The sequence below is a fragment of the Lepagella muris genome (assembly GCF_004793975.1).
GTDB classification, from domain to species: Bacteria; Bacteroidota; Bacteroidia; order Bacteroidales; family Muribaculaceae; genus Lepagella; species Lepagella muris.
On record NZ_SRYB01000005.1, the window covers coordinates 1 to 57,671 of the forward strand.

Genomic DNA, 57,671 nt, shown 5'->3' on the forward strand with positions numbered 1-57,671 from the left:
ATCGTTATTTTCCTTAAAAAAATTCACAAATCAAAATAGTTTAGACAACTTCATTTATAATATATTTGTAAAAAAATATTGTGTAGCTCAAAAAAATATCTATCTTTGTTTCCAAAATAAAAATACAGAAATCTATTCGTGTCCCAGCACACTATAATATGATACAGTATTATTAATTGTAATTATGGTCGTCAGTCCCCTTCCTCACGCACTGCTCTGCCCTTCAAAGGCAAGCAGTGCGTTTTTTGAATATAGATCCGTTATGTAGATTTAATTAGATATCTTCATATAAGTTTTTAAGGATTAATCCGGCAATTGTCAGACCAAAAATTGCGGTAATATGCATAAGCGATCCATTTGCTTTATGATTATCTTTAGATTCAGATTGTTCAATTGAACAATTCTTTAGACGTTCTTCACTATAGACACATAAAAACTTTCGTTTTGGTTTTATTCCATTTCTTTTAAATTTTTGGCGTAATGCACGCGCAAGTGGGCAACCTGTGACTTTCCAAAATTCAGCAACTTTAACCTTAGTTGGATCTATTTTCAAGGCTGCACCCATTGATGAAAATAGTTTAGCATTTGTATTTGTTGCATTTTCTATAAGAAGAGCCTTATCATCCAATGAGTCAATTGCATCTATTATATAATCATACTCTTCTAGTCGAAATTGATTTGCGGTCTCTGCACAATATACTTCATTAATAGCCATAATCTCAGCATCAGGAGACAGAGACAGTAATATTTTTTTCATTTCATCTACTTTTGCCATTCCGATAGAATGTATCGTTGCCATTCGTTGGCGATTTATATTACTTACACATACCTTATCTCCATCAACTATAGTTAAGTGTCGAACACCTGATCTTATAAGACTTTCTGCACACCAAGATCCCACTCCCCCAATTCCAAAGATAATAACTTTTACATTATTGATTCTTTTCATTTTCGACTCACCAAATAGCAGTTGAGTTCTACTTAGGGCATCTATTCTTTGATACTTTTCCATTTTTGTTGGTTTTTATGCAAAGTTAGCTATTTAAGTTGATGTGTCAAATTTTTTATTTTGTTTCTTTTAATGCATAATTATGATTATGTTAAATATATATGCATGTATCTCTGACTCAGATCTAATCTCTTTTTTTTCATTTGGTATAACCTCGTTTCTAAATAAAGTCATTATCTAAATTAATAGTGTTTTACTTTAAAATGAGATACAAATTCACATATACTAAAACTTAGACTTCTACCCTATTTTACTAATTGTTTATTTTAACAATAAAATTCAGTAAACAAAATTTCCTCCTCTATCAAACATCATATAAAATTATTATTTCTAAACACTGATCTACTCTTTAATCTGTGATTATTTCAGATGAAAGATGCGTCAAATCATACAAGAGGAAATTTTTACGTTTATAACTTTCACAAAGTTATTTTAGCAGATGAAGTTGTCTAAACTTATTTTGAGATGTTAAAAATTCGGTAAAATAAATAAAATACAGCGCATCCTGAAAATGAAGCACTATATTATAGTCGCCAAACTTCAATAAGTTGCACCTATGCCAGAATACGCAGTACTTGACAAAGATACAATAAAAAATCGAATTATGCCCTATCTTTCGGTCGCAAAACGAGGATTCGAGACAAAATTTGACTTGGTAGAGATTGTTAACGCCATTCTCTTCAAGTTGAAAAGCGGATGTCAGTGGCGAATGCTTCCCACAGGTCATCTGTTCAGTGGTGTTGCACCAAGCTGGAAAACGGTTTTCCACCATTATCGCAAATGGTGCAAGGCCGGAGAATGGAAACGCGTCTTTACCGAACTTCTCAAGGCAAACAAGGATAAGGTGGATTTGTCCCTTTCCCATATAGATGGCTCCCATACCACCGCATATCGCGGAGGTGAAATGGTTGAATATCAAGGTCGGAAGAAGAGGAATACTACTAATGCCCTCTATCTTAGTGACAGAAACGGACTTCCTCTGGCCATGTCCGAACCGCAGAGCGGCAACCATGCTGACCTTTATGAGATTGAAAAGAGGATAGACGAACTTATGCAGCAGCTCAGGGAAGCGAGCATCCGTACTGACGGTCTTTTCTGCAATCTTGATGCCGGCTTTGACGGGAAGAGTCTCCGTACTGCACTTGACAGTCACAATGTCATTTCCAACGTATGCCCTAACCGAAGAAATGGAGGAGAGACTGAAGACGAATATCTGTTCGATGAGCAGATGTACAGTGAACGCTGGATTGTGGAAAGAACGAACGCCTGGATGGATGGCTTCAAGTCCATCCTCACACGATTCGACACAACCGTTTCCAGTTGGAAAGGTTGGAATTATCTGGCCTTCATCGTTATTTTCCTTAAAAAAATTCACAAATCAAAATAGTTTAGACAACTTCGATTGTTTACTTAATTATTACTAATAAAAGTTTATTTTTATATTATCAACTTACTTTATCCTTATAGGCAACGTTATTTAATTATGACATCTCAAATTTGAGGCATATTTATTTTGAAGCAATCAATTGTCAAATAGTTTGATTTTCTTCAATATAATTCACACGGAATAATCCGTCAGCTATAGTTCAATTCTTAATTTATTTTTCATTTGAATTGGAGTGAAAATATGCCTAACAATATTTGAATATTATGAATACGAATAATAATTTGAACAGATTTAAAGACTCCATGCGACGACTATTATATAGTATCCTATTAATAATTATATTAATGGCAATCTCACCATTCGGAGTTTTTAGTTCTGGAGTAAAAACATCTGGCGAAGGATTTAGTCCTGAATTCGAAAAGGCTATAGCAATTATAAAAAAATATGAGGGGTTACATAGAAATAGAGGGAACCTTATCGGTTATGGTCATCAAGTTATTGCTGGTGACGGCTATAAAAGAGGAACAAATCTTACGGAAAAACAAGCAGATGCATTATTAAGGAAAGATCTTTCAGATCTATGCAAGAGATACCGTAGTTTCGGGAAGGATAGCCTTATTCTCAGTGCTTTAGCTTATAACTGTGGAACTGGTATAGTCGCAAAATCATCTGTATACAAAAAACTTAAAAATGGTAATAGAGATGTGAAAACTGCTTATCTTTCCTATAATAGAATTAGAGGTAAAGTTAATTCACAACTTAAAAGAAGAAGACTCGAAGAATTCGATGCTTTATTCATTCCCTAATTTTTTTGCTCAATTTTAGAAAAACTTATGCTAAAAATGTTATTTAAACGTTGAGCAACTATAAGAGATAAAGAAAATGAAATCAATACTACACATACTACTCCATTCTATCCTTATACTATTTATGGGGTTATCCTTATGTGCTTGTTCTGAAAAAAGAACTGACAATTTAAATGAAGGACTTCCTCAAGAAATACGTGAAATTGCCATAGCAATTATAAAGGATTCACCTCAAGAATTCGCCTCAGTTATTTCTTACCCTATTGAGAGACCATATCCATTAAAAAACGTTAAGGATTCAACCGAAATGGTAAAATACTACCCCACTTTAATGGATGATACAATAAAAAAAGCTGTTAAAGAGTCTCCTGACTCTGCATGGCAATATTGTGGCTGGAGAGGATGGACTTTAAATAATGGTTCTTATTTTTGGATTGATGATGGCAAAATATATGAAGTCACTTATACCTCTACAAAAGAGAACATTATGCTTGACTCTCTTAGAAATATAGAAATCTCAACTCTTGAGCCGTCTTTACAAGCAGGATGGACTCCTGTAATGTGTGTACAAGATACTGATAGTGGGGAATTATTCCGAATAGACCTACAAGATGGCACAAATCCTCCAATATACCGTCTCGCCGGATATAATCCAGGAGCAGATCTTTCAGGAGAACCAGAATATATTCTTTATGGATCTCTTGAGCTTGAAGGATCCATGGCAAACAGGTTTTATCATTTTATAGGAGAGGATGGTTCCACTGCTCAATATTCACCGGATGTCATATCTAATGAAGACACTCCGCAAATTGAAATTGAAATAAAAGGTCACGCAAAAAGATACAAGGCTAAACCGGATTATTGGCTTGATCATATTAGATTGAAACAAATACAATCCACTTATGATTCCATATCAAATATTGATATGAAGTGACATAAGAAAATGGACTGAATTGAATTCAGTCCATTTTCTTATGTCACTTCATACACATTTTTAAAATGGGAAATTTATGCCTAAATTCAATGCAGCATTAGAATTTAATGGCACACCCTCTTTAGATAGCTTTCCTATAGTCTGATCCATACCTACAAATAAATTGAAACCTGTTGTATGCAAATTAAATAGCCAACCAAAGCCTATACCATAAGTTCCAGCGACAACATTAACATCTGCTGATATAAAATTTACAGGACATATATTGGCAGACAATCTAAATTGAGTCCAGCTATATTTCCCATTTATCTTTGAGGAATTTAACAATCCAAAATGAAGACGTCTATATACCGGCAATTCGTATTCTACACCAAAGTTAAGGGTAGTTGACAATGCACGAGTACGTGATGAGATTTCTTCTACATCTGACATCTGATATAATTTAGCAATATCATCTGTGAGTCTATCCCATTCTTTATCAAAATAATGTTCGTTTTCTTTATCTGCACTGAAAATAAATGAATTCGTATTAACTATCTGAGTTCCATCTGTTGAAGCTTTCTGTGTCTTTCCCCAATTCATAAATCCTAAATCAAGTGCAGCTATAGAAAATTGGAAATCATTCCATTTATACTGTGCTCCAAGATCAAGACCCAATCCAAATCCTTGTGGTTTAAACTTATCAATCTCGCCACCTGAGACATAATCCTTTCCCGTCTGATCACTATGGTCCATATTATATCTGAAGCCTCCTACTGATGCATATACCTCAGCATTTGTTCGGGCAATCCACTCATTTTCTCCCAACATCAATTTTGCGTCATTGAACTGGAAATCAAAATTACCGACACCTACAAGAGCTTTAATTGTAGCACCCACACGTAGACCTGGCACTTGCCGAATATCCCTTGAATGGTTTAATGCAATTTGGGCATAGGCATTCGCATTTGCGAACATATTTTCTATCTCATAAGTATCATTAGTAACACCTTCTTTTGCCAATGAAAAGAATGAACCTGGCACTGAGGCATCCACACTTGCCACACCTCCAATAGAGATAGTATTATATCCTCCTATACCTTTAAAACCTACCGACAAAATATCTATCTTTTCATTTGTGCCCAATCTATTCTTCGCACTAAATTTTTTCATCGCTTCACTCTCACTAATGCCAGGATTAGTAAACAATACTGTCTTACCATTAAGAGTATACACCACATCTTTGACATGTAAATTTCCATGCATGTTGATGTTTAAATTGCCAATAGCTGGAAATGATACAAAACCCTTTTCGTTTCCAAATGCTGGATTCATTTGGAAACGGTAGTCATAGTTTTCCAAGAAATATCCTGAATATGTAGTTTGTGAAAAAATCCCTATAGTGCTGCATAATGATATGCCTGCACATATTATTATTTTTTTAATCGAAAATTTCATAATTAATTGAAAATAGCGTTCTTATTCATTAAAATTCCTTAGTATAATTTCCGCTAACTTTAGCCCGTAAATTGCTTAGAGTTATTGTCTGCGATGGAGCCAATGCCTCATTTGATGTAGGAAGCACGGTCGCTGTAAATATTATGCCGTCAAGATTCTTTATCTCTCCCGTTATCCTTATATTAATTTCTTGATTAGCATTCTCCGGCACTTCTGCACCAACTATTTCTACATCTTTAATCTTATTACCATTCCTATCAATAGGATAGCCCGAAATATTTGCTTTAAGTGGCAAATTATTAGTAACCATAACATTGATTTCAAGCTTTTCAATTGTCAGTGCATCAAGATCTTCACTACCCCAACCATCAACCTTATCCGTATAGACGATCTGTGTTGGTGTGTCTGATGATTCCGACAAGGCAAGTGGAGCAACAAATTCCCATATTCCTTCCACTGGTTCAATTGAATGTCCAAGAGGGAATTTAACCACCTTTTGTCGATTTATGCAAGGATCTACAAGATTTATCTTAAGTTGTGATGGAATACCATTTCCACTAAGCACTCCCCCCAATGTTGAGAAAGCTACATTCTTAGGATTATTAAAGGAAGAAGGTACATCTTCTGCCCCATTAGGACTAAGACAGAAATTATAAGATTCCTCATTCCCTTTATCATAACCTATGGTAAAGAATCCGTTATCCAAGCCAAATGTTTTAGGGGATTCATTTTCGCGTATTGCCATTATATCTAACCCTGTACGAAAACCAAGATTATACTTCGCAATTGGATTATTAATGCCTATATATATCTGCGGATTATAAAGCACCAGATTTGTCTTATCCTGAGAAAGGAAATCTGGCAACTCATTGAGACTTATTGGTGCTATATCCAATCCATTCCCATCAAAATGATATTCTACCTCTCCCGATACTGCGGTTATTGCCATATCTGATAGTAAGTATGATATGTTTAAATTTACAGACGAACCAAGAGTACAATTTGAATCTGATGAGAGTTTTAGATTTGCACTTTCGATGTTCAAATTACTAATCAAGGACAATTCCCTATTTTCTATTGAGCAATTATTTACCTCTAAATCTATTTTAGTCACAATAATTTCCAAAGATGTTTTCCCATTAGCAAACATCAGATTTCCTACAGAATATTCTCCTGTCTGAGCATCATATCTTCCTTCAGGAATACTATGTGATATTTCAAGACCTTTAGGTATTTCAATTTTAATATCTGACAATTTAGCATTTATATTTTCTGGAAGATTTTCAGCCGAAAAATTTATCACAAATTTTATTTCATCTGAATAAATTTCTGTTAGGCTTATTATTGATTCATCAATATCTTCAGCCCGATAAACCACTCCCCTCTTTATCGGAGAAACTAACGGGATAATAGTATCTTCTACCCCAATCGAAATACCACTTGTTGGAAAAATTACTTCTGCCGATAAAAGTTCGGGAGATGAAGCCTTGAATGATGGTATATAAATGGGATCCGATTTGAAAGAACCCGATTCTTTTATACCATAAACATCCTCTCCATTATGATTTATATAATGGATTTTGTCTCCTAGTTTTACTTCTATGATATCTCCCAATTTTATTGACTCCAAATTGATCGGGACTACCAAATCTTTTACCTTAAACTCTGATGTGGTGTCTATGTTTGACAAATCATATTTTTCGTCAATACAACAAGTCAACGAAAACATTGTCAAGAGCGTCAAACCACCTTTTACAATTATTTGTTTCATGATAAGGAATAAATATAATATTTAATGCAAATCTTTTCAGCTTGTTTTATATCAACAAAGTTAATAAATTTTATCCATATTACTTACAAAATTAAAAATATTTTAATAATTGTGAAAACAAATCCGATAATCAAATGCCATAGCTCATTAAAAATATTAGCTATCGTTCTCTTTAGTCAATCAACATTGTAATCCCGAAGCAACTTATAACTGCAGACAAATCACTTTGGAATCCCCAAAAATTATATGTCATCCCATATATTACAATTTATAATATTATAAATGCCTAATAACTCATCCATAACTTAATCTTGATACATTTGATTTTACAAATATTAAAAATTTTGATACAAATAATAAATCCCATCTTAATTCTTATTAATAATTTTGCAAATGATTAGAGCGAGAGACAAATATTGCACCTGCACTTTTGCTCCAATACAAATAATCATTATAACATAACCTACCCTATGAAGAAAACTCCTGTTTTTATTTTTTCAGCAATTCTCACAAGTGCTTCATTGTACGCTATAGGAGAAAACAGACCTATCATACAGACTAAGTACACTGCTGATCCAGCCCCGATAGTCATAAACGACACTATTTTTTTATACACATCTCATGACGAAGATGATGCACAAGCCTATGGTTTCAAAATGAAAAATTGGCTTCTATTCACCTCCACTGATATGCTAAACTGGACAGATAATGGAGCCGTTGCATCTCTTGAAGACTTCAAATGGTATGATGGAGATAATGGTGCGTGGGCAATACAAGTCGTAGAACGAAATGGCAAATATTATATGTATTGTCCAATACATGGTCATGGCATTGGAGTCTTAGTCTCAGACTCCCCCTATGGACCATTTAAAGATCCCATAGGGAAGCCTCTTGTTTGGCAAAGAGAACATTGGGATGATATTGATCCTACAGTATTTATTGATGATGATGGACAGGCATATATGTATTGGGGCAATCCCAACTTATATTGCATAAAATTAAATAATGACATGATTTCATATTCCGGAGAAATCATGAAGATGCCCCATATTGATGATTATCAAGAAGGACCATGGTTCTACAAACGTAACGGTCACTATTATTTGGCATTTGCATCAACGTGTTGTCCGGAAGGAATCGGATATGCGATGAGCGACTCCCCTACCGGACCTTGGACATATAAAGGCCATATCATGGATCATACTCCTCGCACACGTGGCAATCACCCGGGAATTATCGATTATAAAGGCAAAAGTTATGTTTTCGGACAAAGTTACGATATTCTCCGGATTGAGACTCAGGATCATCATGAACGACGGAATGTGGAAGCGGCAGAAATGCACTACAATTCCGATGGCACAATTCAGGAAGTCGTATATTGGCGAGACGCTCCTCTGAATCAGATACATTTCCACAATCCTTACCAAAAGACAGAAGCTGAGACAATGGCGTGGGGATACGGATTAAAAGTAAAAAAGACAGATCTTAGAACTTCCGTTCTGACAAATATCAATAATGGGGAGACTTTAACTGTTGCAGGTGTTGATTTTGGGAAAGGTGCAAAAAAATTCTCTGCGGCAATTGCTTCTGAGAAAGAAGGGAATGCTATTGAGATTCATCTTGATAGTGAAAATGGACCTATTGTCGGCATCCTTGAAGTAAAACCCGGTAAAACTTCTGACAAATTTTCATTACAGTCTTGCAAAGTAAAAGGTGCCAAGGGTGTCCATGACCTTGTATTTAAATTCATAGGGACGCAATCTGACTCTGACCTTATGGAAATAGATTATTGGCAATTCAAATAACACTAATTGAACCCCTGAAAACAATGATGTCGGATGGACTACATACTGTCCATCCGACATCGTTTCATTAATCTATAACCAATTCTGATAATGGACGCTTCGGCACATGATGTACCCCATCAGGGGTGCGATAATACTTAATGTCATTATCAACAACAGACATATCTTCCAAAACAACCTTCTCTACAGGATATCCTAAAGCCAATATATATAGCGGCTTATAATAATCTTCCAAGCCAAGTCCTTTTTTAATCCCAATCTCATTAAAGGATTTTATAATACATCCTCCAATCCCCAATGCTCTCGCACCTAAAGTAAGTGCCTGCAATTGCAATCCGTCATCACACATCTGATTTTCTGTCATTCGTGTATCAAGACACTGCACCAAATAAGCCGTCGGTCTTTCATCCTTTACCGGGCCATCCCAATCAGAAAGATATCCCGCCCATTTTAATAGAGGAAATACTTTTGCACATTCATCTGATTCACAGACTATCCTATATTTTAATGGTTGAAGATTTCTTCCCGATGCACAGAACCTGGTAAGATTGATGAGACTCATGAGGGTATCTTTGCCAACTGTACGTGCATTGTCAAATCTTCTTATGGAGCGATCTACCATTATCAATCGCTTAAGCATTTCAAATTCGTTCATATAATATTTTTTTCAAAATTAAGAATTTTTCTGATTTTTATCAAATATCCAAATAAATATTGCCTAAAATAAAAAATAAAAACATATCTCTCCAATTATTACAATCTTTGTTACGCTACATCCGTTTATTTCTAAAAAGAATCTGATTTATGAATTAAAAATATCTAAATCAAACGAATTAATTAAATAAAAAATGATTGATTATCAAGCAGTAATTAATAGAATTATATCCGAAGCCAATTCATTTTTAGGTAAGGGAAAGATAGCTGACTATATTCCTGCCCTTGCTGAAGTATCTTCTGATAGACTTGGCATAGCTGTTAATCTCGTTGACGGTCGTACCTTCAAAACAGGTGATGCAGACATCCCTTTTTCAATACAAAGTATCTCAAAAGTTTTCACCCTTTCCATGGTTGTCGGTGCTATTGGAGAAGATTTATGGAATTCCGTAGGTAGAGAACCATCAGGAAATCCCTTCAACTCTCTTGTTCAACTTGAACATGAAAAAGGCATTCCCCGTAATCCGTTTATTAATGCCGGAGCTATTGTAGTGACCGATAGACTTATTAGTCTATATCCACGTCCGAAAGAAGCCATACTTGACTTTGTAAGATCAATAGCAGGTAATGCTGATATTTATTATGATACGCGCGTTGCCATCAGCGAACGAGAAAATGCTGACCGGAATATGGCATTAGCATATTTTATGAAAAGTTTTGGCAATATACATAATGATGTGGAAATGCTTATCGATGTATATTGTCATCAATGCGCATTATCAATGTCTTGTTCCGATCTATCACGTGCCTTTCTATTATATGCCAACCGAGGAGTTAATCCACAGAACGATGTCAGAATCCTCACGGAAAGCCAAACAAAACGACTTGGTGCCGTAATGTCTACATGTGGGTTTTATGATGAAAGTGGTGATTTCGCATATCGCGTCGGATTACCTGGTAAAAGTGGAGTAGGTGGAGGTATTGCTGCATATATGCCGGGAAAACTTGCCATATCAGTATGGAGTCCTGAATTAAATAACTTCGGCAATTCTCTCGCAGGAATAGAAATCTTAGAGAGATTCACCACTGATATCCAAAGATCCATCTTCTAATATTATGAAAAGAATATCACCATGTTATTTATTCCGAGAGAGCCTCAATAAATACAGATATCCTTATGCCCAAAAGATTTTTTAATTTTATTCTTTATGAAAAGATGAACAATTATATCATCCGTTTAGATAGCCAACGTCTTGGCTATGGCAAGGTCGTACTAAGCAATCCATCTAAAACCCATATTCCACAAGGGATCACTGTGGTTTTCGGAGAAAATGGATCCGGTAAAACCACTCTTGGAAATATCCTTGCGAAAGGGAAAAATGCCTACGGCAACCGGATAACATTTAGAAATGACATCAATTCAATAAGGATATTGGCTTTCACCGATATTCATGCCCTTAGTGGTATGGAAGCTCAATATCAATCCCAGCGCATGGAAGCTACAATGAATGATATGGTACCAACCGTAAGAGAGATAATGGGAACGAAGATTCATGACCCTAAAATGATGGAACTCTCATATATTCTAAATATAAATGATGTAATTGATAAGAAAATAAACTATCTTTCAAGCGGAGAACTACGCAAACTTTTAATTATAAATGCACTGCTTGATAATCCCGATGTATTGATCCTTGATAATCCATATATTGGTCTTGATCCAGTTTCGCGTTGTGAGCTTAACAATATGATGGAAAAACTTAAGGAGGACGGATTGTCAATTATTTTGATCCTTTGTGATGCAGCAGATATCCCCATATTTACCGATGCAGTAATAACATTAGACAATCTAACTATCTCCCAGTCAATTCAAGACAAAAGACAGATCTCAGACATACGGAACCATGATTTTGAGGAATCTTCTTTAGATATCAACATATTAAAGTCAAGATCCGGGAATCTGAAAACAGATCACAAGATCTCCTTCTCCATAATTGACGGACATATAAGATATGGGGAACGACAAATCCTTAAAAACATAAATTGGGAGGTAAAGAAAGGTGAAAAATGGGTGCTCACAGGATCAAATGGTAGTGGTAAATCTTTACTATTGAGTTTAATTTGCGCGGATAATCCACAGGCATACGCAAATGACATAACTCTTTTCGACCGTAAACGCGGTTCAGGTGAGAGCATCTGGGAGATTAAGGATGCCATAGGCTACGTCTCACCCGAAATGCAGCTCTTTTTCAAATCCAACTCCTACATAAAAGAGATAATTGCACAGGGATTAAGAAATTCGCTCAACAAGTATCTCCCTCTGACAGACGAAGAGATCACCGAAACTGAAATATGGATGCGTATTTTGGGAATATCTCATTTAGCAGATCGTAGGTTTACTGAACTTTCTACGGGGGAACAACGTCTTGTACTCGTCGCACGCGCAATGATTAAACAGCCCGCGTTGCTTGTTCTTGACGAACCTCTTCATGGTCTTGACGCCCGCAATAAAAAAAGAGTAATAAAGATCGTCAATGATCTCACTGAACGCAATGGATCATCATTAATATTTGTCACTCATTATGAAAATGAGATTCCTGATTGTGTTTCCAATACAATGGCTCTTACTAAACGCTAATAACTTAGCCTATATATCATAATACCATGAGATTTTACAAATCAATTTCTATGTCGAAATGAATTTGTAAAATCTCATGGCATATAAGCATATCTAATTTAAGTGTGCTTTTCCTTAACGTTTCCTCCCTAATATCACATATAATATTACCGGAACCCCAACTACCGGCGTAAGCGCATTTATAGGAATTACTGTATTTTCAGGAATAGCACTCACGACATTACATCCCAAACACAACATTGAGCCACACAACATTGATGCAGGTATGAGAATCCAATGATTATCTGTCTTGAATATCATACGTGCAATATGGGGGACTGCCATACCGATAAACGCCAACGGACCGCAATATGCAGTTATAATTGCAGTCAATATGCCTGTGGCAAGAAGCAAGATATTACGTATTTTCCTCACATTAATTCCAAGATTGATTGCATAATTATCACCCAATAGAAGTATATTTAGGGGTTTTGCAAGAAAAAACGTACCAACCATACATAATAACACTAAAATAGAGAATATCGGAAGTTGTTTCATTGATACATCCCCGAATGACCCCATTCCCCACATTACATATCCCTGCACTCCTTGTGCAGTAGAAATTGAAGATAGGAGGGTTACTATTGAACTCGTGAGATAACCAATCAGGATTCCTATTATAAGCAACAGCAGATCACTCTTCACTATTGAAGAAAGCATTATCAAGATTCCCATAATAAGAAGACTCCCAATAAGAGCACCGACTACAGTGGCCGCATACCCGCCCCACGACATATACCCTACCGACAACGTTCCTCCCATAAAAAGCATGACCACTGCCACGCCGAGACTTGCGCCTGAACTGATTCCAAGTATTGATGGACCCGCAAGCGGATTGCGAAAGATGGTCTGCATCAAAAGTCCCGACACCGCAAGCCCTCCACCTGCAAACAATGCCGTGAAAGCCTGAGGAAGGCGGCTATCTACTATAATAAACCGAAGTGCATCATTCTGCATTCTACCGAATAATGCAGACATAACATCATTTGCCGAAATATGAACTGCTCCGAAAAAGAGATTAGAGACAAACAACAGTATTACCGATACTATGAGTATAATGAATCTTATCACTTCAAAGTTTTATTTTTTCAAAATAAGATTTTGATTTAGTCGGGAGAGTAAGCTCAGGATGGAAAAGGGTTATTAAGTTTCCGAGCAACCATTGTGGATGAAAGGCCACATCCTCAAATATTCTTGTCTTTGAAGAATCGCTTCCATAGACATTCCCATTTTTGAAAGCCTTAAATTTACCATACATCGCGCGATCTGACTGCAACGTGGCAAGAGTTAAAGGGGTGTATGCAAAACGGATTAACCAATAATCGGCATCCATCGCTTCATATAATACTTTTTCAGGACTCAATTGAAGACTACCTGATGTCTTTGCATAATCAAATGGATTTTTCCCCCCAGCATCCTCTATCATTTGTCCCATCGTACTATTCCCGGCAGGTACATTCCAAGTTTGCCCATATATCCTATCCATCAATATCTTAGGTCTACCCATTGTCTTTGAAGCGATTTCTTTAAGCGTGAGATACTGTCGCTCTGTCTCCTGAAATAATGAATCAGCAATCTCCTTTTTTCCATATAGTCGTCCATAAAATTTCATCCATTCAGCTCGTCCCAACGGTGAAGTTTCCATATAATCAGCACATTCCACTATCGGAATCCCTGCATGATCCAATTTTCCATGACTATGCATATTCTCAAACGGAGAAAGCAATATTGCTCCCGGACTTATCCTGATTATTTCTTCAACGTTTGGAGACATGCTGTCACCACAATCTTTAATGATGCCTTTCTCTATACGATTCCTCAATGTATCATCAAATATATACTCAGCATCACACACTCCGGATACCGCATCTGTCGCTCCCAGCTCATTTATCAAACCATTATGCACAGCCGAATATACCACTGACTTTTCAAGGGGCACGCGTATGACATCTTGAGGATTAATACCTTGAGGAATATCTATTCCTTTATCAAGAAGTACATAAGTACGCAATAATTTTGTAGTATCCCACGGATTTCTGATTCTTGCAACCGCATATCCGTCATACTCTTCAACTGTTAAATTTTCAGCATACCTCATCGCCAATTTCTTCCCAGAAGAAGAACTATTGTTGTTGCTTCCACATGATTGTGGAAACAACAACAATAAAATTATGCACAATGAAATTAATATGCCACTATTATGATTATGCATACCTATCATTCTAAATCAAAGAAAATACAAGTGTCTCCTACCCCGGAATCATATTTATTCTTATAGACTCCGTTGGAATCATATTCGCAGACATAGCCTGGCAAACTATAACTAATATCGCCATTATCAAGAGGATACGAGGAAATAAATATATTCCCCGTGATGGGATCAACGCCCAACCCAGAGGGTGCATCTATATTTTTAATATCCAAATTCGTCAACTCCTCACTATTGATATCATAACGCGAATAGGCTACCTCTCCTCCCCATGGGGCATCTATGATATAGATGAAATTATCCTTTATTGCTGCTTTTGTCGCATTAGCAATAAACTTACATTTATAGTCACTATCAACTTTATAAAGAGCATTGGGAATATCGACGTAGTTCCCTAAAGCAAGAATAAAAAGAGATGACCCATTAGTAAGGAATTGCTTTGGATTTAGAGGGACTTCAAATGTCTCCGATGTTCCCTCCGTACCGAAGGTTGCCAGCGGAATGATTGACGCTGTTTTTCCGTAATTTGGATGATTCATCCCATCAGAATTGGGTACAAAGATTTTATCATCGTAAATTGCGATAATCTCAGGATTAGGACCTACTTTTACCGTTTTGTCTATTGTTTGGGTCAACGTATCAAGACTGCATACATACCCATTATACATCGACACATACACCTTCCCATCCTTTGCCACCATAGAACGCGGAGACTGACCGACTTTATCAGAAAGGGAAATTTGAAGGAGTGATTTATAGGTCACTTTGTCTATGATTTCAATTGTATTTGACCCATATACGCCCAAATACAACTTTGAGCCATAAGCAATACCACATTGAGGGGTGTCACCCAGGCTACGCTTATTGTAGGTACGGAATAAATCTCGTGAAATCTTTGATACAGAATAATTGATGAAGTTAAGGGAACCCTCTATTTTTGACCCGTAATTCCCTTGATTCAAGATGTAGGCTCCATTTGAGGTTGTCGGCAAATCCGGTATCGGATTTTTATCATTCGGCTCATCGCTACATCCCGTCAACGATGCTGATATCATGGCAATCATGCCAAAATAAATAAAATTCTTTCTCATCTCTAAAATAACTTTTGTTAATATGAAATTAGATTGTAATGCATTACATTTCAAATTCAACACTTATTTTCCATGATCTTCCAGGCATTGGATATCGTGCAACTATCTCATACTGCCTGTTAAATACATTTAATAAATCTCCCTGGATACGAAATTTATTCTTGTTTTTCAACATGAATGTTCTTGAGACGGAAAATCCAAAATCACAATATCCATCAATTTTTGTTTCCGGAATATTAGAATTGGTCGTATATCGTGGGCTGCATCCTGTAAAGTGAATCACTCCATTCACCCATGAATTAAGCCAAGAGAGAGAAGCGGATCCAGAATTAAGCGGGATATAAGCTACCTGCTTCATCCATTCCGAACTTCCTGGATTTGTTCGCGGTTGTGCACGTTGATAAGAATAACTGCCCGTCAAAATCAACGATTGCTTGTCAGTAACAACATATTCCGAACTAATCGTAGCATCAAGCCCAAACACACGGACCTTGCCAAGATTTGTCATTCTCCAAACAAACATATTATACGGTACGGCCACAATCTTATTCTTAACATGATTGATGTAGCCGTCACACGTCAAGGTGATATTAGATAGGAATGTCGCATTTGATTCAAATGTCATCCCGAAATTAAATTGATCTGTAATCTCCGGATCAAGATTTATACTCCCATAATGATCAAAGTATGCCTCATTAAATGTTGGTACTCTGAAAATATTCTTATAAGAAGTTCTGATATACCAACCCACATCAGCTATTGGTTTTAGACTTAGCATTACCGATGGCGACAATCTGCGATTATCTTTACCGGCATCTCCATCCTTTGCTTTATTGATATACAAAGAATACAGTGCGCGCGCCATTACGGTCAGTCGCCACACTTTATATTTGGCTGCCAACGTCTGGAGTATGGAATTCCGATAAGGACGAATATCTGTCTTAAGATTGCTTGACAAGTTATTCCATGACCAATCCAGTGAATAATCCATTGAAAAACCGGAGAATGGCGTGAAGAGCAACGCTCCGGTAAAATAAGTTTCCCGCTGGATATAATAGTTATCAAGAATGCCACCTGGATATTTGCCATCTATGTCTGTATATCGGGAAGACGACCAATTGAATTTTGCAGTTGATGCCAATGAAAATTTTGAAGATAACCTTCCCTTATATTGAAACTGTCCGAAAAAATTTCTGTCTCTCAGATGTTCATTACTGCCATTCACATAATATATCACCTGACCTGGTAGATCCCTTGAATTGTCATAATAATAGACCTTTCCAACAATTCTTGAAGAATCCCCAAATCTATACATCCCGTTAAATTCCCCAAGCCATGAATTCATACGTGAGTTTTCACGCTTCTCATGGGTAATCAGATCTCCGTTTGTCAGGATAAATGGATAATCATTCTCAGAATGGATGTATTCGGCATTTGCAGAATATGAAAATCCCCTATCATTATCATTACCCTTACCCAACCTTATATATGGATTATAATAACCGAATGACCCGATCTTCATTTGAGACTTTAAGTGAAAATCGGCATCATCAGTAGAGGTAAACGATGATATATAAAGCGAAGATGCTGAGGCGGCTGCCTTTGCCGGCAAGAAAATATCGTCATTATCTCCTGAATACAACGACAACGATCTCACATTATCTATGGAATATCTGGAAAGATCTATCTGCCCACTCTGACAATCACTCAACGAGACCCCGTCATAGATGACTGCCGTATGCTCTGAACCCAAGCCTCTTACGGAGACGGTTTTCAATCCGCCGGCTCCTCCATAATCACGCAGATTCACTCCAGGGAGTCTTCGCATGGCTTCTGATATATCGGTGATGCCGGTCTGCCTGATAATTTCTGAATCCAGATTATACTGAGGTGTTGATGAACTGACCCTCTTTTTATTCTTCAATGATTTGACTTCAATATTCGGTAAATCTGAACTTACTGTATCAACAGACTTTCTGCCATCTGGAATATCAGAAGCAGATACCGATATATATGCATTCGTCCCGACTGAATGAGCCGGGACGATACTTAGCATGCTGATTAATGATGTCAGTATATGTTTTCTCATCCTCGAAGAAAAACAAATTATTATTAGCAATCTTAATGATTGATTTAAAAGAGGGTCGGACTATTACCGTAGCGAGACTGTCAGGAAATTTCAACCTGTTCCTCTATTTCGGTGTTGCAAAGTTATGTATTTTATTTTATTTAAGCAAAAATACCATGTAAAATGAAAAATCTTTTTTTTGCGTTAATCGCCCTTATTCTACTCTATCAGCAATCATTTAGATGTTTGTTCCTACATTTATTTTTCTATAGATTTAACAATTTATCTTTTTTGTAATCGTTATTTAGTCATCTCATATCAATGTTTACAACCATATTAAACAATATACTCCCATGACAGAAAACATCTATTCCCCTCTTGAAGACCGATATGAATCCGGCATGTCATATATGAGATGTGGCGAGAGTGGAATTTTACTACCTCGAGTTTCATTAGGATTATGGCACAACTTCGGGGCAGTCGACACTCTATCAAATTGCCGCAAAATACTTCACTATGCTTTTGATCATGGAATAACCTGCTTTGATCTTGCAAATAATTATGGCCCTCCTTACGGGTCTGCCGAGGAGACATTCGGGCAAATCATGAAGTCGTCATTTCGTCCATATCGCGATGAGATGATAATAACCACTAAGGCAGGCTATGATATGTGGAAAGGTCCCTATGGTATCGGTGGATCCAGGAAATATCTAATGGCATCCCTTGATCAAAGCCTTAAAAGAATGAACCTCGATTATGTTGATATCTTCTATAGTCATCGTTTTGACCCCGACACTCCTGTCAGAGAGACACTCCAGGCTCTTGTAGACATAGTGCGGAGCGGGAAAGCCCTTTATATAGGTATTTCAAAATGGCCATTTGAGGCGACCCAATATGCATTTACCTATCTTAATAATCATGACGTGCCATGCCTCATATATCAAGGAAGATATAATATGATCGACAGAACGGTCGAATCAGCGGGCACACTTACTCAAGCCAAGGAGAACGGAGTGGGATTCACTGCATTCTCTCCTTTGGAACAGGGTATGCTAACCGACAGATATATTAATGGTATACCTGAAGATTCACGAGCTGCTAAAAATAAATTTCTCAAGCAAGAGAAAATCACTCCAGAATGGATCAATAAACTGAATGCATTAAAAATAATAGCTGGGGAACGAGGTCAGACTCTTGCCCAAATGGCATTATCCTGGGTTTTAAAAGATGATCGGGTGACTTCCGTGATTGTTGGCAGCAGCTCAGTCAATCAACTCGCCGATTCTTTAAAATGCGTCGATAATGTTTCTTTTTCAAATGATGAACTTGAAGAGATCAACAGGATCATTTTTGGATAACAATAGGAAAGCTGTCAAATGATTCTATCAACTGCATGATTTTTAACGGAATCCCTTGAAGACACTTTTCCAATTTCCATTATTATTAAAATTTAATTGACATTTGTTGTTAATTTTATTGTTTATATAAAAAAATGTCATTAACTTTGCATTATTGATTACTTCAATTCATTTCAATTATTCATATCAATCATTAAAAATATGAGTTTGATTATTCCTCAAAACTATAAACTGAAATTGCTTCCCGAAACTACCGAGATTGCAATAAAGATGATTAAGAAAGATTTCCAAAAGAAACTTTCTGAAGCTCTTGGACTCAGAAGAGTCACCGCACCACTATTCGTGCTTTCGGGTACCGGATTAAATGATGACCTTAACGGTGTGGAACGTGCTGTATCTTTCCCGGTAAAGGCACTTAATGAACGCAAAGCAGAAGTTGTGCATTCTCTTGCCAAATGGAAAAGAGCTAAATTAGGCGCATACGATATTGCTCCGGGATATGGTATTTATACCGATATGAATGCAATTCGTGCGGATGAGGAACTTGATAATCTACATTCTCTTTATGTGGATCAATGGGATTGGGAAAAGACTATTCGGGAAGAAGATCGCAATCTTGAATATCTAAAAGATACCGTCAGGAAGATTTACCAGGCTATGAGAGAAACAGAAAAAAAGGTTTTCGAGAGATTTCCTCATATAACTCCCAGATTGCCTGAACAGATCACATTCATTCATAGTGAAGATCTTCGACAGATGTATCCTGATTTAACTCCAACTCAACGGGAATCTGAAATTACAAAAAAATATGGTGCCGTTTTTCTTATTGGTATAGGAGCACCGCTCGGTGACGGGAAACCTCATGATGGACGAGCTCCGGATTATGATGATTGGATCTCCGACAATGGTGAGGGATACAAAGGACTTAACGGTGACATCCTCGTATGGGATTCTGTCCTCGGACGCTCTTTTGAACTATCTTCAATGGGAATAAGGGTCAGTCCTGAATCTCTTATGACTCAGTTGCAACTTAGAGGTTGTCCCGAACGATCAGAATTAAACTTCCACAAACGTCTTCTCAACCATCAGCTTCCATTTTCCATTGGCGGAGGCATCGGACAGAGCCGGCTCTGTATGTTCCTTTTACAAAAGGCGCATATCGGAGAGGTACAAGCCTCTATTTGGCCGGACGAACAGATTGAAACTTGTAAGAAAGCCGGAATTATCCTCATGTAAATGTGAGTATATTTTGGTAAATAATTGATTTTTGACTTTCCATTTACAACACCCAATCAATATTTTTAGAATATTTAATAATTATTCATTTGCAGTCAGACTGACATGATATCATGTCAGTCTGACATTAATTTTAAACACACATTCCACTAAATAATCAAATTTTCGCTTCATTTGTATATTTTGTAGAAATAATAGGCGAACTATTTGCAATTTTCAAAAAACTTGCATAAATTTGCCAAAATTTTCCATTATAACACAGATTGGCACGATTCTTATCATACATTTCTCGTGCCTAATTCTACAGGTATATTAATTATGGTAAATCAGCTAAGAAGTTATGCCAGCACTTTTGGAAGAAGAATGGCAGGGGCAAGAGCCTTATGGAGAGCAAATGGAATGAAAGAGGAGCAAATGGGAAAACCGATAATTGCGGTTGTAAATTCATTTACCCAATTTGTCCCGGGACACACACATCTGCATGAAATCGGTCAGATTGTAAAACACGAAATCGAGAAACTTGGTTGTTTCGCTGCTGAATTTAATACAATCGCAATCGATGATGGTATTGCTATGGGGCACGACGGTATGCTTTATTCCCTTCCTTCTCGCGATCTGATCGCTGACTCTGTGGAATATATGGTCAATGCTCACAAGGCGGATGCCATGGTATGTATCAGCAATTGTGACAAGGTTACTCCCGGAATGCTCATGGCGGCTATGAGACTGAATATCCCCACGATATTCGTATCTGGCGGTCCTATGGAAGCGGGGGACTTAAATGGAAGGAAACTTGACCTAATTGATATTATGATTGATTCTGCAGACTCTTCTATTTCCGACAAAGAGGTGGAATATCTTGAAAAAGAGGGATGTCCTACTTGTGGATCATGTTCCGGCATGTTCACTGCCAATTCAATGAATTCGCTTAATGAAGCAATTGGATTAGCTCTGCCTGGGAACGGTACTATTCTTGCGACACACAAAAATAGAATCAATCTTTTCAAAAAAGCTGCAAAGCAGATTGTAGAAAATACCTATGCATATTATAGGGACGGTGACAACAGCGTACTTCCTCGCTCCATCGCTACTCGAAATGCTATGCTCAATGCAATGACGCTTGATATTGCTATGGGAGGTAGCACTAATACCGTCCTGCACCTTCTTGCGGTAGCAAACGAGGCGGGGGCTGATTTCAAAATGGAGGATATTGACATGCTGTCTCGTAAGTCTCCGGTATTATGTAAAGTCGCACCAAATACCAACAAATATCATATAGAAGACGTAAACCGTGCAGGTGGAATACTTTCTATCATGAAACAATTGGCTGATAAAGATCTTATCGACACTTCGGTCAAACGTGTTGATGGACTTACTCTTGGCGAGGCAATTGAAAAGTATGCAATTGAAGGTAAAGACTATTCTGAGGAAGCTGATTTATTATGGCATTCCGCTCCGGGACATATTCATACAACCGTAATGGGAAGCCAAGACTCCCAATTTAAACAACTTGACAGCGACAGAACCAACGGATGTATTCGCGACTTTGATCATGCCTACGTAAAAGATGGCGGACTCGCTGTCTTAAAAGGCAATATTGCAAAAGATGGTTGTGTGGTAAAGACAGCCGGTGTCGATGAAAGCATTTTCAAATTTTCTGGTCCTGCCAAAGTTTTCCATAGCCAGGAAGAAGCCGTGGAAGGAATCCTCAATGACAAAGTCAAGAGCGGTGACGTCGTGGTGATTACGTTCGAGGGACCTAAAGGGGGTCCGGGAATGCAGGAAATGCTATATCCCACAAGCTATATAAAAAGCAAGCATCTCGGAAAAGAATGTGCATTAATTACCGACGGTCGTTTCTCTGGAGGCACATCCGGTCTTTCAATAGGGCATATATCTCCGGAGGCTGCTGCCGGTGGAGATATTGCCCTTGTAAGAGATGGCGACATAATTGAAATTGATATCCCAAACCGGACAATAAATGTAAGGCTATCCGATGAAGAGCTTAACATCAGGCGTAAGGAAGAGGAAGCTCATGGAAAGGATGCTTTCTGTCCGAGAGGACGCGACCGATATATAAGTCGCGCATTAAAAGCCTACGCATCAGCTGTGACTTCCGCTGACAAAGGTGGGGTTCGTTCCAATATTGAATAAAATAATCCACACGTTTATGAGTGAAAAATTTACAGGTGCCGAGATTCTGATAAAAGCCTTGATCGACCAAGGTGTTGATCAGGTATTCGGTTATCCGGGAGGGCAAATAATGCCGGTATACGACCGTCTATATGACTATAGCGACAAAGTACGCCATTATCTCGCGCGCCATGAGCAAGGTGCCATACATGCTGCCGAAGGGTTTGCTCGGGCTACCGGTAAAACCGGAGTCGTATTTGCAACGTCTGGTCCCGGAGCGATGAATCTGATTACAGGACTTAACGATGCACTGATGGATAGTACGCCAATTGTTGCTATTACAGGACAGGTGCCCTCATCTTTACTTGGTAGAGATGCTTTTCAGGAAAGCGATGTAGTCAGCGTGACTCTTCCGGTTACAAAATGGGCTATATTAGTCAGGCGCCCGGAGGATATTGCGCCTGCCATAGCTCGTGCATTCTATATCGCTAATTCCGGACGTCCGGGACCTGTCGTCATTGATATTGCAAAAGATGCCCAGACAAATAAAGCTGAGTATCATTTAGACACGTGTAATTTCATTAGAAGTTATAATCCAGATCCGGAGCCGACAGACGACTTATTGAAAAAAGCCGCCGAAATAATAAATTCGGCTGAAAAACCTTTGATTATCTCCGGACATGGAGTGACTATAGCTAAAGCTGAAGCCGAATTAGTTAAATTCGCAGAAAAAGCAGGGATTCCTGTGGGATGCACAATGCTCGGTCTTTCTACCATCCCTACCGATCATCCTCTTAATATGGGAATGCTCGGCATGCACGGAAATCTTGCGCCAAACATAAATACCAATAAAGCCGATGTAATCATTGCAATAGGCATGCGTTTTGATGATCGTGTCACCGGTGATACTGCAAAATATGCACCTGATGCAAAAATAATACATATTGATATTGATGCCAGTGAGTTTGACAAAACAGTCAAAAGCTATTTACATCTCCATGGAGATGCCCGCTCTGTGATGCAAAGGCTTCTCCCGTTGATTAATACCTCTACTCCAAATAAATATTGGATCGAATCTTTCAGCCGCCATAAAAAAGTGGAGGAAGAGCGTGTCATCGATAGAGAAATAAATGCATCTACTCCTGATGGGAAAATGCTAATGGGAGAAGTGGTATCCATTGTCAGTAAGATTTTTGACGACAATGCAATACTTGTGACTGATGTCGGACAGAACCAGATGTTCGGTGTCCGCTATTTCGGATTCAAATCTCCGAGAAGCGTCATATCTTCCGGTGGGCTTGGCACTATGGGATTCGGTCTTCCGGCGGCTATAGGAGCTAAGATTGGAAAACCTGACCGTGACGTCGTACTGTTTGTCGGAGATGGAGGACTACAGATGACCATCCAGGAACTTGGCATGATCATGGAATATAACGTCGGAGTGAAGATTGTGTTGCTCAATAACAACTTCCTTGGCAATGTGCGCCAATGGCAGCATCTTTTCTTCAACAGTAGATACAGTGCCACCCCTATGGTCAACCCTGATTTTAAGACCATAGCAGAAGCATACGGTATAAAAGCAGAAGATGTGGCTCATAGAGACAACCTTGCAGATGCAGTATGCCGGATGAGAGAACATAATGGCGCATATCTGCTCAATGTCAATATTGACGAGACTGATATGGTCTTTCCTATGACTCCCGGCGGACATGGTGTCGATGAGATACTCCTTAATCCGACAGAATATTACAAACCCGTATAAGCTCACGACAGATATGGAAAAACAACTTTTCACAATAACAGTCTTTACAGAAAACCAAGTCAGCCTGCTTCATCAGATCTCTATGGTTTTCAGCAGAAGATGTCTCAATATAGAGAGTCTGACAGTGAGTGCTTGTTCAATTCCAGGTGTTCATAAGTTTACAATCACTTGCAAGAGCGAACGTGAGATGATGGAACATGTGGTGAAACAGATTGAAAAAAGAATTGACGTATTACGAGCTTTCCTACATACTGACGACGAAATCGTTTTCCAAGAAGTCGCCTTGTATAAAGTCCCGACAGCTTCAGTTCTCGCAACGGATGAGATCGAGCATATCATACGCACCCATGGTGCCCGGGTATTGGAGATTCAACCGGAATACACTATTTTTGAGAAGACCGGACATACGGATGAAGTAAAAGCTTTATTCGACAAACTAAAACATCTCGGTCTGCGTCAGTTTGTTCGTTCCGGAAGAGTGGCAGTCACCAAAGCTCCTATGGAATATGTCGATGAATTCCTGCAGAATCAGGAAAACCGTAGACAGCAACTTGAAAATAAATAAATTTCATTCAAATCTAAATAATCAACAAAGTTTATGGCTAAGCTTAAATTTGGCAACGTTGAAGAGACCGTTGTCACTCGCGAAGAATTTCCTCTTGAAAAAGCTCGCGAAATACTCAAAGATGAAACAATTGCCGTGATCGGATATGGCGTGCAAGGTCCCGGTCAGAGTTTGAATCTGCGCGACAATGGATTCAACGTGATTGTAGGTCAGCGTGCAGGCAAGACATACGATAAGGCTGTGGCTGACGGTTGGGTTCCCGGAGAAACTCTATTCTCAATTGAAGAAGCATGTGCAAAAGGCACTATCATTATGTGTCTTCTTTCTGATGCCGCAGTTATTTCCGTATGGCCTACTATCAAAAAGCACCTTACTCCCGGTAAGGCTCTCTATTTCTCCCATGGATTTGCAATCGCATGGCCTGATCGTACAGGCGTAGTGCCTCCCGCTGATGTCGATGTGATTCTCGTTGCTCCTAAAGGATCTGGTACATCCTTGCGTACAATGTTCCTTGAAGGACGTGGTCTGAACTCAAGCTACGCTATTGAACAGGACTATACAGGACGGGCTCTTGATCGCACTCTTGCTCTCGCCATCGGTATCGGCTCGGGATATATCTTTGAGACTACATTCAAGCGCGAGGCATATAGTGACCTTACTGGCGAGCGTGGTTCCCTGATGGGTGCCATACAAGGTCTTCTCCTTGCACAGTATGAAGTACTCCGCGAGAATGGACACACCCCTTCCGAGGCATTCAACGAGACTGTTGAAGAGCTGACTCAGTCCCTCATGCCTCTTTTCGCAGCAAAAGGTATGGATTGGATGTATGCAAACTGCTCTACTACTGCTCAGCGTGGAGCTCTTGATTGGATGGGTCCCTTCCATGATGCCATCAAACCCGTCGTAGAGAAACTATACGCAAGTGTGGCTTGTGGACAGGAAGCACAGAATTCAATCGACTCCAACTCTAAACCGGGCTATCGCGAAGGTCTTGAGGAAGAACTGAAAGCTCTACGCGAAAGCGAGATGTGGCAAGCTGGTGCTACCGTTCGCGGTCTGCGTCCTGAGAACAACTGATAAAGTTCCCATGATAATAAAAAAGCGAAGTCGGGATTCCTCTCGACTTCGCTTTTTTATTGCTGAATAAATCGATATTTCTGTTTATTCACTCTGAATCGTATCCATATCTGCTACTTTCGTATAGCGCAGATCAATAGTCGGTTTCACTTCCATAAACTGAGGCATACACTGACCTGTCGGTGCTCCTACAAATGTAGGGTCAGATATGTAAAATTTCTTATCCCCTTCAGTATAGTGTGCATCTCCACCCCATACATTGTCAGCCCTTATTGCTGTTGCTTCATGATATGGGTAAGCAATCAGATCTGTCTCAATGCCAAAGGCATTCCAAACCAGATAACTGTAGAATACAGCCCTATCCTCACAGTCGCTCTTAGGATAATAAAGAATCTCCTCAAAGAAATATGGCTTCTCAAAACCATGGAAATTATCGTCCGTAGCGTACGGGAAACCAAACTGTATCATCGCAAGAAGCTTATCTGCAGCCTGCAGCGGGTCCATATCTCCAAGCTGTCTCTTTATCTGACGCACAACATCTTCCCTTACTTCCGGAGAGATCATGGAGGCGGCAAAACCTCCAGTTGCCATCTGAGGATAACGGTAAAGCATTGGAATGACATTTTCGTTCATATCCCCCTCTATCTTCAGATTACCATACTTGAAGAAATAATGATACGGCTTGAAAGGTAGAGTCAACCCATCCATACGCAAGTTAAGACTCTTCCCGAGATCAGCATTATTAGGCAGTTGAGGGGTCCTGAGTCCTATGCTCTTAACCTGTTCCTTACCCGGCATGGAGAATACATAGTAATTCTTTGCCATTTTAAAATATGCGCGTCCATAGACTTGCTCATCAAACGGAAGCAACATAAAAGGTGTGCCCTCCTTATCCATGGCTATACGCACACCGAATCCCATATTGGCAAGCAAATAATGGGCTGCCGACATCTTCGACGCATCATTTGCCTGTGGGAATTTTTGGTCAAGCCATGCCATCATCATCTCAAACAGAAGATAATCGCTTAGCCCTGACACCTTCTGAAGATTCGCAAGCGCAGGTGCCACCTCCGAGGCAACATCTGCATCGCTTAGTTCTGTCCATTGGTTCGCATAGTCCACTGTCTGCGATATGCTGTCCCTTATCGAAAAATCAAAACGGGGCAGAGCAAACTTCATACCATAGAAATTAAATATCTCCCCGTCATAATCCTCTACAAGACCCTCACATGTCATGATATCTCCCCTTGATACTTTTTCCACATTCCCATCAGTTTTCACACTATCCGCCGGCGTAGAAGCCTTGTAAAGAGCCACTGCATTGCGAAGCCATTCAAGCGATTCTGGGGTCTTGCGTCTATCCTCCGGATTAAGACCCGCCTTAAAATCAGGATTTGAGAACCCAAGCGAAAACAACATTTCCTTCTGTTGGTCAGTTGCCTCTTCCGCCACTATCTCAACCGCACTCGGCATACTCTCCGGCTTAGGCTGGGTATAACGCATGTCTGCCTCAAGGCTCTCATACTCATGCCATTCTCCGGCAAGGAAATCATTATAATGCTCCAATATCCTCGACTTGAAACTATTGAAATTGTCAAGCAAACCGCGGCGGAACTCCTCGAAACCTTTCGGTGGATCAGCATGACAAGAGGTCACGGCTGCAATAGCCATGACCCCCGTCATTATCATTCTAAATCTCATACCTTCTAAATTCATCTATAATAATTTGTGATATTTTTATACTTATAGTATCATTATCCGGAGTCTCACTGAAACATCGAATTGCTATATATACCGAAATCCCTATTATTCTTAGGTAGCATCGGGGTGAGATCCGGATTACGTTCCGGTTGCCATGTACGGATCTTTATGATCGGTTTATCTGCCTCATTTAGATCAACAAAAAGAAACAGGTAGCCTTGATCTCCGTAATGCTCAGAATAATAATCCTGTCTGATCTGTATGCCGAAAGTATCTCCTCCGTAGGCTGCCTTCTGTATATCGTTATCGGAGAAATTTATGTTGACATACTCATTACTTTTGAAGCATTTCTCCAGCTGCGACATATATTCCTCCTTACTCTTGCGCACAAACTCATACTGCGGCACCGTGCTGAGTCCTCCGCCATCGCCATCCAGACGCTGCATCTTCTGCAATTTATGACCTACTATAATATACGCATTTTCATCAAATATATTGCGTATATAGTCAAGTCTTTTTAATGCGAATGCAGTCTTGTAATTCTCAAGGAATGTCACGATTACCATCTTTACAGAATCGCTCCATGCCCCAACACCCTGGCTGAACACATCTTTACGGGCCGCTCCTCCAAGTCCGAACGCCACGCTCTCTATCCTCTTGTCGGGACTGAACGTGAAGGTCACGTCTTCTACAAAACTACGTCGGTTATTCTCAAACGAAAACTTCATCGGTACACTGCGCGCCACCACTCTCTCGCCAAACGGATAGTAACCGGGATCCGGCTCTCCGAGCAGGGATGCCTTACCGTATCCCAAAAGACGGTTAAACATGTCAAGACCCTCTTCCGTGAACAGGGATGCATCCGGCTTGTAATTTTTCCCCTTGACTGACTTCAGCACCTCCGTAAGAATTGCGTCATAATCCTTCGCATCTTTCTTGGCAAGAGGCGTCACTCCTTCCCGCTTACCTGCCTCCACCTGCGCCTGAAAATTCTTCTCAGCCCCTTTGTCTGCCTTTATCGCTTTACCCTCCACTCCTATCACCTTTCTCGCCTCCGGGAAAGCAAGCGGCTTGAACGTGGCGATCATGCTCTCAAGCTCCCTGTCGCTTTGGCTTGCCTCCGCGTATGAGGTCTCCACCACGAGCATGACGTCGTTCACCGGATAGTCTGCGGGGAAAGAGAGTTGACCCATGCCATCCTTCACTCCGTTGACCGGACTGTTCACCTTCCCGTTCCAGTAGGTGAAGTCAATCCCTGCAGCCGGTTCCCCTTTATACGTAAACAGCACGTCCACCCTATTTTCCGGTGCCGGCTCCACATTTGCAACCTCCACTTTTACCTCGCCGAGTATATCCCGCATACGGTTTGGGATCCAGTTGACCAGAAGCTGCTCCTCACCTTCTACTTTCATCTTAACGTCAGAAGGATACTGGAGAGAATGAAGCAGCACATACGCCCAGTTGAGAAAACGGAGCGCGTCATCCACTCTCCCCTTCTCCTCCGAACGTAACGCCGTGCGCACATAGTCCTCCACCCTATCGCGCCTGTGCTCAAACATCTTCTCCAACTCGGTGCGAAGCATATATCTCAACTGGCAGAACATTCCGTTCTCATCCCTGTAATTCACTATCTCCGTATTGTTGAGCGTGGCTTGAGAATAGGTGTTCATGACCGACTTCACATCTCGCTTGGAATCAAGTGCGTCATTGGTCAAGGTCTCCTCCTCCGTCATTGAGAATGAGCTTTGCACTGTTGTGCCGATCTTGCTCAACAGGTTGGCGAGGGCATTTCTGTCCGCCTCCGCCGGTGTCTCACCCGTACCCTCTCCATAGATATATTCCGGTCCCGTCTTTATCTGAATCAGTTTTGACTGGATTTCGCTGCTCTGCGCCGAAGCATCATGCGCGCAGGATAAGGCAGCAATTGCTACTAATAATTTCAAAAAAATCCTCATGACATTTATACTGTTTCATAGATTTCGTTTCCACAATCCTTATCCATCACATACAACACGGAGGACATTGAGTTTTATCAGTTATTCTGAAAAACTCTCTGTTCTCCGTGTCTTGATGGTAGTTAAAAATGCTTATTTAACCATGATCTTCATCTGCCCGATGATATAGATGCCCGGTGCGAGATCATGTACGCGGCAAACCTCTCCGGCGGTGACGTCGGCTATTCTGACTAACTGACCGACCGTATCGAAGATTCTCATCCGCTGACTGATACCGCTTCTTATTAAGAGATCATGATTCTCTACCCATATCTTGGTACCGAGTTCCGCCATGATATCCTCCACGTCAGACGACTCGAACACCGGCATACGCAATGCTCCGCTCTCAGAGGTCAGATAGCACTCAAACGGACGGGCATCCCTTATTCCGCTCTGGAACACACTGCCCGGTGCATAACCGTATTCACTGTCATCATTCAGCAGATATATGCTGTTGGATGCTGCACGCGGCATATAGGTTGCCCACATCTCCGTACTACCCTTATAGGCAAAGCCCTCCGGTTCAGGTGTAGCCTCAATGGTCACATTATCTGACTCGAACGTCACATCTCCGTTTATTATGTATTCATCATAATACCACGGATGATTAGGCATTGCTATCAAATAAGGCTTGTAGGCATCGATTGCATCTGTGCGTTGCCAGCCTGTGCCCGATGGCTCAAAGAGCCAGTAACGGTAGGCACCGCTTCCGGTAGAGGCAAAGGGCAGGATCTCGCCCGACGATGCCGTAACGGTCTGCACGTCAAACGGGAGCGTCAGTGTCTCCCAGCCGGAAGTGCCGCCAATCTCCGTCACCTTCGAGAAGTTGCGCACAAACTCAACATGAGCGGCATCAAACTTCAAGGGTGCATGGAACGGATAACGGTCATGAAGCGTAACTGCATCCGAATTTCCGTTGACAATCAGATTCATCTTCTCCGATACAGCCACGTCATTCTCCACGTTGTCATTGAGATAAAGGAGGATATTCGGATTCTCACCTGCCGGTCTGAATCCCGACTTGATGATTGCCTTGGGAGCATTCCATATCACTGCACAAAGCATCGTATTCCCGCTGAAGAGATTTTCACCGTAGGATGCCACGTCAGAAGGAAGACTCACACTCACCAATCCCATACCTGCAAACGCATTGTCAGCAAGTATCGGCGTGGAGGCATTCTTAAGATCCAGATGACGCAGCGACGTCATAGCTCTCAATAGTGCATAGTCAGCCTCATTCAACGGTCCAGCTACGCTAAACCTATCGATAGAAGCGAGCAGGGAGCTGTCTGCCCATCCGTAGCATTCCGAAAGGATACCGGCTTCCGCCGTCTCGGCATGTTCCTCATCGCCATACGCCCTGACGACGTACTCTGCCACGTCAGAATTCATGTAGTTATCCTTAACGGTAACCGCCTTAACCGTACAGAGACCACCGGCATCGATCCTTCCGGTATACTTCTCCCCGGCAGTCGGATCGCCGCCGTCAAGCGTGTAACGTATCTCGGCACCCTCTTCAGAAGTAGTCAAAGTGACGTACCGACCGTTGTAGACTATCTCTACACCCTGACACTTAAACTCACTGACAACGATCTCAGCCACATCCGATTCAAGATAATTAGGAGCAAGAGCCTTGGCATAGATTCTCCTGTTACCCTCTATAAGGATAGGTTCCGAATATTGAATCCAGTCACTCGCCCCATTGTCGGAGTAACTTATCACCGCACCCTCCGTATCGCTATGTAGCGACAGAAGTTTTGTAGCCTTATCGTAGCGTCCGTAAGGAGCCTTGGTCTTCTGCACTATCAACTCATAGCTTACAACCTCTGAATCATACATACCCGTCTTACGAGCCTGGGCATATATAATACCATTCTCGCTCATGGTGAATGGTGACTCATACAGACTCATGGCTACCGGATCATTATTATTGACTGCACAATATATAGAAGAGCCTTCCGTCTGTGCCGCGATACTGATAGTATTGCCATCAGCAGAGATAACCGGTGTCTTTACTGTATATGTGCTGTGAACATATCCGAAGTCGGTTATACTCGAAGGATTATACCCCTCCTTGTATGAGCGTGCGCGAACGGTAGTGTTGCCGCTCAGCATGAAGGGTGCTCCATACTCGGTGCTTGTCTCTGTCGGCTCGCTGCCATCAAGAGTATAGTAAGTATGTACGCCAGCGTGCAGGTCGGAAACAATCACCACCGCCATATTCTCCACTCGGATCAATGGATCATCGACAGTGTTGCTGTCGATAACCAATTCTGCGATATTGGAGTTATCGAGTTTTCCGGAAGGATCGACGGCTATCGCCTTGATCACTCCGTTGCGGTCAAACTCGAACGCCTCCTCATACTTCGTCGAAGCAGTGGTCGGTGCGCTGCCATCTGTAGTGTAATAGATCTCTGAGTCTGCATAGGTGAATTCCATTTCCACCAGCTTGGAGTATTCATCGTAAGTGACGTTAGGCAGCGGCAGCTTATTGCCATTGATCTCGTAGGAGACTATCTCCGAATCATACATGCCGGACATACGTGCCTGCGCATAGATGATACCGTTGACATTCATCTTAAACGGTGACTCATAACGTCTCATCGCTGCAGGGTCATCATTATCTATGCCATAATAGAGTTCCGACCCTTCCGTCTGTGCCGTAAGAGTTACAGTATGATCCTCAACACTGATAACTGGTGCCTTGGTGACATATACATTGTGGGAATATCCGAAGTCAGTTATACCGGAAGGAGTATATCCCTCCTTATATGATCTCGCACGTACCGTTACATTTCCGCTTAACATAAACGGTGCGCCATATTCCTCGCTTGACTCCGTTGGCTCACTACCGTCGAGAGTATAGTAAGTATGCACTCCAATATGCTGATCCGGAATAATCACCACAGCAAGATTCTCTATTCTGATTATCGGATTGGCAACCTTATTCGTGTCTATCACCAATTCAGCGATATTCGAGTCATCAAGTTTTCCGGTATTATCCACGGCTATCGCCTTGATAACACCATTCCTGTCAAACTCAAACTCACCCTCATACTTCGTAGAAGCAGTTGTCGGCGCTGACTCATCTGTCGTGTAATAGATATCGACATCCTGATTGTCACATGTAATGCTCACATACTTCGTATCAAGATACCTTATCACCGGAGTCGGAACCTTATTGCCGTTGACCTCGTAGGAGACTATCTCCGAATCATACATACCCGACATACGCGCCTGCGCATAGATGACACCGTTGACATTCATCTCAAACGGCGACTCATACAAACTCATCGCTTCCGGATTATCGTTATCTATACCGTAATAGAGTTCCGACCCTTCCGTCTCTACCGTAAGGGTTACAATACCATTCTCGACACTGATAATAGGAGCTTTCGTTACATGCAGACTATGCGTATAGACATATTCCACAATCTCCGAAGCATTATAACCCTCCTTGAACGAACGAGCCCGCACCGTAGCATCCTCTCCAAGCCGGAAAGGTGTTTCGTATACCACACTCTGTACTGTCGGTTCGGTCCCATCAAGAGTATAATGTGTCTTTACTCCCTCAATTGTATCGGATACAATCACAATGTCCAGATTATCCATACGGATAACCGGATTTGCCACTGTAAACGAATCAACTCTCAAAACGACGATATCCGACGGTTGAATATCCGACTTCGGCACACTTGCCATTGCTTTCACCACGGCATTATGCTTTAGAGGGAAGGGTTCGGCATAACGTAAACTCTCCACTGTTGGAACAGAATCATTCAGAGTGTAATAGATCTCCGCATCCTCACGAGCACAACGTATAGTTACACGTTCATTCACAAATTCAATCGTAGGCGTTGGCACGATATTAGGTGTACTCATCAGATGGAATGTAAACTTATCAGCAGAATTCTCCTCATTCTTCGGCACATCCCGGAGCACTGCAAAATATTCCCCCTCTTCAAGAGTCAATATTGCCATACTCTTCAGATCCTTTGCAGCTACTTGCGCAACCCTCTCACCATTACGATAAATCTGAAGGATAGCTTCTTGGTCAGCACGGAAATATAGGGGCGTGCCGGAAGATGTGAACTTAGCAACGGCAAACTCGCCGAACGCCGGTTTCTCAAACTCATGCAAGGAATTGACCTTTATCGGCACAGCGGTCGCAGAGAATGACCGCGATACCTCAACACTGTACAGAGTAGGAGATGACAACCCTAATTCCGTATCAAGCTGCAGCGCATAGTGAAGTGAATCACCACCCTCTACGGAAACGACATCACCGTCAAACTTGAGTTTTTTATCCTGCAATGAGAAGATGCTGTCCGGGATATCAACCATAAACGCCAGACTGTCGGTCAGACCATTCTCAATCTTGACATATCCAAGATTATTACCATTGAGACTGTGCGCATAGCCGATTATCGGAGCCTTGCGGGTCTCCTTAGGTAATACTATGAGTTTTCGATGCACCGAACCCCATTCATCTCCATTTCTCATACGGATATTGAAGTAGTGAACCTCCTTTCTACGGTCAAGTCCCGACAAATCAACATTGAATGACGTTGCATTTGAATGACAATCCCCTGCTACGCGATTGGAATAATCATCGTCAAGCCAATATTCATAATCTGTGGCAAATGAACCGAGTGCAGTGCAATAGAAATAGGTGGAATAGACCGAACCCCATTCACCGCCAGTTGTGCGGATTCGATAATTGAACCGATGCAAACCCTTGCGTAGACCTGTAACGTCAATCGTGTAGAGATTATCCCCGTCTGTCAGGTCACCGGAAGCCTTTTCTTTATAATTATTGTCAATCCAATATTCGTATGCTACCGCATCCCGATAATTGCCGGTAGTAAAGAATACACTCCGATAAACAGATCCCCATTCTCCGTAACCATTCTCAAGACGGCAATTGAAATAATGCATACCCGGCACAAGATCGGTTATCTCTACGGGGAAGGTAAGCGTATTCTCTGAAATAGACCCCGTGACCTTGGATGAATATCTGTTGTCAAACCAATATTCATAACCTTTGGCTCCGGATTTATTTGAGACCGTATAAAAATACTTGCTATAGATAGATCCGTATTCTCCGTCAACTGTATTCAACCTACAGTTAAAGCGATGCATACCGGGGACAAGATCCGAAAGGTCAACGGGGAAACTCAAATTATCCTCTGAAATTTCACCGATAGTCTTAGTCTCATACCCGTTATCTATCCACCATTCATACCCGCTAACGCCCACAGTATTTGAGACGGTATAAAATGTGGTGGTATAGATTGATCCCCACACATTATCCTCTGAACTGAGGCGACAGTTAAAGCGGTGCATACCCTTGGGCAGAGAGGATACATCAATTGTGAACTCCTCCTTATCCCCGGATATGGAACCGGTCTGTACGGAGGAGATATCATTGTCAAACCACCATTCATATCCTGACGGTGGCGCGGCATGTATCGCTCCTACTGCTAAGAGTAATGCTGTTATTGTTGTATATAATTTTCCCATGGAATAAAAAATTAAGAGGCATCTCCGAAATTCATATTAACAGACAAGACACCCCATGAGTTTGGGAAATCAGTTGGGAGCTACGCTTATAGTGACTTTAAGTTGATTAGCTTCCGAATCATAGACCACTGAACTTTTGGCAGAATCCACCGTCGGCACTGAAGGAGTCTCAGAGAATGGAAAATCTCCGCCATACACTCCAACCTGCGTACCATTCTCATCCAAATAACCAAGACTTACCAAATCAAGCGTACACTCTAAATTTTCATCCAAGATATTCGTAGTACTACCCTCCGATTCCTCTACAAAATAGCATTTATCATAAAGATGTCCATTGATACCTGCTGTAGAAGAACGTGGCATACATGTATTAAATACGTTACTATTATTATATTGCCCTGGATTTATAATATTACCTATTATTGAACCTGTTACAGTAAGAGGAGTGCATGATGCAGATCCAACATTGCAATTAATTATTGCGCAAAAATAGGCATTATCAAGGTTGCCTATTTTTGAATTCGTATAAATTATATTATTACCAGAACTTTGGCTACTTACATTTTCAATATAACATCTATCTACCATAATATTATTACCAGCATAGTAGGGATGCGCCAAATTCTGTATCCGACTTTTACGAATCTCCACATTACCAAGATTGTCTTTATTAGAACTACTAAAATCTAATTCGTGCAATCTCACCCCGTCAAATAGAGGTGCATCCATCATATATTTTTCACTCACAGATATAAAGATATCTGCAAGAATATGTGACTTATAACCACATCCGACAATACTTAGTCTCTTTTTAAGTGTCAGTTCACCATCAGTAACAGCGAAGTTACCCTCCGAGAGATAGATGATATCCCCATTCTGGGCAGAGTCTATCGCCTCAGTAAAGGCTGAAAGACTGGTGAAGAAAGAGAGTTCTCCATTGTGGGAGAGTGTCACGAGCGGTCGCTGCGCCATGGCAGAGACAACGATGCCGAGTACGGCAATCAGTGTAAAAATACGTTTCATTTTGTTTAATTTTTATTTGTTTGAAAAAAGTTTTAAATAATCTTCAACACAGAGAAATCAAAAAATCTCCGTGCCCCTTGCGGTCTCCGTGGTGAGTTTAACCACTGAGACCACAGAGTTTTTTTATAATATTTGATAATTTCTCCGTGCCCTTTGCGGTCTCCGTGGTTAAACCCCACAGAGGAGTATCACAAACCCCTCCGTGGTAAAGTTTAGTTGGCATTCGGACCATCTGGCGGAGTATTATCCCCCTCATCCGGTACCAATCCCTCCGTAGTGAAGGATATCCGGTCAGTCACGGCTTCGTTAAGAGCGGTTCGCACGAATATCTCTATCAGATATTCCGTCTTCGGCGACATGAAATCAACCGACTCTATCTCAAAACTCGTGACATTCGCATTTATCGGTTTTGTGTAAGTCACTATATGACTACCATCCGCATTATAGATCGTGATGCCACCCTCTGTAACGTCTACATCGGAATTCAACTCTGCCGTGACAAACACCTGTCTTGCTGTCGGTCGTATATCATAACTTACAATCTCCACACCCCGATACACTATCTCTGCATCCGTGGTGAATTCTACCTGCTCACCCTCTACAGTCGATACCATAGACGTGACGTATGGAACTGCCATGTAGCGGACACCCTCATCCAATCCGGTGACATTCACCGTGACGGGTCCCGACAACGGATAGGAACCATTGACGCGCTCCGCCGGATAGCGATCCACCGTCTCACCTCCGGCAACCTTCACTTCCACGCCAACCTCCTGGACAGGCGCAACCGATTCGTAATTGACCGTCAGATAACCCTCATGATACTTCACGCTGTCAACCGAGGCACGCACTCCCGTCGGGGGTGTGCCCGCCGCCTGCGTAACCGTGAAGGAATCGGGCAATGTACCGAGATACGGTATCAGATCCCCGTTCTGTGGACGGAGCAGAAGCGTGACGCTACGCTCCGAAGGAGTGTAGTTCGGACCAACCTCAACGTCTACCGTTATCCTGTCCCACTTACCCTCTCCGGATATACCCGGATTGCAGGTGAGCCATGACGCATCACCACGTGAAACCTCGAAATTCCATGAGACGGTACTCTCAAACTCAAGCATGAACGACCCACCCCTCTCCGGAAGGGTGATGTCATCCTGTTTCCCCATACTGAACTTCAGCTGCGCCTGCATCACGTCAACCTCTATCCGCTTGTTGATGTTGCGGGCGGAAAGATAGAGCTTACCCTGCTTGACTCCGGAATTATAGTTCGGCTGACCCTCCACGGTCACCGTGCCGTCACCCTTCTCTACCGACTGCTTTACAGAGAAGGTGTTGCCCGACTCCTCTATCGTTGCGTCCCAATATGTAGTTGCCTTTACGTCTATAGTCTGCGCGGTCCCGTCTGCCGATAGGAGGATCGCCCCCTTCTGCTCCACGCTTATCGTGATGTCTGACTCCGGTCCGGGATAGTAGGATTCCTCCGTAGTGTCGCATGCCGCAGCAATGAGCAGCGGCATCGCGTATAATACGATTCTCGTTATCGTTCTCATCTTTCTCAGAAATTAAATGTGACACCGGCGCCTACATAGAAACCTCCCTTGCTGAAGCCGCCATATTCCGCTATCTCCCTGTACAACTCGTTCTCCTTGACAGCAACCGCATACTCCGGATTGATGTAGACGCCCACGTTGGGGATGGGATTGAATACAAGGCGTGCCCCGACAGAGACGTTGTGGCACATCGCACCGTTCCCGTGGACACCGCCGCGAAGACGCTGACCGAGATAGCCCACCTGCGGGGTTAGTCCGACTCGCTGGACGAAACTGAACTGATAGCCTGCCTTCACCTCTATCTCATCCATCGTGTAGGTGCACTTGTCATCGTAGAGTCCCGGCTTCGGCTTCTCAAACCAGTAGACCTCATCGCTCTTGCCGAGTCCGAGGGTATAACCCAATTCAAGATTCACGTTATGGAACACTCCGCCGACGTGCGCGCTCACGCCATAGATTGTCCCGTAGGTGAAGCCGATACCGGCATACATCGCATTGCTCCTTACATACTGCACGCGCTGCAGGGTGACAGTGTCAAGCGTCTCCTGATTCCGCTCCACCTTGAACGTACCTGTATACGGATGATAACCCTTCTTACGGAATGTATAGCTGTAGTCGCCAACCTTCAGGGTCTTCGACAGGTTATGCTCCGCAACGATGGTGTCTCCGTCATAGATCCTGACTCCCGTGTTCGGGAACACCGCAACTGAGAGATGACCCTTGTACGATACAAGAGGCGGCACATCAAGCATTACTGGAACCCCGGCTATCACACTGAATGTCTTAACCGCATCCTCAAAATTAGGCTTCTTAAATTCTACGGTATACTTCCCCTCCCTAAGACGGGGTCGCCATTCCCCTATGCCAACACGTCTGCCCTCAAAATAGATTCCGGCATTATCGGGCACACGGACAGTCACGTCGGAATACTTCAGGTTCTCATCCTCCATCGGAAGCTCTATACGTGCCTGGGTCTCCGGAGTGATCATGACATTGCCGTCATAGAGCATCGAGCCCTGCTCCGCCTTCACGGCATGCTCCCCGTAGGAGAGATAGATGTTGAGCGGGCTGACACCGACGGAATCCCCGTCAACCCATATAGGTGCCTGACGGACGCTGGCGGAGAGCGTAACCTCCTTACCCTCCACGGTCAGTTCCATGGAGTAGGTCTTGCCTGCCGTTATCTCCTCGTCAAAGTAATAGCGGAGTGGGGAATACTTCTGGTTGGTGATCTCGATTGATTGCGAGCGAGCCGGAATGTAGAGCCATATCTGACCCGGCTTGTTGACGCGCGCCACCACGCCCATGACTCCGTTGCTGATATAGGTCTGCTCTATATCAAGCGGCGTGTAGATCTTCACGAGCGCAGCGGTCTTCCCGTTCTGATCCCTCTTCATGGTCTCCCGGTTGATTGCCGTCTGGTCGGTCGGGAGCGACCTGAAGTTACGGACCACAAGGTTAGCACCCTGCACCGTGAGAGCAGTGAAAGCTGCCACTATACAGACTGTGACAGCCACTACCCTTCGTTGTAGAATTGTTCTCCTCATAAATCGGTTTCATTATATTTGATTAGTTTTTCCTTGATAATGAAGTTTTCTAAACCTCAATTAAATAAAATGACAATATTTCGATCCGCTTCAATGAATTTTCCGGTGTTATAGTTGATGCCTTTAAGGCATCAACTATAACCGAAGTAGTGGTTATTGAGTCTGGTAAATGGTAAGTATGAAAGCGAAAATATAGAAAGTCTACCCCTTCAGATATGTTCACATCAATCTTAAATCCAATAGAAATTTAATACCACATCAACAAAATTTATTGATATTAGTCATTTAGAAATCAAAATTAGTATAAAAATCTCGTTTTACCCCCCGATTGTTAATTTGTGTTAAATTATAGTTAATAATTACAAATATTATGTAAATATTAACCCACTATAACGCAGAGAGCGCGGAACTTCTGCCATAAAATACAGCAAAAGCTCCGCGCTCTCCTTACTAAGAATTGATGTTCACGAAGAATTCAAAGAAATAAAAGAAATTAATTTTTACCGGATAGTTTAAATTTATAAGAACCAAAAATTTCTTTTTATTCTTTTATTTCTTCGTAAAAATATGAGAAATATAAACGTCAGAATAGGTCTTTGATATTATTTCCATCATCCCAATGATGGTCTTTCGGGAAGGGTTTCCCTCCCCATGCCTTTCTGTTTGTCCAATCCTGTGGAGCATCTGTCCAGAAAGGATGTGTGGCGGGCAGTCCGAGAGGGAGGAACGACAAAGAGGTCATGTATAAGGAGCCGTTATTGGTATACCAGTCAGCAATATTCGGCTGTCTGCCCGCAAACCCAATAGTTAGGAACCCGCCATCATTAAAGTTCTCTCTTCCGTCAAACATACGCTTCATAACCGCTGTCAACGCTGAACGCACCTGACCGTTGGTAAGTCCTGACGGAAGTTTCTCATACCATGCCATTAATGCAAGCGGCTGAAGAGTCGCCATCCTGTATGGAATGGAACGTCCGAACACAGGGAACGTACCTTCCGGAGAAATCATACGTTCAAGTACAATAGAGAACTTCTGTGCTCTTTTCAAAGCCTTATCATAATACTTTCCATAATGGATGCGTGTATATTTTCCGGCATCCTTCATCGCCTGAAGAGTCTCTAAAAGCATCGGATGGAAAACGTAGCTGCTATAATAGTCGTAGGCAAAAGATGGTCCGTCGGCATACCAGCCATCACCGACATACCATTCATTGACTTTGCGTATTGCAGAGTTCACCCGATAGTCATCGCAATATGCTCCGGCTTTTGCAAGAAAACTCTCTATTGTGGATGAAAAAAGAACCCAGTTCGTGTAAGGTGGATCAATATGGCGCATATTGGAGAATGCATCTATATACCGTTTTTTCGTCACTTCATCAAGAGGCATCCAGAGGGCATCATATCCTCTCAGAAAACTCTCTGCCACGTAAGCGGCATCCACGAGAGCCTGACCCTCCCCCTGCCACAAAAGGCAATCCGGACTTGACGGATCTACTGCATTACGGTAGGATGCAAGTGCCATGTCGCGAAGCTCCTTCCTTTTCTTACCCTCAGCCGTGTCATCATCGGGAAGAGCAAGCCATGGTGCGATACCCGCCATAAGGCGTCCGAACGTCTCCATATATGTGACTTTCTTATTACGTCCATCCCAATTAGGACTTACCTCAACCTGCATATTCTTCTGAAGTTCCCCTTTCGACATATTGCTAAGAACCGGATATGCTATCTTATTCAATAGATCTAACCAATAAGCCCTATCTGAATTATTCGCAGACTCAAGCATCCTTACATACTCACAAGCGGCAAGCAGGAATGCTCCGACTCCAAAATCTGCCGTAGATTTTGCATCCACCACCTGACCCGGTATCGCCTTCTCTCCTATAGGTTGCACATAACCTACACGACCATCCTTCTGAAGTGCCTTATTCTTCAGGTAATTCCAGCCCTTCTGAGCAGACTCCTTATATTTAGTATCCGTAAGATAACCATTATTGATACCCCAAAGCAATCCGTAAGTAAAGAATGCTGTGCCTGAAGTCTCCGGGCCGGGTGCATGTGCCTCGTCATACATTGACCGACTCCAATACCCTTCCGGTTGCTGACAAGCCACCACTGCTGAAGCCATATCCTTATAGCGACGCTCAAAAAAGTCTCGGTGTTTATATTCCGTGGGTAAATCCTGTAGCACTTTCGCAAGTCCGGCAAGAACCCATCCGTCACCACGTGCCCAAAAATCTTTCTTGCCATTCGCACTCTTATGTTTGGGATAAGTGTATTTTGCATCTCTGTAATACAGATTCTCCTCCGGATCAAACATGATGCTATCTGAGAATGTGATATACTCATATAGTTTGTCAAGGTATCTGTTATTCCCGGTGATCTTATACAGCTTTGTCATTACGGGCATAACCATATAAAGTCCATCAGCCCACCACCAGTAATCATTAGCAGGTGTCGACATCTCATATTCCATAACCTCACGCGCACGACTTATGCGGCGATCATCGGGAAGGATGTTGTAGAGGTCGGCGTATGTCTGGAAACATATCTGCCAATCGCCGAAAAGCACGTGCTCATCCGTCTCTCCATAATTATACTTCCACTTACTGCGGTCATTGCTCTTCGCGCCTTTCCACTCATTATGCTCAGCCCATCGCTGCGAATAATCAAGCCAATCCTCATTACCTGTAAGACGATAAGCCTCCATATTCCCGGTATGATAAGCGGCATGATGCCAAAATGGATTAACCTCAGCCTTATTATTAGACTGCCAGTAATTATTCACCTTTGATATGATCAAGCGTACTTCCGATGCTTCTTTCAACGGATCCGACTGCTTCGGAGCACCACTCACACCGAATGACATTACCAGTGTCCCCACGACAAATGGTATAGATTTTAATCTGTTGTTCATATTCATATATGCTTCATGATGTTATTGTTTTACAAAATTAATGTATCGAGTTGACTCTTCAATTCATTTATATGTCAAAATAACGCAAATATATTTCAATAATACGTATTACACCCCTTTTTTGAATAATCCGGACTATTCTCCCATGAATTTTGACAGATAAGAAACATTTCTGAACGATATGTTATACATTCTCTCCGAATTTATTCATAATTTTGTAAAGGTATTATCAATATCTTTTGATTAATTAGCTTTTGAAGTTGTCTATACTTCTCGAAATCCTGAAAAAATGAGACAATATACTTTATATCTAATCTTACTATTATCTTTATGGCTGGCACCTCATTCCAGAAGTGAGCAACCATACATCCATCATTTGGATCATTCTAACGGACTAAACAGTAATTACGTCAGAGGGATTGGTCAGGATGGACATGGTTTTGTATGGGTAGTGACCGGAAATGGATTGAATCGGTTTGATGGGACAGCTTTCTCACGTTTTACAAAAGAGAATTCCGGACTTTCAAGTAATGAACTTAATTGTGTGGTAAAAGATCCCATAAATCCCGACAAGCTATGGATTGGCACACGATATAACGGAATCTGCATTTATGATTATTCTACTGATAAGATTTCCGAATTCAAGGGAGAAATACTCACTTCTGATGTGACAGGATTATCCATATCTTCCGACAACAAGATATGGATCACTCACTACCACATGCCTCCGGAAAAGCTGGATCCGGCTACCGGCAATGTCGAACGTATATTCAGAAGTATTCCTAAGAATTTTCCACTTCCTGTATGGTGTTCAATGGAGAGTGACGATGGTAAATTATATATAGGACATGAAAACACCGGATTCTCATCTTTAGATCTCAAGTCTATGAATTTTGAGAATTTCATGCATGATGCGAATAATCCCGAATCCATATCCGGTAATACTGTTTATTCCATTTGTATAGATAATGACGGTATGGTGTGGTTAGGGACTGAAAATGGTCTGTCTCGTTTTAATCCGACAAATAAGAAATTCACATCCATATTTCACAATGATTCTCCTGATTCGCTATTGCCGGGACAAGTAAAAGCTATATCTCTCATGAAAAATGGTGACCTGTGGATTGCCACTTCTAAAGGAGGTGTAAGCATACTCTCAAGAGATGATCAAAAGAGAGGAATTTATACCTTTAAGAATCTGACTCCCTCATCCGGTTTTGATCCGGATGGTAATCTATATTCCACTGCATCAACATCCATTTTTGAAGATTCGTTCGGGAACAAATGGATCGGATACTATAGTGATGGTATTGATGTGGTCTGTAATACCCCACCTTTCTTCCGAATGATCTCAATATTCAGACCGAAAGGCAGTAAATTGTCACACCCGGCTGTTTGGAGTCTTGCCAATGACTCTGAAAATGGTATCTGGATTGGTGGTGATCGTGAATTTGCAAAAATAGGGAATTTTTTCCCTATAATATATAAACTTCCCTCCTCATCGACAGGACAGAACACTCCGATAAGAGCCATTAATGCTATCGACAATGGAATGATCCTTCTTGGAACGAGTAATGACGGGGCATATCTATTTGATTCCCAAAATGGTCTTTTCACCAAAATCAATGGTATTGATCCGGAAGTCAGATGTTTTTTCAAAGATAAAGATCGGGGCTTGTTAGTTGGCACACATAATGGTGTATACGTAATCAATAATAATATGTCGGCATATCCGATTTATGAAATTAATGAGGTGCTGCCCGACAAGTATATCACATCTATATTAAACGACAATTCCGGCAACATCTTAATCGCCACTTTCGGCAAAGGAATTGTTGTCTTCAACAAAGAAAACAGACCGATATGCCATTTGCTTAAAAAAGACGGATTACCGACAAATAGCGTCAACTCTCTTTTTATGGATTCCAAAGGGAATATCTGGGTGGCTACCCGTGAAGGTGTTGCAAAAATAGAGAATGGTAATTTTAATAGGATTATCAAATGCGATATGCCGGCAAATTCCACAAGCACAAATATAAAGGCTTTGATCGAAGACCATGACCGGAAAATCTGGATGACGGCAGAGGAGGGAATATTCTCATGCGACATAAATGACTCTATATTTATATGCAACCATGCCGGGAATTCCGATATGAAAGCATTTATTGAGTCAAGTGCATCTTTTTTCAAAGGATGGGTATTGTTCGGCTCTCTTAATGGATTAGCACTGTTCAATCCGGAAAGATTGGATGGGAATATGGGGAATAATGATAAGTTGATTATCAACAATATCATAGCTCATGACAAGGATAATGGCAATAACGACTTAGAAATCTCAATACCTATAGTCTCCGACAAAATACGGCTACCACATAATCTCAATACGTTCAGGATTAAACTAAATATACCGGATATATCTGTTGCTCTAAATTCTGAGATAAGATACAGGATGGAAGGTGTGAATGAGACTTGGATGAATCTAAATCCGGAATATGAGGCGATATATCGCAATATGAAACCCGGGAAATACGTATTCATTATCAGTCGGAAAATCAATGGAGGAGAATGGTCAGAGCCAACACAGTTATTAACAATTACCATAACACCCCCATTATATCTGACATGGTGGGCAAAGATGCTATATCTTCTGTCGCTCATTATAATAGTGTGTTTGTTTACCTATTTTTATAAGTATAAACTAAATCTTGAGAAGAATCTTGATGTAGAAAAGGAGAGCAGAATCAACAGCCAGCTTCTCAATGAAGAAAGAATGGCATTCTACACCAATATTACTCATGAATTACGCACTCCCCTTTCTTTAATAATAGGCCCGATAGAGGATCTTATTAATGATCCTGACATAAGGGACGAACATCGTAAGAAATTGCATACTATACGCACAAGCTCAATGCGGCTTCTGAATCTAATAAACGGGATATTGGAATTCCGGAAAACAGAGACCAGAAATCGCAAACTTGAGGTATGTCGTGGCAATCTTGTTAATTTTGTCAGGGAAATTGGACTCCGGTTTAAGGAACTCAACAGCAATAAGGATGTAAACATTGTTATTGCAATCAATATGCCGGAAGAACAAGATATGTATTACGACCCGGAAATGATCAATATAATCCTGAATAATCTTCTTGGGAATGCTATGAAATACACCAAGAAGGGAGGGATCACTCTTTCAGTAAGCGAACATGAACGCAATTGCTTGAGATATATCGATATTACCGTATCTGATACCGGCGAAGGAATATCTCCGGAAATCCTTCCTCACATATTCAAACGATATTATCAAGCAAATCATAATAAAAAAGTGGCGGGGACCGGTATAGGACTTGCTCTAACTCAGAACCTTGTGGAACTACATGAGGGATTGATTTCTGTCTCGTCCGAACAAGGCAAAGGAAGCTCTTTCACCGTAAGTCTTCTTATTGATAATAACTATCCGAATGCAATACATAAGGATATATCCGGAGATAATGAGACTGCCGACGTAACCGTAAGACCTGATATAAATATACAGTCTGAACGTCTGACCATACTGATTGTTGAAGATGATGAAGATGTGAAGGATTATATTGCAAGTTCATTTGCAGATACTTATAATGTAATATGTGCGTCCAATGGTAAGGAGGGACTTGATTCTGTGAAAGCAAACTTCCCGGATATTGTCATCAGCGACATAATGATGCCCGTCATGGATGGAATCGAACTATGTCATGCTATAAAATCGGATGTTGCAACAAGTCATATCCCTGTGATTCTTCTCACCGCAAAAGATTCGCTACTTGATAAGGAAGAGGGATATAATTCCGGGGCAGACTCCTACATTACAAAACCTTTCAGTATAAAATTACTTCAATCTCGAATAAACAACATATTGAAGGCTCGGCACAACCTTGCTCTACGCCTTCTTTCTGAACCTAATTCCGGACAGAACACCATTTCTGATGCTGGGGTAACTATTTCGAAAGAAGATGTTTCCGATAAAGAGATTGTCAAAGAGAATAATCTTTCAATACTTGACAGGAACTTTATCTCAAAACTAAGAATGGTGGTGGAAGATAATATTGAGATGGAGGATATGGATATGCCGTTCCTTACTGATAAGATGTGTATGAGCCACTCCACTCTATACCGAAAAGTGAAAGGCATTACCGGATTGACTCCAAATGAATTTATCCGTAAAATTAAACTGACAAGGGCTGTGCAGCTTCTCAAAAGTGAGAATGTGGCTATAAATGAAATTCCATTCCTTACCGGATTCAACAGCATATCCTACTTCAGAAGAGTGTTCAAGAAGGAATTTGGCATCACTCCCTCTGAATTCATTCAAAATAGAACAGATCAACAAAATTAATACTTCTTAATAACCTCTTATCTCATGTTAACAAAACTATCCCTCTCATTTATGTCTCTCATTCTGTCTATCGGAATCGGAAGTGCCAAGATTGCCCCAGATAAAGGTGGAATATGGCAGGATTCCGACGGCAATCATATAAATTGTCATGGTGGAGGCATTCTTAAAGATCAAAACGGAACTTTCTATTGGTATGGCGAACATCGTGGTGTAAATGCACCGCAGGAAGGTGTCGCATGCTACGTTTCCAAGGATTTAAAGAATTGGGAAAACAAAGGCATTGTCATGCGCGTAAGTGATGAATCCGGAGCAATAGTTGAACGTGGTTCCACTATTGAACGACCTAAAGTGATTTACAACCCCAAAACAGGAAAATATGTAATGTGGTTTCATCATGAACTTAAAGGGAAAGGATATGCTGCCGCCCAGACTGCCGTAGCTGTTGCTGACAATCCTCTCGGTCCATTCAAGCCTATCAGAAGCGGACGCGTCAATGCCGGGAAGCTACCTATAAATCTTGATAAATCGCTGAAACCGGATGATGAAAAACTAAAGATGGAATGGTGGACTCCTGAGTGGAGGAAAGAGATTGAAAACGGCTTGTTTACTTTCAGAGACTGTAAAGGTGGACAGATGGCCCGCGACATGACTCTGTTTGTAGATGACGATGGCAAGGCTTATCATATCTATTCTTCTGAGGATAACCTCACTCTACAAATTGCTGAACTCGACAAATCTTTTACAAAGCATACGGGGAAATATATCCGTATATTTCCGGGTGGGCACAATGAAGCTCCCACAATATTTAAAAAAGATGGCAAATATTGGATGATTACATCAGGATGTACCGGATGGGCTCCTAATGAGGCAAGGATGATGTGGGCTGACAATATTATGGGAGATTGGCATATAATGCCTAATCCATGCAAAGGTCCTGAAGCAGAGATAACATTTAAGGCACAGGGTACTTACATCCTTGAAAATGATAGTGCTTTGATTTTTATGGCAGATATTTGGAATCCAAAGAATCTCCCTGATTCCCGACATCTATGGCTTCCAATCTCTTTTGACATCAATGGCGTTCCGGAAATCAGATATGACGGCATATCCACTGAGGCAGGAGATACCAAACTTTATGAAATCGGAGAGGGTTATAGTGGCACATCTGTAAATACGGCCGTATTCCGGGCAAATTCTGTAGTTACCCATAAAGATAATCAATATATCGCTTTCTATGATCCAGAGGGATACGTCACTTTGGCTAAACGCAAGCTTAACTCAGATAACTGGACGATACATAAGACTCAATACAAAGGAAACGTAAAGGACGGGCATAATATAATAAGCATAGGTGCGGATGGAGAAGGCTATCTACATGTTGCTTTTGATCACCACGGTCATCCTCTTCATTATGCCAAAAGTCTTAAGCCCGGCAGTCTGGAGCTCGGAGAGATTTCACCTATGACAGGAATTGATGAAAATAATGTCACATATCCGGAATTCTATTCCTTATCAAATGGAGATCTACTGTTCGTATACCGTTCGGGTGCCTCCGGACGTGGCAACATGGCAATCAACCGTTATGTTGTGAATGATAAGAAATGGATTCGGGTGCAGGATTCCCTTATTGACGGAGAGGAACAACGCAGCCCATACTGGCAATTATATATTGATGAGAATGACGTGATCCATGTGTCATGGGTATGGCGTGAGACATGGCTGGTTGAGACAAATCATGACATGTGTTATGCTAAATCAAAAGATGGTGGCAAGACTTGGCTGAAGTCTGACAACACTCCATATTCCTTACCAATTACCCTATCCAATTCCGAATTTGCCTGTAGTATACCTCAGAATTCCGAACTTATAAATCAAACCTCAATGACGGCTGACCGCGATTCCAATCCATACATCGTATCCTATTGGAGATCGGAAGATTCTGACGTGCCTCAATATCGTCTTATATGGCATGACGGTAAGGAATGGAAACATCGTGAGATATCCAATCGAACCTCTCCATTCTCACTTTCGGGCGGTGGTACAAAAATGATTCCGATATCCCGTCCTCGGGTTGTAGTTGACAATGATTTTATAGGAGTGATTTATCGTGATGCTGAGAGAGGGAGCGTAGTATCCCTGGCTCACACAAATAATGGCGCAAACGGTGATTGGACAACATCTGATTTAACAGTATTTGGAGTAGAGGCATGGGAACCTTCATTAGATACCGAACTTTGGAAGAATGAACGGAAACTTCACATGTTCGTACAGAAAACCTATCAAGGTGATGGAGAGGTGTCTCTTGATAAGAAACCGACTTCAGTTTATATCCTTGAAACCGATATCAATAAGAAATAAGCACATACTATTGACATTATACAGAGAAAGACCATAAATCAGACTCGGAATCCGATTTATGGTCTTTCTTCTTATTTCTAAATCATGCTACATTTTTACGGCCACGTTTCTTATCGTGGATCTTGCCATAACGTTTTGCATGACCTTTACTCTTAAAATTTTTATGGTTTGATGCTTTTGAAAGATAACTGTTCTCCAGAAATTTATTATACTGTTCAGGGGTAAGAATATTTTTTACTCCCTCAAGATACTTTTTTCGCGTCTCCACAATTCTTGCACGACGTTCCTCTTTCAGTTTCATCTTCTCTTCACGAGAAAGATTATCTCTCTTCATATTTTTGCATACACCATTACCTGCCTTACAGTCCTTGCATTCTTTACAGGTCTTTCCATCCTTACAATCTTTACATGCAGTGCATTCTTTGCAGGACTTTCCATCCTTACAGTCTTTACATGCAGCGCAATCATTACATGCCTTTCCGTCACAGCCTTTCTTTTTAGAAGGCGTACACTCCTTACGCAAATCTGCAAGTTTTGTTTTCTGTTCCTGAGTCAGGTTCAATCCTTCGAATGCACTACATTCCTTGCGATTCTTTCTCATCTCTCCATTCCCCTTTTTGGAAAGAGTGCATTCCTTACGGTTCTTGCAGCTATCGTTGACTTTAGTGTTATCGCCGGATGCGAAAACTGATGCAGTAGCGGCAATAAGAATTGCCAAACTCAAAATCATTCTCTTCATGTTCATATTTCTAATCGTTTATTCTCGTTTTTGTGATGTTTACGATTCTTTGACCACTACTTCTCAATTTAGTTTAATGATTATTGGCATTTTATCATATATTAGCATAATCGGCAACATTCGTAAAAATTTGTTATCATATTATTTCAAATTATTTTTTCGACTACTACATAAAACAAACTTGTTTCTACGAAAATATTTTTGTAATTTTGCAGTCCGTTATGGTATACGGATTTGACAACGAAAAGTATCTGAAGATACAGTCCGAACATATTAAAGAAAGAATTTCTAAGTTCGGAAATAAGCTTTATCTCGAATTAGGAGGTAAATTGTTTGATGACCACCACGCAAGCCGCGTGCTTCCCGGATTTCAACCCGACAGCAAGCTGAGGATGCTTTGGCAGCTAAAGGATCAGGCTGAGATTGTAATAGTGATCAGTGCTCTTGACATTGAGAAGAATAAAGTCAGGAGTGATCTCGGCATCACTTATGATATGGATGTGCTACGGTTGCGTACTGAATTCCAAGACAGGGGGTTTCTTGTGGGATCTGTGGTTGTCACCCACTACAACGGCCAGATAAGTGCTGATGCATTCCGCAATCGCCTTGAAAGATTGGGTATCACAGTATATTATCACTACACAATTGAAGGCTACCCAAATAATGTGGGACTCATTACGTCTGATGAAGGATTTGGCAATAATGATTATATTGTGACATCAAGACCTTTGGTGATTGTCACTGCTCCGGGACCAGGAAGTGGAAAAATGGCTGTATGCCTAAGTCAGTTGTATAACGAAAATAAACGGGGTATAGAAGCAGGTTATGCTAAATTCGAAACATTCCCAGTGTGGAGTCTTCCTCTAAAGCACCCCGTAAACATTGCATACGAAGCGGCAACTGCCGACCTTAATGACGTGAATATGATTGATCCGTTCCATTTGGAAGCATACGGAGAAATTGCAATAAATTATAATCGCGACATTGAAATTTTTCCAGTATTAAATGCTCTCTTTGAAGGGATTTATGGGGAGAATCCGTATAAATCTCCTACTGACATGGGAGTTAATATGGTCGGATTCTGCATAAAGGATGATCAGGTGTGCTGCAATGCGTCAAAAAACGAAATTATCAGACGTTATTTTACAGCATTGAACAATCTTGCTCAAGGCAAATGCAACGATGATGAGGTGAATAAGATTGCCTTATTATTGAAGCAGGCAAAGATTGACGTCAATTACAGAAAATCCATCAAAGCAGCTCGTGACAGAGCAGCTGAAAGCGGATTGCCATGTTCTGCTATAGAATTATCGGATGGAACAATAATAACGGCAGAGACAAGTCCTCTGCTTGGTCCGAGTTCTGCTCTAATTCTAAACTCAATAAAGCATCTTGCGGGAATTGATCATAATGTGAAACTTATCCCACAAGAAATGATAGAGCCGATTCAGCATACCAAGACAAACTATCTTTGGAGCCGGAATCCTCGTCTACATTCTGATGAAGTGCTTGTGGCTCTATCTGTTCTAAGCACTCATGACGAAAATTGTCGTAAGGCATTGGAGAAACTACCGGAACTAAGAGGTTGTGAAATGCACTCTACCGTAATGCTTGGTGAAGTAGACCACAAGATTTTCAAGAAACTCGGCGTTGGTCTTACTTGTGATCCAACTCGAAAAAAATAATTCAGTATAAATTCTAATAAAGGCAGGAGGCGTCCACTTCACAGGGGGCGCCTCCTTATTTTAGATTTAGTTTAATTTATGGAGTCTCGTCTACTCGCGCTATGTAGTCTGAATATAATCTTTTGATATCATCGGGCGATAATCCGAAAGACTTTATTCGCCCGAAAAAATACTCCACTTCATCTCTGAAAAATATATTACGTCTCATCTCGATTATACGTTTCTTTGCTTCAGGAAGTACAAAAAAACCAATCCCTCTCCTATTAAATATTATTTTCTGCTGCTGAAGCCAGTCGTATGACCTCATGACAGTATTGGCATTAACCTCTACTTTCGAAGCATATTCCCTAACTGATGGTAATCTACCGTCTGATGGATAGACATCCGATATGATATCATCCATTATTCCATCTGTAATCTGAAGATATATCGGTTTATTTTCATTAAAATCCATACACAGGAGATCTAAATTAATTTATACACTACTTGCTGCCGTCTGTACAGATAGAATCCTGCCACGTAGAACGCAAGCGTCAAAAGTATGAAAACTGTTGCCATAAACCATAATGAGTCTCCTATATGATACATTAGTGAAGGGAAATATTTAACACTCAATGCAAACATAATACTACATACAGTCTGAATTACCCACATGGCTGCAAATGTTTTGATAAAAGAGTTTTTGGGCCATAGTATCGCCCCGAAAAAATATGGTGCCTGTGCCAAGAAATATGCCGACAACAGGACTGTAAGAATCAAAGCCGGTCGCGTTATATCAAACATAGAATATATTTTCCATGGATTTGTTATGTGAAGATAATCCGGATAATTATGGGGATTATCCGCCGTCATCAAGAACGTTAATATACGGGTAATATCCCCTATATAAAACGCCAATACCAATACCCCGAATAGCACCGGAACGGATAACAGCCATTTTACCAAGTATTTTGAAAATGCTGATGCCGGCACCATTAATGAGTAGAGACGCTCCTCCTTTGTCTTCATATCAGAAAAAGCCACTGATGCGCCGACAAAGGCGAACATCATCATATAGAACGTGAAGATCACCACTCCTGACGAACCGGAACCAACTCCATTATATCCCATTATTGCTCCCGTTGTAATATACAATCCCAATATGCATGCCAAACCCAACAACAGGAATTTTCTATTATCTATAATCTCTCTTTTAGCATTCAGCCAGAAATTCTCAACGAATGACTCATTTCCAACCCTTGCCTCATAAATTTCATTATCCATCGTCTTAAATAATATTTGTTAAATAATATTTTGTTAGTAAATGGGCTGTGTACAATTATCCCCTATCTCCCTCCGAATAAATCCTTGACTATGGTGGGATTCTGTCTGACCAACTCAAATAATGTCTCCAGATTCACGTCAGTCTCAGAATATCCATCTGACAACTCCACTATATTTGCACCGCCGGGAGCATCAAGCGCAACTAGTGCATTTGCAATACGATCCTTATTATTAGTAAAAGCAAATAGAAGTCGCGAAGAAATATCCATCATTGTGGCATTCAGCAGAACACCATTAGTATCGGTTATCACCACATGGTCAAGTATCTTCTCTACATCATACACCTGATGAGTGGAGATTATGATCGTGCGATCATCCGTCATACTGTCCAACACTGCTTTACGGAAAAGACGCTTCCCTGGAATATCCAGTCCATTAGTTGGTTCATCAAGAACCAATAATGAAGTGTTGCATGCTAATGCAAAACTCATAAATACCCTTTTCTTCTGTCCCATTGACAGATGACCCAGATGAACATCAGGAGTCATTTCAAACGTAGAAAGATGACGTGAAAGATCTGCATGAGAATATTTGGGATAGAATGCCGACATGCTTTTCACGAACTGTGATAATTTCACATTCGGCAAATAAAATTCTTCAGGAACAATGAATACATCATTAAGAAATGCCACTTTACGATCAAACGGTCGGAATCCATTATAATTGATCTCACCTGATTGAGGCTTCAATAATCCAAGTATAAGATAAAGCAACGTAGATTTCCCTGCGCCGTTTTTTCCCAATAATCCGCATATAGTGCCGTCCTTAACCTCCAATGAATAATTGGAAAGGACCGCCTGTTTACTACGCTTGTAGCTGTAGGTGATATTTTCTATCTTTAACATAGTGTATTAGTATATTAGTACACTGCAAAGGTAGATATTATCTTTTATTCCAACAAATATTTTCAATATAAAATTTTAATTATTTTAAAATTTTCGGAATCGACAATCTTATACAGCTGTAATTCTGATAGATATTCAAAGCCTGCCTTCTCTCTATCAAATGGAGTTAATATAAGATTCCTTATAATATCCCCTTCCCGTTCTCCTGTTACAAAGATAAGGGGAAGGCAATCATCCTTCCCCTTATCTTCGGTTATCATTAATTTTCTGACAAGAAATTTTACGGTTTTACCTTTCATTCCTTTAATATGTTGAAAAAATATAGTTCTATTTCCTATCTTTATGAAGTTTGGACGGCTTTATCCGAACACGTTCATCAATTTTATGCGGAGTGACTGACGGTCTTGAAACTTTACTTTCATCAAGATCTGAATTGCTTATCTTTCTTCTGTCAGCATTCCACATAACTGTATTCCCCTTTTCCGGCGCTTTCTGCTCCACAACCGGCTCTGCTACAGTCAGAGTATCTGTTATTGCCTCTTCTTTCTTAGGTTTTCTTACAGACGGGATACCATAATGCTTATTGCTGCGATGAAGACGATACTCAACACTATCGTATGGTAGCCGGACGAGCCTTATACTGTCGGCATACACCGGAAGCATTTCAGGATCTTTGATACGCAAAGTGCCATAGATACGTTTCACATCCTTACCTGTGTCTGTCTGACAAACTAATTCCACTCTATTCCTGCCTATAAACACGCTACTACCTGCCTCAGAGGAACCATCAGAATATTCTACACCAAGCACACCGTTCATTTGAACAGGAGCATCAAGATGCATTGTCCATTGCAAACGATCACCCTTTTGTAAATCTGGATCTGTAACAGAGACTATCCATCCATCAGTATTACCAAGCATTGAGAGCTGCCCATTCTTGCCAAATCTCCAAAGAAGATTATCATCATCAAGACCATCCTCTTCTCCCGACATATTCAGAAGATGCTTTCTTCTCTTGATAATCTCCTTATCTACTTTTGCGTATAGTTCTGAGTAATCATCAAGATTTCTTCCATACCATGCAAGTGTCGTGTCAAGTTGTTCTTGGGTTATGCCATGCGCAGCCAAAACCGACTTTCCCATCTTCAGACGGTAATCAGATACCTGCATCTGTTGATTGGAGACATTGGTATATGCTTCAGCAAGCTGCATATCTGCCATAAGAGCCACCATCTCTTTTTCGGTAAGAATATTATCCGGACGATTACTACAGCCGGCTATTACCATGGACAACAACAATATAACCGGCACAACCGATGAAGACGAATAACATCTGTCACTTCTCCTTGTCATTTTCTTTAGTATTTTTCTTACTCTCGCTTATCAATGAAAATGCTTTTGAGGCATCTCCGGAATAGAAAAATATCAATAAGCCGACTCCTATACAGATTGATGCATCAGCAACATTAAATATGTACTGGAAAAATTCATAATATCTTCCTCCTACTCCGGGTAGCCACTCCGGCCAATAAAAGGAGAAGAGTGGGAAATAAAACATATCTACAACTCTCCCCTCAAACCAAGGGGCATATCCCCCTCCATCAGGAAAAGCTACGGCTATTTCAGGTGGCATCGGATTATTAAAAAGACGACCATAAAAAACACAGTCAAATATATTGCCTGCTGCACCTGCTATTATCAAGGCTACTGCCACAAAAAAACCGCAACGGAGTTCCTGCGCATATTTTATCTTGATTACAAACCATATAAACAGGACTACTGCTGCAATCCGACCCAATGTCAGAACTATTTTATTCCATAGTTCAAGACCAAAAGCCATACCATTGTTCTCTATAAATTTGAGGTGAAACCAATTAGTTATCGGAAGATCCTCTCCGAGATAGAAATTTGTTTTCACCCATATCTTCATTATCTGGTCTGCAAGAACAACCGCTATGCTAATCGCCACAACAAGCCAGATACGGCGAGCGGCGATATCCTTTCCGGATACCGCCGTCGCATTCATATTATCATTCGCCACCAATTCCTTAATTCTTTGTTACGCGTGCTTTCGCTTTCAATCCATCAATTTCAAGATCTACACAATCTTGCCCGTCAAGTGACGGCACAATGATTATCTCATCTGCCAAAACCTGAGCGGAGATATAATCGCGGAATGCATTTACTGCATCTTTTATCTCGTCCTCATCGGAAAGCTCAACACGCACCTTGTCCGTGATCTCAAAGTCATTACCCTTACGGATATTTTGGATACGATTAATCAACTCGCGGGCCATACCCTCATTTTTCAATTCAGGCGTAACGGTGACGTCAAGTGCCACAGTGATATTGCCATCATTGGCAACCAGCCAGCCAGGCACATCTTCCGGAATAATTTCTACATCAGACAACGTGACAACCGGCTCTCCTTCAAGATCTGTGAATCTTAATTCTCCTTCTCTCTCAAGACGGGCGATCTCTTTCTGCGACAGTTCTGTAATGGCTTTTCCAAGCTGCTTCATAATCTTTCCATATTTTGGACCAAGCTTCTTGAAGTCTGCCTTTACCCTTTTCACAAGACCACTCTCTTCATTCTCTACAATCTTAAGCTCTTTTATATTGACTTCCGATTTAATCAAATCCTCAAGAGCCTCAACTCCCGCACGCTGGTGAGAATCCATCACAGGAATAAGCAATGTCTGAAGGGGCTGTCTCACCTTAAGGTTAACCTTACGGCGAAGTGCCAAGACATTAGATGTGATTTCCTGTGCAAGACGCATTCTTTCCTCAAGCTCGGAATCCACCATGGAGGAATCACTTTCCGGGAAGAATGTAGTGTGGACTGAAGCATAACCCTCACTCTCAGATGCCGGGGCGACAAGATCTGAATATAGACGGTCAGAATAGAATGGAGCAAATGGTGCCATAAGTAACGCAACCGTCTTAAGTGAGGTATAGAGTGTCTGGTATGCCGACAGTTTATCGTCATCCATCTCACCTGCCCAGAATCGCTTACGATTTAGTCTTACATACCAGTTGCTGAGATTATCATTGACAAATTCCTCTATTGCTCTCGCGGCTTTTGTTGGTTCATAATCATCAAGAGCATCCGTTACCTCTGCAACAAGAGTATTCAGCAACGAAAGAATCCAACGGTCTATTTCAGGACGCTTCTCTGTTGCAACTGGTGGCTCACTACCTGTAAACCCATCTACATTTGCATAGAGAGCAAAGAATTTATATGTATTGTATAACGTTGCAAACAATTTGCGACTTACTTCTGCCACTCCTGCCTCGTCATACTTCAGATTATCCCAAGGAGAAGAGTTGGAAATCATATACCACCTCACCGGGTCACTACCGAAGCGTTCAAGATTATTAAACGGATCAATTGCGTTTCCAAGACGTTTTGACATCTTGTTGCCATTCTTGTCAAGCACAAGTCCATTAGAAATGACTGCTTTAAATGAATTGGTATCAAACACCATACCGGCTATTGCATGAAGTGTAAAGAACCAACCTCTTGTCTGATCCACTCCCTCTGCAATAAAATCTGCTGGGTATACCTCTCCATTATCAAGTATCTCCTTATTCTCAAATGGATAATGAATCTGAGCGTAAGGCATTGAACCTGAATCAAACCACACATCGATAAGATCAAGCTCCCTCTTCATGGGTTTGCCGGATGCAGAGACAAGCACTATATCATCCACGTAAGGACGATGAAGATCAATCTTATCATAATTTGCCTTTGTGTAATCTCCGGGAATAAAACCTTTATCTTTAAGAGGATTATTCTCCATTACTCCGGCTGCCACCGATTTTTCGATCTCATTATAGAGCTCCTCATAGCTGCCTATGCAGATCTCCTCTCTGCCATCTTCACTACGCCAGATAGGAAGCGGAGTGCCCCAATAACGGCTACGCGAAAGATTCCAGTCCTGAAGATTTTCAAGCCATTTGCCGAAACGTCCGCTTCCTGTAGAAGCCGGTTTCCATTTGATTCTTTCATTCAGTTCAATGAGACGCTCGCGAGCTGCAGTGGTACGGATAAACCAGCTGTCAAGTGGATAATAAAGCACCGGCTTATCTGTACGCCAACAATGCGGATAGTTGTGCGTATGCTT

The 57,671-nt window shown here is 41.1% G+C and carries 38 protein-coding genes, 1 pseudogene and 1 riboswitch (1 of these 40 running past the window's edge); of the genes and pseudogenes, 16 read left to right on the forward strand and 23 right to left on the reverse strand.

Annotated elements, in window-relative coordinates:
* Positions 1–274: 274 nt before the first annotated feature.
* Positions 275–1,012 (reverse strand): tRNA threonylcarbamoyladenosine dehydratase, encoded by a 738-nt coding sequence (locus E5331_RS04720; RefSeq protein ID WP_123484747.1) that lies wholly within the window; start codon positions 1,010–1,012, stop codon positions 275–277.
* A 553-nt stretch (positions 1,013–1,565) separates the two neighbouring features.
* Here E5331_RS04720 and E5331_RS04725 point away from each other — a divergent pair.
* The 3 genes from E5331_RS04725 (at position 1,566) to E5331_RS04735 (ending at position 4,136) form a co-directional block, all read left to right on the forward strand.
* Positions 1,566–2,396 (forward strand): IS5 family transposase, encoded by an 831-nt coding sequence (locus E5331_RS04725; protein WP_123484746.1) that lies wholly within the window; start codon positions 1,566–1,568, stop codon positions 2,394–2,396.
* Positions 2,397–2,740: 344 nt separating this feature from the next.
* Entirely contained in the window at positions 2,741–3,202 is a 462-nt protein-coding gene (locus tag E5331_RS04730; RefSeq protein ID WP_168355137.1) for a lysozyme, read from the forward strand.
* A 76-nt stretch (positions 3,203–3,278) separates the two neighbouring features.
* The gene (locus tag E5331_RS04735; RefSeq protein WP_123481862.1) at positions 3,279–4,136 is read left to right on the forward strand and encodes a hypothetical protein; all 858 of its coding nucleotides are present in this window, start codon (positions 3,279–3,281) and stop codon (positions 4,134–4,136) included.
* Positions 4,137–4,196: 60 nt separating this feature from the next.
* Here E5331_RS04735 and E5331_RS04740 read toward each other — a convergent pair whose 3' ends face one another.
* Positions 4,197–5,573 (reverse strand): DUF5723 family protein, encoded by a 1,377-nt coding sequence (locus E5331_RS04740; protein WP_123481861.1) that lies wholly within the window; start codon positions 5,571–5,573, stop codon positions 4,197–4,199.
* Positions 5,574–5,601: 28 nt separating this feature from the next.
* Positions 5,602–7,344 carry a hypothetical protein gene (locus E5331_RS04745; RefSeq protein ID WP_135985666.1) on the reverse strand — a complete coding sequence of 581 codons (1,743 nt, stop codon included), beginning with the start codon at positions 7,342–7,344 and terminating at the stop codon, positions 5,602–5,604.
* Between the two features lie 470 nt (positions 7,345–7,814).
* Between E5331_RS04745 and E5331_RS04750 the strand changes: the two genes are divergently transcribed.
* Positions 7,815–9,149, forward strand: a complete 1,335-nt coding sequence (locus tag E5331_RS04750) for a glycoside hydrolase family 43 protein (protein WP_123481859.1) — start codon at positions 7,815–7,817, stop codon at positions 9,147–9,149.
* A 67-nt stretch (positions 9,150–9,216) separates the two neighbouring features.
* Here the strand turns inward: E5331_RS04750 and E5331_RS04755 are convergent, their stop codons facing one another.
* Positions 9,217–9,804 (reverse strand): nitroreductase family protein, encoded by a 588-nt coding sequence (locus E5331_RS04755; RefSeq protein ID WP_275441085.1) that lies wholly within the window; start codon positions 9,802–9,804, stop codon positions 9,217–9,219.
* 196 nt (positions 9,805–10,000) lie between these two features.
* Here E5331_RS04755 and E5331_RS04760 point away from each other — a divergent pair, with 196 nt between their 5' ends.
* Both E5331_RS04760 and E5331_RS04765 read left to right on the forward strand, forming a co-directional pair.
* On the forward strand, positions 10,001–10,915 hold the full coding sequence (locus E5331_RS04760; RefSeq protein WP_123481871.1) for a glutaminase: 915 nt from the start codon (positions 10,001–10,003) through the stop codon (positions 10,913–10,915).
* 104 nt (positions 10,916–11,019) lie between these two features.
* Positions 11,020–12,441, forward strand: a complete 1,422-nt coding sequence (locus E5331_RS04765) for an ATP-binding cassette domain-containing protein (RefSeq protein WP_168355138.1) — start codon at positions 11,020–11,022, stop codon at positions 12,439–12,441.
* A gap of 114 nt (positions 12,442–12,555) precedes the next feature.
* Here the strand turns inward: E5331_RS04765 and E5331_RS04770 are convergent, their stop codons facing one another.
* From E5331_RS04770 to E5331_RS04785, 4 genes are read right to left on the reverse strand one after another with little or no spacing between them, the layout of a single operon-like run.
* Positions 12,556–13,551: an iron ABC transporter permease gene (locus tag E5331_RS04770; protein ID WP_123481857.1), complete on the reverse strand. Its 996-nt coding sequence runs from the start codon at positions 13,549–13,551 to the stop codon at positions 12,556–12,558.
* A 1-nt stretch (position 13,552) separates the two neighbouring features.
* Positions 13,553–14,692 (reverse strand): ABC transporter substrate-binding protein, encoded by a 1,140-nt coding sequence (locus E5331_RS04775; protein WP_168355139.1) that lies wholly within the window; start codon positions 14,690–14,692, stop codon positions 13,553–13,555.
* A gap of 5 nt (positions 14,693–14,697) precedes the next feature.
* Complete coding sequence (locus tag E5331_RS04780; protein WP_123481855.1) at positions 14,698–15,780, reverse strand: YncE family protein; 1,083 nt, start codon at positions 15,778–15,780, stop codon at positions 14,698–14,700.
* Between the two features lie 43 nt (positions 15,781–15,823).
* On the reverse strand, positions 15,824–17,869 hold the full coding sequence (locus tag E5331_RS04785; protein ID WP_123481854.1) for a TonB-dependent receptor plug domain-containing protein: 2,046 nt from the start codon (positions 17,867–17,869) through the stop codon (positions 15,824–15,826).
* Positions 17,870–17,912: 43 nt separating this feature from the next.
* Positions 17,913–17,990, reverse strand: a riboswitch (adenosylcobalamin-variant (AdoCbl-variant) riboswitch).
* A 211-nt stretch (positions 17,991–18,201) separates the two neighbouring features.
* On the opposite strand from E5331_RS04785, the gene E5331_RS04790 reads away from it, so the two are divergent.
* From E5331_RS04790 to ilvC, 6 genes are all read left to right on the forward strand, one after another.
* Positions 18,202–19,206 carry an aldo/keto reductase gene (locus E5331_RS04790; protein WP_123481853.1) on the forward strand — a complete coding sequence of 335 codons (1,005 nt, stop codon included), beginning with the start codon at positions 18,202–18,204 and terminating at the stop codon, positions 19,204–19,206.
* Positions 19,207–19,407: 201 nt separating this feature from the next.
* On the forward strand, positions 19,408–20,442 hold the full coding sequence (gene asnA / locus E5331_RS04795) for an aspartate--ammonia ligase (RefSeq protein ID WP_123481852.1): 1,035 nt from the start codon (positions 19,408–19,410) through the stop codon (positions 20,440–20,442).
* Positions 20,443–20,760: 318 nt separating this feature from the next.
* A complete protein-coding gene (ilvD, locus tag E5331_RS04800) occupies positions 20,761–22,596 on the forward strand; it encodes a dihydroxy-acid dehydratase (protein WP_123481851.1) in 1,836 nt (611 codons plus the stop codon).
* A 16-nt stretch (positions 22,597–22,612) separates the two neighbouring features.
* On the forward strand, positions 22,613–24,337 hold the full coding sequence (gene ilvB, locus E5331_RS04805) for a biosynthetic-type acetolactate synthase large subunit (protein WP_123481850.1): 1,725 nt from the start codon (positions 22,613–22,615) through the stop codon (positions 24,335–24,337).
* Between the two features lie 13 nt (positions 24,338–24,350).
* Complete coding sequence (gene ilvN / locus E5331_RS04810; protein ID WP_123481849.1) at positions 24,351–24,902, forward strand: acetolactate synthase small subunit; 552 nt, start codon at positions 24,351–24,353, stop codon at positions 24,900–24,902.
* A gap of 33 nt (positions 24,903–24,935) precedes the next feature.
* Positions 24,936–25,979, forward strand: coding sequence for a ketol-acid reductoisomerase (gene ilvC, locus E5331_RS04815; RefSeq protein WP_123481848.1), 1,044 nt, complete (start codon positions 24,936–24,938; stop codon positions 25,977–25,979).
* Positions 25,980–26,063: 84 nt separating this feature from the next.
* Here ilvC and E5331_RS04820 read toward each other — a convergent pair whose 3' ends face one another.
* From E5331_RS04820 to E5331_RS04850, 7 genes are all read right to left on the reverse strand, one after another.
* Positions 26,064–27,680: a hypothetical protein gene (locus tag E5331_RS04820; protein WP_135985664.1), complete on the reverse strand. Its 1,617-nt coding sequence runs from the start codon at positions 27,678–27,680 to the stop codon at positions 26,064–26,066.
* Between the two features lie 65 nt (positions 27,681–27,745).
* On the reverse strand, positions 27,746–29,623 hold the full coding sequence (locus E5331_RS04825) for an LPP20 family lipoprotein (RefSeq protein ID WP_168355140.1): 1,878 nt from the start codon (positions 29,621–29,623) through the stop codon (positions 27,746–27,748).
* Between the two features lie 144 nt (positions 29,624–29,767).
* The gene (locus tag E5331_RS04830) at positions 29,768–35,197 is read right to left on the reverse strand and encodes a chitobiase/beta-hexosaminidase C-terminal domain-containing protein (protein WP_123481845.1); all 5,430 of its coding nucleotides are present in this window, start codon (positions 35,195–35,197) and stop codon (positions 29,768–29,770) included.
* Positions 35,198–35,266: 69 nt separating this feature from the next.
* Entirely contained in the window at positions 35,267–36,220 is a 954-nt protein-coding gene (locus E5331_RS04835) for a hypothetical protein (RefSeq protein ID WP_123481844.1), read from the reverse strand.
* A 212-nt stretch (positions 36,221–36,432) separates the two neighbouring features.
* Positions 36,433–37,767, reverse strand: a complete 1,335-nt coding sequence (locus tag E5331_RS04840) for a BACON domain-containing protein (protein ID WP_135985662.1) — start codon at positions 37,765–37,767, stop codon at positions 36,433–36,435.
* Between the two features lie 5 nt (positions 37,768–37,772).
* A complete protein-coding gene (locus E5331_RS04845) occupies positions 37,773–39,314 on the reverse strand; it encodes a hypothetical protein (RefSeq protein ID WP_135985660.1) in 1,542 nt (513 codons plus the stop codon).
* A gap of 583 nt (positions 39,315–39,897) precedes the next feature.
* On the reverse strand, positions 39,898–42,228 hold the full coding sequence (locus E5331_RS04850; protein WP_275441086.1) for a DUF2264 domain-containing protein: 2,331 nt from the start codon (positions 42,226–42,228) through the stop codon (positions 39,898–39,900).
* 289 nt (positions 42,229–42,517) lie between these two features.
* Between E5331_RS04850 and E5331_RS04855 the strand changes: the two genes are divergently transcribed.
* From E5331_RS04855 to E5331_RS20620, 3 genes and pseudogenes are all read left to right on the forward strand, one after another.
* Positions 42,518–46,594, forward strand: a complete 4,077-nt coding sequence (locus E5331_RS04855) for a hybrid sensor histidine kinase/response regulator transcription factor (protein ID WP_123481840.1) — start codon at positions 42,518–42,520, stop codon at positions 46,592–46,594.
* A gap of 633 nt (positions 46,595–47,227) precedes the next feature.
* Positions 47,228–47,503 (forward strand): annotated as a pseudogene (locus E5331_RS20615) (family 43 glycosylhydrolase); the annotation flags it as partial.
* Between the two features lie 93 nt (positions 47,504–47,596).
* Complete coding sequence (locus E5331_RS20620; RefSeq protein WP_275441094.1) at positions 47,597–48,952, forward strand: alpha-l-rhamnosidase; 1,356 nt, start codon at positions 47,597–47,599, stop codon at positions 48,950–48,952.
* Between the two features lie 82 nt (positions 48,953–49,034).
* Here E5331_RS20620 and E5331_RS04865 read toward each other — a convergent pair whose 3' ends face one another.
* Positions 49,035–49,697, reverse strand: coding sequence for a Spy/CpxP family protein refolding chaperone (locus E5331_RS04865; RefSeq protein ID WP_123481838.1), 663 nt, complete (start codon positions 49,695–49,697; stop codon positions 49,035–49,037).
* A 215-nt stretch (positions 49,698–49,912) separates the two neighbouring features.
* Between E5331_RS04865 and E5331_RS04870 the strand changes: the two genes are divergently transcribed.
* Positions 49,913–51,376 carry a DUF1846 domain-containing protein gene (locus tag E5331_RS04870; protein ID WP_123481837.1) on the forward strand — a complete coding sequence of 488 codons (1,464 nt, stop codon included), beginning with the start codon at positions 49,913–49,915 and terminating at the stop codon, positions 51,374–51,376.
* Between the two features lie 76 nt (positions 51,377–51,452).
* On the opposite strand, the gene E5331_RS04875 is transcribed toward E5331_RS04870, so the two are convergent.
* From E5331_RS04875 to ileS, 7 genes are all read right to left on the reverse strand, one after another.
* Positions 51,453–51,830, reverse strand: a complete 378-nt coding sequence (locus tag E5331_RS04875) for a GntR family transcriptional regulator (RefSeq protein ID WP_123481836.1) — start codon at positions 51,828–51,830, stop codon at positions 51,453–51,455.
* 11 nt (positions 51,831–51,841) lie between these two features.
* Complete coding sequence (locus E5331_RS04880; protein ID WP_123481835.1) at positions 51,842–52,639, reverse strand: hypothetical protein; 798 nt, start codon at positions 52,637–52,639, stop codon at positions 51,842–51,844.
* A gap of 62 nt (positions 52,640–52,701) precedes the next feature.
* Positions 52,702–53,544, reverse strand: coding sequence for an ATP-binding cassette domain-containing protein (locus tag E5331_RS04885; RefSeq protein WP_123481834.1), 843 nt, complete (start codon positions 53,542–53,544; stop codon positions 52,702–52,704).
* A gap of 62 nt (positions 53,545–53,606) precedes the next feature.
* Positions 53,607–53,843, reverse strand: a complete 237-nt coding sequence (locus tag E5331_RS04890) for a hypothetical protein (protein ID WP_123481833.1) — start codon at positions 53,841–53,843, stop codon at positions 53,607–53,609.
* 28 nt (positions 53,844–53,871) lie between these two features.
* Positions 53,872–54,897 carry a DUF4296 domain-containing protein gene (locus E5331_RS04895; RefSeq protein ID WP_123481832.1) on the reverse strand — a complete coding sequence of 342 codons (1,026 nt, stop codon included), beginning with the start codon at positions 54,895–54,897 and terminating at the stop codon, positions 53,872–53,874.
* Positions 54,881–55,513 (reverse strand): lipoprotein signal peptidase, encoded by a 633-nt coding sequence (locus tag E5331_RS04900; RefSeq protein WP_420813755.1) that lies wholly within the window; start codon positions 55,511–55,513, stop codon positions 54,881–54,883. The genes E5331_RS04895 and E5331_RS04900 overlap by 17 nt, the downstream gene beginning before the upstream one ends.
* A 79-nt stretch (positions 55,514–55,592) precedes the next feature.
* Positions 55,593–57,671, reverse strand: partial view of an isoleucine--tRNA ligase gene (gene ileS, locus E5331_RS04905; protein WP_135985658.1) — the 3' portion only. It continues 1,491 nt past the right edge of the window; only the last 2,079 of its 3,570 coding nucleotides appear in the window; its start codon lies beyond the right edge, outside the window — the gene reads right to left on this strand; the stop codon is at positions 55,593–55,595.

What these genes read in the sequence shown, in the direction of transcription:
- E5331_RS04875 (WP_123481836.1), bottom strand. Translation starts at nt 51,830, where the DNA reads ATGGATTTTAATGAAAATAAACCGATATATCTTCAGATTACAGATGGA.
- E5331_RS04850 (WP_275441086.1), bottom strand. Translation starts at nt 42,228, where the DNA reads ATGAACAACAGATTAAAATCTATACCATTTGTCGTGGGGACACTGGTA.
- E5331_RS04880 (WP_123481835.1), bottom strand. Translation starts at nt 52,639, where the DNA reads ATGGATAATGAAATTTATGAGGCAAGGGTTGGAAATGAGTCATTCGTT.
- E5331_RS04780 (WP_123481855.1), bottom strand. Translation starts at nt 15,780, where the DNA reads ATGAGAAAGAATTTTATTTATTTTGGCATGATTGCCATGATATCAGCA.
- E5331_RS04890 (WP_123481833.1), bottom strand. Translation starts at nt 53,843, where the DNA reads ATGAAAGGTAAAACCGTAAAATTTCTTGTCAGAAAATTAATGATAACC.
- E5331_RS04840 (WP_135985662.1), bottom strand. Translation starts at nt 37,767, where the DNA reads ATGAGAACGATAACGAGAATCGTATTATACGCGATGCCGCTGCTCATT.
- E5331_RS04855 (WP_123481840.1), top strand. Translation starts at nt 42,518, where the DNA reads ATGAGACAATATACTTTATATCTAATCTTACTATTATCTTTATGGCTG.
- E5331_RS04885 (WP_123481834.1), bottom strand. Translation starts at nt 53,544, where the DNA reads ATGTTAAAGATAGAAAATATCACCTACAGCTACAAGCGTAGTAAACAG.
- E5331_RS04755 (WP_275441085.1), bottom strand. Translation starts at nt 9,804, where the DNA reads ATGAACGAATTTGAAATGCTTAAGCGATTGATAATGGTAGATCGCTCC.
- E5331_RS04845 (WP_135985660.1), bottom strand. Translation starts at nt 39,314, where the DNA reads ATGAGGAGAACAATTCTACAACGAAGGGTAGTGGCTGTCACAGTCTGT.
- E5331_RS04785 (WP_123481854.1), bottom strand. Translation starts at nt 17,869, where the DNA reads ATGAGAAAACATATACTGACATCATTAATCAGCATGCTAAGTATCGTC.
- E5331_RS04730 (WP_168355137.1), top strand. Translation starts at nt 2,741, where the DNA reads ATGGCAATCTCACCATTCGGAGTTTTTAGTTCTGGAGTAAAAACATCT.
- ilvB (WP_123481850.1), top strand. Translation starts at nt 22,613, where the DNA reads ATGAGTGAAAAATTTACAGGTGCCGAGATTCTGATAAAAGCCTTGATC.
- E5331_RS04765 (WP_168355138.1), top strand. Translation starts at nt 11,020, where the DNA reads ATGAACAATTATATCATCCGTTTAGATAGCCAACGTCTTGGCTATGGC.
- E5331_RS04740 (WP_123481861.1), bottom strand. Translation starts at nt 5,573, where the DNA reads ATGAAATTTTCGATTAAAAAAATAATAATATGTGCAGGCATATCATTA.
- E5331_RS04835 (WP_123481844.1), bottom strand. Translation starts at nt 36,220, where the DNA reads ATGAAACGTATTTTTACACTGATTGCCGTACTCGGCATCGTTGTCTCT.
- E5331_RS04775 (WP_168355139.1), bottom strand. Translation starts at nt 14,692, where the DNA reads ATGCATAATCATAATAGTGGCATATTAATTTCATTGTGCATAATTTTA.
- E5331_RS04820 (WP_135985664.1), bottom strand. Translation starts at nt 27,680, where the DNA reads ATGAGATTTAGAATGATAATGACGGGGGTCATGGCTATTGCAGCCGTG.
- E5331_RS04790 (WP_123481853.1), top strand. Translation starts at nt 18,202, where the DNA reads ATGACAGAAAACATCTATTCCCCTCTTGAAGACCGATATGAATCCGGC.
- E5331_RS04745 (WP_135985666.1), bottom strand. Translation starts at nt 7,344, where the DNA reads ATGAAACAAATAATTGTAAAAGGTGGTTTGACGCTCTTGACAATGTTT.
- E5331_RS04750 (WP_123481859.1), top strand. Translation starts at nt 7,815, where the DNA reads ATGAAGAAAACTCCTGTTTTTATTTTTTCAGCAATTCTCACAAGTGCT.
- E5331_RS04865 (WP_123481838.1), bottom strand. Translation starts at nt 49,697, where the DNA reads ATGAACATGAAGAGAATGATTTTGAGTTTGGCAATTCTTATTGCCGCT.
- ilvN (WP_123481849.1), top strand. Translation starts at nt 24,351, where the DNA reads ATGGAAAAACAACTTTTCACAATAACAGTCTTTACAGAAAACCAAGTC.
- ilvD (WP_123481851.1), top strand. Translation starts at nt 20,761, where the DNA reads ATGGTAAATCAGCTAAGAAGTTATGCCAGCACTTTTGGAAGAAGAATG.
- ilvC (WP_123481848.1), top strand. Translation starts at nt 24,936, where the DNA reads ATGGCTAAGCTTAAATTTGGCAACGTTGAAGAGACCGTTGTCACTCGC.
- E5331_RS04725 (WP_123484746.1), top strand. Translation starts at nt 1,566, where the DNA reads ATGCCAGAATACGCAGTACTTGACAAAGATACAATAAAAAATCGAATT.
- asnA (WP_123481852.1), top strand. Translation starts at nt 19,408, where the DNA reads ATGAGTTTGATTATTCCTCAAAACTATAAACTGAAATTGCTTCCCGAA.
- E5331_RS20620 (WP_275441094.1), top strand. Translation starts at nt 47,597, where the DNA reads ATGGCAGATATTTGGAATCCAAAGAATCTCCCTGATTCCCGACATCTA.
- E5331_RS04870 (WP_123481837.1), top strand. Translation starts at nt 49,913, where the DNA reads ATGGTATACGGATTTGACAACGAAAAGTATCTGAAGATACAGTCCGAA.
- E5331_RS04735 (WP_123481862.1), top strand. Translation starts at nt 3,279, where the DNA reads ATGAAATCAATACTACACATACTACTCCATTCTATCCTTATACTATTT.
- E5331_RS04830 (WP_123481845.1), bottom strand. Translation starts at nt 35,197, where the DNA reads ATGGGAAAATTATATACAACAATAACAGCATTACTCTTAGCAGTAGGA.
- E5331_RS04720 (WP_123484747.1), bottom strand. Translation starts at nt 1,012, where the DNA reads ATGGAAAAGTATCAAAGAATAGATGCCCTAAGTAGAACTCAACTGCTA.
- E5331_RS04895 (WP_123481832.1), bottom strand. Translation starts at nt 54,897, where the DNA reads ATGACAAGGAGAAGTGACAGATGTTATTCGTCTTCATCGGTTGTGCCG.